This window comes from Stenotrophomonas maltophilia (assembly GCF_002799155.1).
Classification (GTDB): domain Bacteria; phylum Pseudomonadota; class Gammaproteobacteria; order Xanthomonadales; family Xanthomonadaceae; genus Stenotrophomonas; species Stenotrophomonas maltophilia_R.
Window position 1 is genome coordinate 56019 of the sequence record NZ_NERD01000001.1, and the last position, 53096, is coordinate 109114.

Annotated in this window: 54 protein-coding genes (1 of these 54 only partly in view); 28 read left to right on the plus strand and 26 right to left on the minus strand. The window is 66.1% G+C overall.

Annotated features, from left to right (window positions below; genetic code table 11):
- Positions 1-166, minus strand: the start of a protein-coding gene (locus B9Y82_RS00265; RefSeq protein WP_100471080.1) for an acetyl-CoA hydrolase/transferase family protein. Its footprint begins 1349 nt before the window's first position; 166 of the gene's 1515 nt are visible here — the first part of the coding sequence; it begins with the start codon at positions 164-166; the stop codon falls past the left edge of the window.
- A 374-nt stretch (positions 167-540) separates the two neighbouring features.
- On the opposite strand from B9Y82_RS00265, the gene glnE reads away from it, so the two are divergent.
- On the plus strand, positions 541-3336 hold the full coding sequence (gene glnE / locus B9Y82_RS00270; RefSeq protein WP_100471081.1) for a bifunctional [glutamate--ammonia ligase]-adenylyl-L-tyrosine phosphorylase/[glutamate--ammonia-ligase] adenylyltransferase: 2796 nt from the start codon (positions 541-543) through the stop codon (positions 3334-3336).
- Positions 3337-3798: 462 nt separating this feature from the next.
- On the opposite strand, the gene B9Y82_RS00275 is transcribed toward glnE, so the two are convergent.
- The 6 genes from B9Y82_RS00275 to B9Y82_RS00300 form a co-directional block, all read right to left on the minus strand.
- Complete coding sequence (locus tag B9Y82_RS00275; RefSeq protein WP_087921316.1) at positions 3799-4359, minus strand: queuosine precursor transporter; 561 nt, start codon at positions 4357-4359, stop codon at positions 3799-3801.
- A 75-nt stretch (positions 4360-4434) separates the two neighbouring features.
- Positions 4435-4950, minus strand: coding sequence for a hypothetical protein (locus B9Y82_RS00280; protein ID WP_100471082.1), 516 nt, complete (start codon positions 4948-4950; stop codon positions 4435-4437).
- Between the two features lie 32 nt (positions 4951-4982).
- Positions 4983-5486, minus strand: coding sequence for a hypothetical protein (locus B9Y82_RS00285; RefSeq protein WP_202908105.1), 504 nt, complete (start codon positions 5484-5486; stop codon positions 4983-4985).
- A gap of 19 nt (positions 5487-5505) precedes the next feature.
- Complete coding sequence (locus tag B9Y82_RS00290; RefSeq protein WP_100471084.1) at positions 5506-6357, minus strand: DUF2145 domain-containing protein; 852 nt, start codon at positions 6355-6357, stop codon at positions 5506-5508.
- 48 nt (positions 6358-6405) lie between these two features.
- Positions 6406-6636 carry a hypothetical protein gene (locus B9Y82_RS00295; RefSeq protein WP_046984459.1) on the minus strand — a complete coding sequence of 77 codons (231 nt, stop codon included), beginning with the start codon at positions 6634-6636 and terminating at the stop codon, positions 6406-6408.
- Between the two features lie 104 nt (positions 6637-6740).
- Positions 6741-7700 (minus strand): mitochondrial fission ELM1 family protein, encoded by a 960-nt coding sequence (locus B9Y82_RS00300; RefSeq protein ID WP_100471085.1) that lies wholly within the window; start codon positions 7698-7700, stop codon positions 6741-6743.
- Between the two features lie 125 nt (positions 7701-7825).
- On the opposite strand from B9Y82_RS00300, the gene B9Y82_RS00305 reads away from it, so the two are divergent.
- Positions 7826-8416 (plus strand): malonic semialdehyde reductase, encoded by a 591-nt coding sequence (locus B9Y82_RS00305; RefSeq protein WP_100471086.1) that lies wholly within the window; start codon positions 7826-7828, stop codon positions 8414-8416.
- A 75-nt stretch (positions 8417-8491) separates the two neighbouring features.
- Entirely contained in the window at positions 8492-9199 is a 708-nt protein-coding gene (locus B9Y82_RS00310) for a YceI family protein (RefSeq protein ID WP_100471087.1), read from the plus strand.
- Positions 9200-9337: 138 nt separating this feature from the next.
- On the opposite strand, the gene B9Y82_RS00315 is transcribed toward B9Y82_RS00310, so the two are convergent.
- The 3 genes from B9Y82_RS00315 to B9Y82_RS00325 all read right to left on the minus strand — a co-directional run bounded on the left by B9Y82_RS00315 (position 9338) and on the right by B9Y82_RS00325 (position 11397).
- Positions 9338-9739: a hypothetical protein gene (locus B9Y82_RS00315; RefSeq protein WP_100471088.1), complete on the minus strand. Its 402-nt coding sequence runs from the start codon at positions 9737-9739 to the stop codon at positions 9338-9340.
- A 239-nt stretch (positions 9740-9978) separates the two neighbouring features.
- Entirely contained in the window at positions 9979-10776 is a 798-nt protein-coding gene (locus tag B9Y82_RS00320) for a siderophore-interacting protein (protein ID WP_100471089.1), read from the minus strand.
- A gap of 60 nt (positions 10777-10836) precedes the next feature.
- The gene (locus B9Y82_RS00325) at positions 10837-11397 is read right to left on the minus strand and encodes a PadR family transcriptional regulator (RefSeq protein WP_014035775.1); all 561 of its coding nucleotides are present in this window, start codon (positions 11395-11397) and stop codon (positions 10837-10839) included.
- Between the two features lie 545 nt (positions 11398-11942).
- Between B9Y82_RS00325 and aceE the strand changes: the two genes are divergently transcribed.
- From aceE to B9Y82_RS00340, 3 genes are all read left to right on the plus strand, one after another.
- Complete coding sequence (gene aceE / locus B9Y82_RS00330) at positions 11943-14630, plus strand: pyruvate dehydrogenase (acetyl-transferring), homodimeric type (RefSeq protein ID WP_100471090.1); 2688 nt, start codon at positions 11943-11945, stop codon at positions 14628-14630.
- 102 nt (positions 14631-14732) lie between these two features.
- Positions 14733-16019, plus strand: a complete 1287-nt coding sequence (locus B9Y82_RS00335; RefSeq protein ID WP_100471091.1) for an AAA family ATPase — start codon at positions 14733-14735, stop codon at positions 16017-16019.
- Positions 16016-16591 carry a DUF4276 family protein gene (locus B9Y82_RS00340; protein ID WP_100471092.1) on the plus strand — a complete coding sequence of 192 codons (576 nt, stop codon included), beginning with the start codon at positions 16016-16018 and terminating at the stop codon, positions 16589-16591. Before B9Y82_RS00335 ends, B9Y82_RS00340 begins: the two co-directional genes overlap by 4 nt.
- Positions 16592-17181: 590 nt before the next feature.
- Here B9Y82_RS00340 and B9Y82_RS00345 read toward each other — a convergent pair.
- The 3 genes from B9Y82_RS00345 to B9Y82_RS00355 all read right to left on the minus strand — a co-directional run bounded on the left by B9Y82_RS00345 (position 17182) and on the right by B9Y82_RS00355 (position 19762).
- A complete protein-coding gene (locus B9Y82_RS00345; RefSeq protein ID WP_100471093.1) occupies positions 17182-18069 on the minus strand; it encodes an HNH endonuclease in 888 nt (295 codons plus the stop codon).
- A gap of 624 nt (positions 18070-18693) precedes the next feature.
- On the minus strand, positions 18694-19062 hold the full coding sequence (locus B9Y82_RS00350; RefSeq protein ID WP_100471094.1) for a hypothetical protein: 369 nt from the start codon (positions 19060-19062) through the stop codon (positions 18694-18696).
- Positions 19063-19546: 484 nt separating this feature from the next.
- Entirely contained in the window at positions 19547-19762 is a 216-nt protein-coding gene (locus B9Y82_RS00355; RefSeq protein WP_202908106.1) for a hypothetical protein, read from the minus strand.
- A gap of 264 nt (positions 19763-20026) precedes the next feature.
- Here B9Y82_RS00355 and B9Y82_RS00360 point away from each other — a divergent pair, with 264 nt between their 5' ends.
- The 9 genes from B9Y82_RS00360 (at position 20027) to B9Y82_RS00400 (ending at position 28124) form a co-directional block, all read left to right on the plus strand.
- Positions 20027-20575: a hypothetical protein gene (locus B9Y82_RS00360; protein ID WP_238381521.1), complete on the plus strand. Its 549-nt coding sequence runs from the start codon at positions 20027-20029 to the stop codon at positions 20573-20575.
- Between the two features lie 4 nt (positions 20576-20579).
- A complete protein-coding gene (locus tag B9Y82_RS00365) occupies positions 20580-21554 on the plus strand; it encodes a lytic enzyme (protein ID WP_238381522.1) in 975 nt (324 codons plus the stop codon).
- Positions 21555-21709: 155 nt separating this feature from the next.
- Complete coding sequence (locus B9Y82_RS00370) at positions 21710-22636, plus strand: XVIPCD domain-containing protein (protein WP_100471097.1); 927 nt, start codon at positions 21710-21712, stop codon at positions 22634-22636.
- Positions 22633-23268 carry a hypothetical protein gene (locus B9Y82_RS00375; protein WP_100471098.1) on the plus strand — a complete coding sequence of 212 codons (636 nt, stop codon included), beginning with the start codon at positions 22633-22635 and terminating at the stop codon, positions 23266-23268. Before B9Y82_RS00370 ends, B9Y82_RS00375 begins: the two co-directional genes overlap by 4 nt.
- Positions 23269-23270: 2 nt before the next feature.
- The gene (locus tag B9Y82_RS00380; protein ID WP_100471099.1) at positions 23271-24284 is read left to right on the plus strand and encodes an XVIPCD domain-containing protein; all 1014 of its coding nucleotides are present in this window, start codon (positions 23271-23273) and stop codon (positions 24282-24284) included.
- Between the two features lie 184 nt (positions 24285-24468).
- Positions 24469-25614, plus strand: a complete 1146-nt coding sequence (locus tag B9Y82_RS00385; protein ID WP_100471100.1) for a YncE family protein — start codon at positions 24469-24471, stop codon at positions 25612-25614.
- 143 nt (positions 25615-25757) lie between these two features.
- On the plus strand, positions 25758-26333 hold the full coding sequence (locus B9Y82_RS00390) for a hypothetical protein (protein WP_100471101.1): 576 nt from the start codon (positions 25758-25760) through the stop codon (positions 26331-26333).
- Positions 26334-26410: 77 nt separating this feature from the next.
- Entirely contained in the window at positions 26411-26986 is a 576-nt protein-coding gene (locus B9Y82_RS00395) for a hypothetical protein (protein ID WP_100471102.1), read from the plus strand.
- A gap of 40 nt (positions 26987-27026) precedes the next feature.
- Positions 27027-28124 carry a hypothetical protein gene (locus B9Y82_RS00400; protein ID WP_100471103.1) on the plus strand — a complete coding sequence of 366 codons (1098 nt, stop codon included), beginning with the start codon at positions 27027-27029 and terminating at the stop codon, positions 28122-28124.
- Between the two features lie 46 nt (positions 28125-28170).
- Here the strand turns inward: B9Y82_RS00400 and B9Y82_RS00405 are convergent, their stop codons facing one another.
- The gene (locus tag B9Y82_RS00405) at positions 28171-28587 is read right to left on the minus strand and encodes an XVIPCD domain-containing protein (protein WP_100471104.1); all 417 of its coding nucleotides are present in this window, start codon (positions 28585-28587) and stop codon (positions 28171-28173) included.
- Between the two features lie 75 nt (positions 28588-28662).
- Complete coding sequence (locus B9Y82_RS00410; RefSeq protein ID WP_100471105.1) at positions 28663-29142, minus strand: nuclear transport factor 2 family protein; 480 nt, start codon at positions 29140-29142, stop codon at positions 28663-28665.
- 221 nt (positions 29143-29363) lie between these two features.
- Between B9Y82_RS00410 and B9Y82_RS00415 the strand changes: the two genes are divergently transcribed.
- Entirely contained in the window at positions 29364-30176 is an 813-nt protein-coding gene (locus B9Y82_RS00415) for an alpha/beta fold hydrolase (RefSeq protein WP_100471106.1), read from the plus strand.
- A 9-nt stretch (positions 30177-30185) separates the two neighbouring features.
- A complete protein-coding gene (locus B9Y82_RS20735; protein ID WP_202908107.1) occupies positions 30186-30359 on the plus strand; it encodes a hypothetical protein in 174 nt (57 codons plus the stop codon).
- Positions 30360-30387: 28 nt separating this feature from the next.
- On the opposite strand, the gene B9Y82_RS00420 is transcribed toward B9Y82_RS20735, so the two are convergent.
- Complete coding sequence (locus B9Y82_RS00420; RefSeq protein ID WP_100471107.1) at positions 30388-31068, minus strand: hypothetical protein; 681 nt, start codon at positions 31066-31068, stop codon at positions 30388-30390.
- 122 nt (positions 31069-31190) lie between these two features.
- Between B9Y82_RS00420 and B9Y82_RS00425 the strand changes: the two genes are divergently transcribed.
- The 3 genes from B9Y82_RS00425 to B9Y82_RS00435 all read left to right on the plus strand — a co-directional run bounded on the left by B9Y82_RS00425 (position 31191) and on the right by B9Y82_RS00435 (position 33479).
- Positions 31191-31862 (plus strand): hypothetical protein, encoded by a 672-nt coding sequence (locus tag B9Y82_RS00425; RefSeq protein ID WP_428993166.1) that lies wholly within the window; start codon positions 31191-31193, stop codon positions 31860-31862.
- 36 nt (positions 31863-31898) lie between these two features.
- Entirely contained in the window at positions 31899-32444 is a 546-nt protein-coding gene (locus tag B9Y82_RS00430) for an RNA 2'-phosphotransferase (RefSeq protein ID WP_100471108.1), read from the plus strand.
- Between the two features lie 66 nt (positions 32445-32510).
- Positions 32511-33479, plus strand: a complete 969-nt coding sequence (locus B9Y82_RS00435; protein ID WP_100471109.1) for a polysaccharide deacetylase family protein — start codon at positions 32511-32513, stop codon at positions 33477-33479.
- A 3-nt stretch (positions 33480-33482) separates the two neighbouring features.
- Here B9Y82_RS00435 and B9Y82_RS00440 read toward each other — a convergent pair whose 3' ends face one another.
- The 3 genes from B9Y82_RS00440 to B9Y82_RS00450 all read right to left on the minus strand — a co-directional run bounded on the left by B9Y82_RS00440 (position 33483) and on the right by B9Y82_RS00450 (position 35259).
- Positions 33483-34409, minus strand: coding sequence for a class I SAM-dependent methyltransferase (locus B9Y82_RS00440; protein WP_428993167.1), 927 nt, complete (start codon positions 34407-34409; stop codon positions 33483-33485).
- The gene (locus B9Y82_RS00445; protein ID WP_100471111.1) at positions 34390-34770 is read right to left on the minus strand and encodes a hypothetical protein; all 381 of its coding nucleotides are present in this window, start codon (positions 34768-34770) and stop codon (positions 34390-34392) included. The genes B9Y82_RS00440 and B9Y82_RS00445 overlap by 20 nt, the downstream gene beginning before the upstream one ends.
- A 69-nt stretch (positions 34771-34839) precedes the next feature.
- Positions 34840-35259 (minus strand): hypothetical protein, encoded by a 420-nt coding sequence (locus B9Y82_RS00450; protein WP_100471112.1) that lies wholly within the window; start codon positions 35257-35259, stop codon positions 34840-34842.
- Positions 35260-35349: 90 nt separating this feature from the next.
- On the opposite strand from B9Y82_RS00450, the gene B9Y82_RS00455 reads away from it, so the two are divergent.
- Positions 35350-35634 carry a hypothetical protein gene (locus B9Y82_RS00455; RefSeq protein ID WP_005415073.1) on the plus strand — a complete coding sequence of 95 codons (285 nt, stop codon included), beginning with the start codon at positions 35350-35352 and terminating at the stop codon, positions 35632-35634.
- 88 nt (positions 35635-35722) lie between these two features.
- On the opposite strand, the gene dmeF is transcribed toward B9Y82_RS00455, so the two are convergent.
- Positions 35723-36715 (minus strand): CDF family Co(II)/Ni(II) efflux transporter DmeF, encoded by a 993-nt coding sequence (gene dmeF, locus B9Y82_RS00460; protein ID WP_100471113.1) that lies wholly within the window; start codon positions 36713-36715, stop codon positions 35723-35725.
- A 48-nt stretch (positions 36716-36763) separates the two neighbouring features.
- Between dmeF and B9Y82_RS00465 the strand changes: the two genes are divergently transcribed.
- Entirely contained in the window at positions 36764-37048 is a 285-nt protein-coding gene (locus tag B9Y82_RS00465) for a metal-sensing transcriptional repressor (RefSeq protein WP_014035800.1), read from the plus strand.
- Positions 37049-37060: 12 nt separating this feature from the next.
- On the opposite strand, the gene B9Y82_RS00470 is transcribed toward B9Y82_RS00465, so the two are convergent.
- The gene (locus B9Y82_RS00470) at positions 37061-37432 is read right to left on the minus strand and encodes a MerC family mercury resistance protein (protein WP_100471114.1); all 372 of its coding nucleotides are present in this window, start codon (positions 37430-37432) and stop codon (positions 37061-37063) included.
- Positions 37433-37501: 69 nt separating this feature from the next.
- Between B9Y82_RS00470 and B9Y82_RS00475 the strand changes: the two genes are divergently transcribed.
- Positions 37502-38827 carry a GTP-binding protein gene (locus B9Y82_RS00475; protein WP_100471115.1) on the plus strand — a complete coding sequence of 442 codons (1326 nt, stop codon included), beginning with the start codon at positions 37502-37504 and terminating at the stop codon, positions 38825-38827.
- A 78-nt stretch (positions 38828-38905) separates the two neighbouring features.
- Here the strand turns inward: B9Y82_RS00475 and B9Y82_RS00480 are convergent, their stop codons facing one another.
- Entirely contained in the window at positions 38906-40513 is a 1608-nt protein-coding gene (locus B9Y82_RS00480) for an ABC-F family ATP-binding cassette domain-containing protein (protein WP_100471116.1), read from the minus strand.
- A 222-nt stretch (positions 40514-40735) separates the two neighbouring features.
- Complete coding sequence (locus B9Y82_RS00485; protein WP_100471117.1) at positions 40736-41635, minus strand: LysR family transcriptional regulator; 900 nt, start codon at positions 41633-41635, stop codon at positions 40736-40738.
- 227 nt (positions 41636-41862) lie between these two features.
- Here B9Y82_RS00485 and B9Y82_RS00490 point away from each other — a divergent pair, with 227 nt between their 5' ends.
- On the plus strand, positions 41863-43041 hold the full coding sequence (locus B9Y82_RS00490; RefSeq protein ID WP_100471118.1) for a serine hydrolase domain-containing protein: 1179 nt from the start codon (positions 41863-41865) through the stop codon (positions 43039-43041).
- A complete protein-coding gene (locus B9Y82_RS00495) occupies positions 43038-44222 on the plus strand; it encodes an MFS transporter (RefSeq protein ID WP_100471119.1) in 1185 nt (394 codons plus the stop codon). Before B9Y82_RS00490 ends, B9Y82_RS00495 begins: the two co-directional genes overlap by 4 nt.
- Positions 44223-44326: 104 nt before the next feature.
- Here the strand turns inward: B9Y82_RS00495 and B9Y82_RS00500 are convergent, their stop codons facing one another.
- Positions 44327-45943, minus strand: a complete 1617-nt coding sequence (locus B9Y82_RS00500; RefSeq protein WP_100471120.1) for an EAL domain-containing protein — start codon at positions 45941-45943, stop codon at positions 44327-44329.
- Between the two features lie 230 nt (positions 45944-46173).
- Between B9Y82_RS00500 and cycA the strand changes: the two genes are divergently transcribed.
- A complete protein-coding gene (gene cycA, locus B9Y82_RS00505) occupies positions 46174-47547 on the plus strand; it encodes a D-serine/D-alanine/glycine transporter (RefSeq protein WP_100471121.1) in 1374 nt (457 codons plus the stop codon).
- Positions 47548-47945: 398 nt separating this feature from the next.
- A complete protein-coding gene (locus B9Y82_RS00510) occupies positions 47946-48722 on the plus strand; it encodes a lytic transglycosylase domain-containing protein (RefSeq protein WP_100471122.1) in 777 nt (258 codons plus the stop codon).
- Between the two features lie 7 nt (positions 48723-48729).
- On the opposite strand, the gene B9Y82_RS00515 is transcribed toward B9Y82_RS00510, so the two are convergent.
- Complete coding sequence (locus B9Y82_RS00515) at positions 48730-50250, minus strand: tetratricopeptide repeat protein (protein WP_100471123.1); 1521 nt, start codon at positions 50248-50250, stop codon at positions 48730-48732.
- Between the two features lie 160 nt (positions 50251-50410).
- Here B9Y82_RS00515 and B9Y82_RS00520 point away from each other — a divergent pair, with 160 nt between their 5' ends.
- Entirely contained in the window at positions 50411-52492 is a 2082-nt protein-coding gene (locus B9Y82_RS00520) for an NHL repeat-containing protein (protein WP_100471128.1), read from the plus strand.
- Here the strand turns inward: B9Y82_RS00520 and B9Y82_RS00525 are convergent.
- On the minus strand, positions 52470-52877 hold the full coding sequence (locus tag B9Y82_RS00525; RefSeq protein WP_053462045.1) for a YciI family protein: 408 nt from the start codon (positions 52875-52877) through the stop codon (positions 52470-52472). The genes B9Y82_RS00520 and B9Y82_RS00525 overlap by 23 nt on opposite strands.
- Positions 52878-53096 lie beyond the last annotated feature (219 nt).

Genomic DNA, 53096 nt, shown 5'->3' on the forward strand with positions numbered 1-53096 from the left:
CCGCTTCGATGCGGCGGGCCAGTTCCACGGGGACGGCCTTGGGATACCCGGAGCCGGTAAAGCCGCTCATGGCCACGGTTTCACCGGGCTGGATCAGCGCGGCTGCGGCCTCTGCGGAGACCACGCGGTCACGGAGACGCGCGTTGGCGATGCGATCAACAGACATGACGACAGTGTTTCTGGGGGGAAACCCGATTATCGGCCATCCTCCTCCGTACGGGGGGTTCTACCTTCGTGGAATGGCTTTTCCCCGCAGGGGTCACCCATACCCACCGGTTTTGTTTTGCAGTGCAGCGTGCAAAGTGCTTTCGCAGCCCGCACGATGGCCCTGCATCCCGACGTGGGGGAGGGAGCAGAGCCCGCTGGCAGTTCGCTGCAAGCGGGCTTTTTTATTGCCTTCCGCCCATTGTGAATACGCGCGACACACCGGGTCGGATCCTTTTGCCACGGGCAAAAGGCTCTGACCCGCGCAGTGCCAGCCATCTGGGGTCGGCGCCCTTCGCCGTTGGCAAAGGGATCCGACCCCGCGAGAATCGAGGCATGACCCTCGCTCCCGCTGAACTGCCCGCGTCCCTGCAGCCCCTTGTCGACCGCGCCCTGGCGCGCCTGGCCCAGGTCCTGCCCGAGCCCGTCCCGGCTGATCTGTTGCCGCTGCTGACCCGGCTGGCGGTGGCCAGCGACTTCGCGCTGGACACCCTGGTGCGGCAACCCGCGCTGCTGGCGCAGCTGGCCGCGCCCGGTTGCCCGGCGATTCCGGCGCCAGTGCTCGATCCGCTGCAGCCCAGCGACTGGCCGGCGCAGATCCGGCGCTGGCGCACCGCCATGTCGACGCGGCTGATCTGGCGCGACCTGACCGGCCTGGACGATGTGGCCCAGACCCTGGCCGGCGCCACCGCCCTGGCCGAGGAGTGCCTGCGGCTGGCGCTGGAGGCCCTGCAGCAGGAATTCGCACAGCGTCACGGCGTGGTCCGCGATGGCGAAGGCACGCCGCAGCAGCTGGTGGTGTTCGGCCTCGGCAAGCTCGGTGGTGGCGAGCTCAACTTCAGTTCCGATGTGGACCTGGTCTACGCCTACCCGCACGGCGGCGAATCCGACGGCCCGCGCGCGTTGGCTGCCGAGGAATATTTCGCGCGCCTCGGCCAGCGCCTGGCCAAGCTGCTGGATGAAACCACCGTCGATGGCTTCAGCCACCGCGTCGACCTGCGCCTGCGCCCGTTCGGCAGCGCCGGCCGCGTTGCGCTGTCGTTCGCGGCGATGGACCAGTACTTCCAGCGCGAAGGCCGCGACTGGGAACGCTATGCCTGGCTGAAGGCGCGCGCCGTGGCCGGCGACATCGAGGCCGGTGAAGCGTGGCTACAGACCCTGCGCCCGTTCGTGTACCGCCGCTACCTGGATTTCACCGCGCTCGATGGCCTGCGCGAGATGAAGGCGGCGATCACCGCCGAAGTCGCGCGCCGCGAACTGCATGAGGACATCAAGCGCGGCGCCGGCGGCATCCGCGAAATCGAGTTCCTGTGCCAAGCGCTGCAGCTGATCCGCGGTGGCCGTGAGCCCGCGCTGCGCGAGCGCCGCCTGCTGGTGGCGCTGGAGGCACTGGTGGCGGCCGGGCAGATCGCGCCGGAGGATGGCAGCGCACTGCGCGAGGCCTACCTGTTCCTGCGCCGGTTGGAAAACCGCCTGCAGATGCTGCGTGATGCGCAGACGCATGTGTTGCCAAGTGATGCGCTGGACCGCGAACGCATCGCCGTCGGCCTGGGCTATCCCGGCTGGGATGTGCTGCGCGCGGCGCTGGCCGTGCAGCAGCAGCGGGTCAGTACCGAATTCGCCGCGCTGCTGGCGCCGCGCAAGGGCCAGGCCGCGCCCGATGCACTGGCCAACTACTGGCGCAGCCTGCCGGAAGGCAGCAATGCGCCGCTGCTGGCCGAAGCTGGTTTCCTCGATGCCAATGGCGCCGACCAGTCGCTGCGCGATTTCGCGCAGGGCACCGGCGTGAAGTCATTGTCCGATGCCGCGCGTGCGCGGCTGGATCGCGTGCTGCCCGCGTTGCTGCATGCGGCAACGCGCTCGCCACAACCGGATGCCGCGCTCAAGCGCGTGCTTGGCCTGCTGCAGGCGGTGCTGCGCCGGACCAGCTATCTCGCGCTGCTGGACGAACAGCCCAGCGCACTAGCGCGGTTGGTGGACGTGCTGGCGCGCAGCGCACTGCTGGCCGAGCGCCTGGCTGCGTACCCGCTGCTGCTGGATGAGCTGCTGGACGTGCGCGTGTCCGGGCCGATGCCGGATGCCGCCGGCATGCTGGCCGAGTGCCAGCAGGTACTGGCGGTGGACGATCCCGAATCCGCGCTGCGTTGGCTCAACGAGACGCGGCTGGCGCTCAGCTTCCGCATGGCAATGGCCACGCTGGACGGCCGCCAGGGTGCAGTGGACAGCACGCGGCAACTGGCCGAGCTGGCGCAGGCGGTGGTGGTCACCGTGCTGGCGATGGCCGAGGCGGACATGCGCGCTGCGCACGGTGATATTCCCGGTGGACGTTTCGCGATCATCGGCTACGGCAGCCTCGGTGGGCTTGAACTGGGCTTCGGTTCCGACCTGGACCTGGTGTTCCTGCACGACAATCCGGCCGGCGTGGACGCCAGCGATGGTGCACGTCCGCTGGAGCCGGGGCGCTGGTATGCGCGCCTGGCGCAGAAGGTGATGGCGCTGCTCGGTGCAGTCACCGCTGCCGGGCGCCTGTACGACATCGACGTGCGCCTGCGCCCGGACGGTGGCAAGGGGTCGCTGGTGTCTTCGCTGGCCAGTTACACCGAATACCAGCGCGAACGTGCGTGGACCTGGGAACACCAGGCGCTGGTGCGCGCGCGTGGCGTGGCCGGTGATGCCGGCCTGCTGGCCGATTTCGAGCAGGTGCGTGCGCAGACGCTGGGCCGCGAACGCGATGCCGGTGTGCTGTATGCCGACGTGTTGAAGATGCGTGGGCGCATGCGCACCGAGCTGGACCGCAGCGATGCCGCGCGCCTGGACCTGAAGCAGGGCGCCGGTGGCGTGGTGGACCTGGAGTTCCTGTTGCAGACCGGTGTGCTGGCGCGCAGTGCACAGCACGCGGCGTTGCTGCAGCCACGCGATACGCCATCGTTGATCGATGCGTTGGCCGCTGTTGGTTTCCTGCCGGAAGGCACCGCGCAGGCGTTGCATGGAGCGCATGCCACGCTGCTGGAGGTGGGCCTGGCCTGCACCCTCGACCGGCGCCCGCGGCTGGCCCCGACCACGCCGGCGATTGAAGAGGCGTGTGCGGTGATCACGGCGGCGTGCATCGCCGCGGAGCTGCCGTTCGCCTGAGTGCCGGTAGCAGCTTTTGGGTAGGTGCCGACCGTTGGTCGGCACAATCTGTCAGCCGCAATGAACGCTTCAGGAGCGTGCCGACCAACGGTCGGCACCCACCAGATCATTGGCCCGGTGATGCCCCGCTGTTGGCAGCTACCGGATCAATGGCCCGGCGATGGTCTGCTATTGGTAGGTGCCGACCGTTGGTCGGCACAATCTTTCAGCGGCGATGAACTCTGATGGAGCGTGCCGACCAACGGTCGGCACCCACCAGATTATTGGCCCGGTGATGCCCCGCTGTTGGCAACTACCGGATCAATGGCCCGGCGATGGTCTGCTATTGGTAGGTGCCGACCGTTGGTCGGCACAATCTGTCAGCTGCAATGAACGCTTCAGGAGCGTGCCGACCAACGGTCGGCACCCACCGGGTTCAAGGTGTGTGCCAACCAAGGTCGGCACCTACCAGAGCGACAGCGGTCAGCTGGTGGCGCGCAGCGGCGCCATCTTCCACAGCAGCGCGCGGAACGGGGCCAGCAGGCACACGCCGATCGCCAGCTTCACCGCCAGGTCGCCGGCGGCCCAGCTCACCCACGGCAGGGTGGAACCGGCAAACGCAATCGACCAGAAAATGGTGGTATCCACCGTCGCACTGCAGGTGGTGGCCACCATCGGTGCGCGCCACCAGCTGCCACGGCGCAGGCGGTCGAACACGGTGATGTCCAGCAGCTGGGCCACGATGAACGCCGAGCACGAGGCAATGGCGATGCGCGGCGTCGCCACCCAGATCGACAGCAGCACCGCCACCGCGAAGCCGATCCACGCCACACGGCGCGCCGGGCCAGGGCCGAAGCGGCGGTTGATCAGGTTGCTGACCAGGAACGCGACCGGATAACTGAAGGCACCCCAGGTCAGCCAATCGTTGATCGGGTACTGCACCAGTACGTTGGACAGCAGCACCACCGCGCCCATGGCCAGCACCGCCAGCACCAGGGCGCGGGCGGTCAACGGGGCAAACACAGGGGCAGGACGCACGGACATGGCGAGCCAGGGGGACAAAGGGGATCGCCCATTATCCGCCCGGCCCGCAGCAAAGCCAAAACCGGTCGTTCAGCTTTACAGCGCTTCGCTCATCACGTCGCCAGCGGCATAGGCGGTCGGTACGTAGGCAAGGGCCTGGCCCTGTGCGCTCTTCACGGTCCAGCCGGCACCCGCGTCGGTCGGGTCGAAGCGCACCTGCTGGCCGACAACGAAACCGGCGATCGGGTCATCGCCTGCAACGGCTGGCCATTGCAGCGTTGCGGTCTGGTCGGCCTTGCCGGGCACCTGCAGCTGCACCTGGCGATCACCGGCTGGGGTGGTGGCGACCTGCTTCACCTCCATCGGCGGCAACGGTACCGCCGGTGTGCGTGCGGCGACCTTGCCGTTGCGCTCGCTGGCCTTGAACGGGGCCTTGGACAGCTCGGCAAGCCCCATCGACGTGGCCAACGGAATCGACAGCACGATCAGCGACGTGACCAGCACGCTGGTCTGGCCGCTGGTCAACTGCGGCGCGGCGCCGGCATGGACAGTGGGCACCAGCAGCGCGGAGAGCAGCAGGGCAGAAGCGGGAACGCGCAGGCAACGGAACATGCAGACCTCCTGGTCAGGGTGGGGACGGCGACTCAGCGCCGGGTATCGAAAATGTCGCGCGGGCCGGTGGCCTCGGGCAGGTATTCCAGTGGGCGGCCCTGGTTGTCCTTCAGCTGCCAGCCCTGGTCGGCGCCGGTCGGCTCGAAGTTCACGGTCTGGCCCACGGTGAACTGCACGGCGGGGTCGCCGATGCCGCGCGGGTACTGCATCGACGCGGTGTTCTGCGGGTCGTTGGCATCGCGCAGCAGCACTTCGCGGCGGCCGTCCACGGTGGTGGCGATTCCACTCACCTGCATCTGCGGCAGCTTGATCTGCTGCGGGCGGGCCAGCGGCTGGCCGGCGTCGGCCGCATCCTGGGCTTCCTTCGCCGCCGCCGCGCGGGCCGAGGCCACCATCTGCGTGGACATCTCCAGGCTCGGCCCCTGCGGGCCGGGATCATGGATGATCACGATGCGGCGCTCGGCGTGCGCGGCCGATGACCAGGCCAGCGCGCTGACGATCAGCATCGATACCAGGGGTTTGTGCAGCAGGCGCATGTCGTTCTCCTTGCGGGATTCAGGGCGAGGCTGCGGCGGCACCGGCCACCGGCACATGGGGGATCACCAGTTCCTGCTGCAGCTGGCTGCGCTGGTGCAGGAAGTCGAACACCGATTCCACCGTCACCACCGAATAGTTGCCGGAGATGCGCTCGCCGGCCGGATGGTCGGTGGTGGTGGCGTTGGCCACGAACAGGCGCGCACCCACGCGCTTGCCCAGGCCGATATGCAGCACGCTGGGCTGGTACTTCTGCTGGCGCAGCCACTGCTGCGCCTGTTCGCGCTTGACGATGGCCGGCGCGCCTTCGGCCTGCGCCATTGCTGCGGCCAGCACCTCCAGCACCCACTGGTTGGAGTTCTGGTAGTCGGTGGCAAACGGGTAGGCGACCACGTTGTACTTCGCTTCGTGCAGCGCCTTGGGCTGGATCGAGGGCGGCACCAGCATCGCGCGCAGCGCCGCACGCAACGGCGCCGACGGCACGCCGATGCGCAGGTCGGTATGGCCACCGCTCTCGCCGACGAAGTTGCCCAGGCCCTCGTGGTACAGCTGCGAGCTGTCGGTCTTGCAGCGGTTGAGCAGGTGCATCGCGCGCCAGCGGCCGTCGTCCTCGCGCAGCAGGAAGGCCAGGTGGCTGTGGCGCAGGCCGTAGCGGCTCAGGTCCTGGCCACCGCGCGCGGCCACCACCACGTCCACGTCGGGCAGCGCGTCCAGGCGTTCGGCGGTGGTCCAGGCCACGTCCAGCATCGCTGCCTGCGACGCCACGCTCGGGTAACGTTCGCGGCACGCGGTGCTGTTGGCCCATGCCGGTGCGGTCGCCAGCAGGCTGGCAATCAGCAGCGCGGCGCGGGGCAGGCGGGAAAAACGATCCATGTCGGTACCTTCAACGGCGGGCAGGCCCGCGCGCCGATCATACGCTGCTCAGCGCAGCGGGCGATCCACGCCCTTGCGCTTGAGTTCCCTGTCGCAGGCGTCGCTGATCGGGGCGATCGGCAGCGGCGGGCGCTCGCCCGTCTTCGGATCGCGCAGCGCCGGCTGTTCGCGGTATGCATCCAACTGCTGCTGGCATTGATACGAGATCGGATCCAGCTCGGTGGGCGTGGTGGAACAGGCAGCGAGCAGGGCCAGGGGCAGCAGGAGCAGGGTACGCATGAAGACGTTCAACGTGATGGAGGAAGCTGGACTCTAACCGCGCAGCTGGATCGAAATGTTCAGAAATCGCTGGATGATCGGGACCTGCCGGCCAGCGGCCGGCACTACCGCAATGCCAGCCGCGCTTTCACTTCCGCCGCGATCCGCGCGGTTTCGCGCAGTGGCTCGATGCGGTCGTACTGCCAGTCCAGCCAGTGCGCCTGCAATCGCCCGCGCTCGCGCAGCTGTTGCTGGAAGCGTGCCAGCCGCCCCTGCACGGTATCGGCCAGCGCCACCATCACCGGCATGCGCGTGGCGCAGGCCTCCGAGAGCAGGTTCACCGAATCGGGCGAGACCACCACGCGGTTGGCCCAGCCGAGCAGGCCGCCATAGGGATTGGTGCCGTCGCCGCCATCGCCCCAGATCACGTGTGGCAGGTCGGCGAATTTCGCGCGCAGTATCTCGGCCAAGGCCGGTGGCGTGCGCCGCGAGGTGGTCGCCAGCAGGCTGCCGCCTTCGCTGCGGATCTGGTCGGCCAGTGCCTGGAACACGCCGACCATCGCCGTCTCGTCCCACGGTGCCAGCGGTGTCGGGCCGCCCACCAGCAGTGCGGTGCGCGGGCCGGGCAGGGTGCTGAAGCCGGCGAACGCGGCGCGGCCCCAGGCCAGCCAGTCGTCGTCCACCGGGTTGAGGCTGCCGAGCAGGGTCAGCACGTTGTTGCCGCGCAGGGCATCGTGTTCGGGCACCACCACTACATCCCAGTGACGCGCGCCGATGCGCGGGTCGAGGATCTGCACCACCTGGCTGCCACGTGCGCGCAGCACGCGCAGGGCGCCAGCGGCCTGTCGGCCACAACCGATCGCCAGCGCCGGGGCGTCGGCAGCCAGCGTCGCGAAGGCCTCGCCGTAGCCGTTCACATCACCAGGCAGGCGTCGCGGCGACAGCCAGCGCCAGGGCGCGCGTGGCTGCAGCAGCAGCGGCCGATGGGTGCCCTGGCGCAGCGCCGTGGCCAGCGCGACCGCCTGGCGGACATTGCCCGCACGGCCGTCTGTGACCGTCCAGGGCGCGCTCGATCGTTTCACCATTGGCATTAATTCGTTTCAGCCCTGCTGGGTGTTGCAACAGTCGCGACACTCTACACTGCGGCTCGTCGTTTCGCCCCGCGCCGCCCGCGGGCACTGACTTCCCTTAGCCGCCCTGGAGTTCACCGATGTCCCACGCGCTCGACGCTGCTGCCCTCGATCAGCTGTTCCGCACCGCCCGTACACAGAACGCCTTCCTCGACACGCCGGTCCCGGCCAGCCTGCTGCAGGAACTGTACGACCTGGTGAAGTGGGGCCCGACCGCGGCCAACACCACGCCGGCCCGCTTCGTCTTCGTCACCTCGAAGGAAGCCAAGGACAAGCTGGCCCCGGCCCTGTCCGAAGGCAACCTGGCCAAGACCATGGCCGCCCCGGTTACCGCCATCATCGGTTTCGACCTGGACTTCCACGAGAAGCTGCCGTACCTGTTCCCGCATACCGATGCCAAGGCCTGGTTCGACGGCCCGCAGGAAGGCCGCCACGAAGCCGCCATCCGCAACGGCAGCCTGCAGGGTGCGTACCTGATCCTGGCCGCGCGCGCGCTGGGGCTGGATGCCGGCCCGATGTCCGGCTTCGATGCGGCCAAGGTGGATGAAGCCTTCTTCGCCGGCACCTCCATCAAGTCGAATTTCCTGGTCAACCTGGGTTACGGTGACCCGGCGGGCCTGTTCCCGCGTCTGCCGCGCCTGTCGTTCGACGAAGCGGCGCGCATCGCGTAAGTCGCTGTATCGATTCCGGGCCGCCCCCTTGGCGGTCCCTGCTGTACCCACCCTACGATCCGGAGAGTTCCTGAGATGAGCGCCACCCGTAAACTGCTGCTGCCGCTGGCCCTGACCCTGGCCATCGCCGCCTGCTCCAAGCCGGCCGACACCGCTGCCCCGGCTGCCGATGCTGCCGCCCCGGTCACCACCGAGCAGGCTGCCACCCCGGCCGCCGATGCCGCCGCCGCTGCGCCGGCCGCCGAAGCGATCAAGATCGCCTCGGGTACCTACAAGCTGGACCCGAGCCACACCGACGTGCTGGCGCAGTGGAGCCACTTCGGCTTCTCCAACCCCAGCGCGCACTTCGGCAACGTCGAAGGCACCCTGGTGTACAACGCCGAAGACGTGACCAAGTCCACCGTGGAAGTGAAGCTGCCGCTGAGCGGCCTGAACAGCTTCACCGCCAAGTTCGACGAGCACCTGAAGAGCGCCGACTTCTTCGACGCCGCCAAGTTCGCCGATGCCACCTTCAAGAGCACCAAGGTGGAAGCTGCAGGCACCAACAAGCTGACCGTCACCGGTGACCTGACCATCAAGGGCATCACCAAGCCGGTCACCCTGGACGTCACCGTCAATGGCGGCGGCGAGCACCCGATGGCCAAGGTTCCGGCCGCCGGCTTCGACGCCACCACCACGCTGAAGCGCAGCGATTTCGGCGTCGGCGCCTATGCCCCGAACGTCAGCGATGAAGTGAAGATCCGTATCACCACCGAAGCCACCGGCGAAAAGCCGGCCGCTTGATGCACTCAACTCACTCGTCGTGAGAAGGCAGAAGGCCCGCTGAAAAGCGGGCCTTCTTTTTGGGTGCCGGTAGCGCCGGCCGCTGGCCGGCTGCGGACCTGGATTCGGTGGGTGCGGACCGTTGGTCCGCACGATCCCTCAGCGCAACGTGCCCAACCACGCCGCACACGCGTCGCTCGGGCTCTGCTTGGCCTTCACCGCCAGCCCGCTTACGCGCACGAAGGTCTGCGCGGCCTGCGCCACCACCTGGCGTGCGATCAGCGCCGCCTGCTTGGTCGCGGCCTGCTGCTTGCGCAGCTGCACGATGTTGATCGAAGGCCGGCCAACCGGTGCGTACTTCTGGTCCCGGCGCAGCACGTCGGCCACCTGTGCCACTTCGAATTCGGCCTGCAGGTAGCGGTGCTGTGCCTCCACCAGCTCACGCAGCGGTACACGCAGGGCAGCGGCATCGGCGAAGGCGGCCAGCGCCGCATCGCAGGCAGCGTCATCGGCAAAGCGGGTACGCAGCGCGTCCACGCTGGCCAGGGTCAGTTTGGCCATGTGGGCCTCGTTGCTGCAGGAAAGGAGCGCGATTGTCGCATTGCTTGCCGGGTCGTGCCGGCCGCTGGCCGGCAACTGCATGGGAATGTGCGGACCAACGGTCCGCACCCACCAGTCGATGGCGGTCCGCACCCACCGAGGGCGGAGCAGCCGAGCATGGGCTCGGATCTACACAGTCGAGAGCGTGCGGACCAACGGTCCGCACCCACCAGGGAGGGTTCGCACCTACCGTCTTTTGCTCAATCGCCGTCGGTTTCGTCCGGGTGGGCCTTCCAGTAGCCGGTCGAGCGGATCCAGTCGCGCGGCACGCCCAGGTGGCCTTCGATGAACTTGCGCATCATCCGCGCGCGGCGCGATTCGGTGGCGATCCAGTAGAAGACATCGCCGTCCGGTGCTTCGAAGTCGGTCAGCATGTCTTCCAGCAGCGTGCTGGTGGCCGCCGGGAAGCCGTTGCGCTCCAGCCAGTGGATGCGCACGTTCTCGTACTGCGGTAGCTCCTGGCGCTCGGCTTCGTCGCTCACTTCGATGAAGGCCTGCACTTCGGCGCCGTCCGGAAGCACGTCCAGCCAGCGGGCGATGGCCGGCAGCGCGGTTTCATCGCCGATCAGCACGTAAGCGTCGTAACTGTCGGCCACCACGAACGAACCGCGCGGGCCGCCGATCACCAGCACGTCGCCGGCCTGCGCCTGCTCGGCCCACGGCCCGGCAATGCCCTGGTCGTGCAGCACGAAGTCGATGGCCAGCTCGCCGGTTTCGTGGTCCCACCAGCGCGGGGTGTAGTCGCGCGCTGGCGAGGGCTCCTTGCCGGCCGGGTAGCTGCGGCCTTCAGCGGTCAGCACCGGCAGCACCATCTCACCGCTGCTGTTGGGGAAGAACAGCTTGATGTGGTCGTCGGCGCCGGGCGAATCGAAGCCGGCCAGATCGTCGCCGCCCAGCACCACGCGGCGCATGTGCGGGGTGACTTCTTCGGTGCGCAGCACGGTCAGTTCACGGAAGCGCACATCCAGGCGCAGGCGCGTGTTGTTGTGTTCGGTCATGGGGATACCTGCAAAGGTGTCGCGCGGGGGCGCGCGGCATGGGGGAGGACCTGGCTGGATTCAGTCTGGCTGGGTCGTTGAAAGTGGTGATGCCTCGCTACCGGCGGTACCGTTCAGCAGGGCCGAGGCCCGCGTCAGCAGCGCCGCCACCTCGTCCGCCTCACCCTCGGCCCAGCGGCCGTGGTGGTGCACCAACGCCCGCTTGAACTCGCGCAGGGCCGTGGCCAGCGGCGGCGGCAGCGAGGCCTTGGTGATCTCGCGGGCACGGTCGAAGGCGCGTCGCTGCGCCAAGCGCACCTGGGTGCGCTGCACCTTCAGCTCGAACTCGCCGGCGGCGGTGATGCGGAAGATCCGCTTGCCGTCCACTTCCTCGGCCTCGATCCAGCCGGCCTGCTCGAAGCTGGCCAACAGCGGATACATGGTGCCGGCGCTGGGCGTATAGGCCTGCATGAACTGGTTGCTGATCAGCTGCATCAGTTCGTAGCCATGGCGCGGCTGCTCGCCGATCAGGGCCAGCACCAGCAGGCGCAGGTCGCCGCGGCTGAGCACGCGCGGCTGGCCATTGCGGCGCGGCACCGCCGGATCGGTGGAACGGGCTCTGGGAGAAGCGGTACGGCTCATTTCGATATATCGGTAAACGAGTGTGCAAACGATATATCGATATATCGAAGCCGGCAATCATCGATCCGGCCACAAGCAGGTCCGTTTTGGGCCACGGCCGGCCACGCGCACAGCAAAAGGGGCGCCCCTTGCAGGGCGCCCCGGCGATGCTGTGGAAGGGAGCAGGGCCGCCAGGCCCATCACTCGCGGCCCACGCTGGACCGAAGGTGGGCACCGATCCAGAGGCAGGTGCGACATGTTGTCGCCGGTTCAGTACCGTTGCCCGAACCGCCCCTACGGCGGTGCCGGAGTTGCCCTACAACCGTCATCGGCAGCAGTAACACTGCGTCCTGCACATGGGCGCAGCGGCCCGCAAGCGACAGCCCGCGCAGCCGCCAAGGCCCGCCGCAGGGCCTTCAGCGGGCCCGGCAAGCCCCTTGCGGACACTGGCCGCTTGCATCCATACGCCTGCGTAGCCAAGTGACGAAAGCCCTTGGTGCGCTACACTTTGCGGTCTAGAAATCTATACAACAGTCGCGCGCGTGCGTGCGGTTATGGGAGCGCTAATGAACTGGTTGAACGAGGTGCTGAACAACGACCCGAATCCTGTGGAAACCCAGGAGTGGATCGAGTCGTTGAAGGCCGTTATTGATGTCGAGGGCTCCGAGCGCGCGCATCAGTTGCTGGAAGGCATGGTGGAACTGACCCGTCGTTCGGGCGCCTACCTGCCGTTCTCTCCCACCACCGAGTACGTCAACACCATTGAGCCGCAGCTCGAGGCCAAGAGCCCGGGCAATGCCGAGCTGGAATGGCGCATCCGTTCGATCATCCGCTGGAACGCGATGGCCACCGTCGTGCGCGCCAACCGCAAGCCGGGTGACCTGGGCGGCCACATCGCCTCGTTCGCCTCCGGCGCCACCCTGTACGACGTGGGCTTCAACCACTTCTGGCGCGCCCCGAGCGAAAACCACCCGGGCGACCTGCTGTTCATCCAGGGCCACAGCGCCCCGGGCATCTACGCGCGTTCCTTCCTGGAAGGCCGCATCAGCGAAGAGCAGCTGGACAAGTTCCGCATGGAAGTGGACGGCGGCGGCCTGTCCTCGTACCCGCACCCGTGGCTGATGCCGGAATACTGGCAGACCCCAACCGTGTCGATGGGCCTGGGCCCGCTGGCCGCCATCTACCAGGCGCAGTTCATGCGCTACCTGGAAAACCGTGGCCTGATCGAGAAGTCTGACCGCAAGGTGTGGTGCTTCATCGGCGACGGCGAGAGCGACGAGCCGGAAACCCTGGGTGCCATCGCCCTGGCCGGCCGTGAAGGCCTGGACAACCTGATCTTCGTGGTGAACTGCAACCTGCAGCGCCTGGACGGCCCGGTGCGCGGCAACGGCAAGATCATCCAGGAACTGGAAGGCGTGTTCCGTGGCGGCGGCTGGAACGTGATCAAGCTGCTGTGGGGCGGTTACTGGGATGCCCTGCTGGCCAAGGACAGCGACGGCGTCCTGAAGAAGCTGATGATGGAAACCGTCGACGGTGAATACCAGAACTGCAAGGCCTTCGGCGGCGCGTACACCCGCGAGCATTTCTTCGGCAAGTACCCGGAAACCGCTGCGATGGTGGCCGGCCTGAGCGACGACGACATCTGGCGCCTGAACCGTGGCGGCCACGACCCGCACAAGGTGTACGCCGCCTACCACCAGGCCGTGAACACCAAGGGCATGCCGACCGTCATCCTGGCCAAGACCGTGAAGGGTTACGGCATGGGCAGCGCCGGTGAAGCGCTGAACCCGACCCACCAGACCAAGAAGCTGGACGACGAAGCGGTGCGCCACTTCCGCGACCGCTTCAACATTCCGGTGACCGACGCGCAGCTGGCCGACGGCCAGGTGCCGTTCTACCACCCGGGCCCGGATTCGCCGGAAGTGCAGTACCTGCAGGAACGCCGTGCCGCACTGGGTGGTTACCTGCCGCAGCGCCGCCGCAAGGCCGACAAGACCTTCGTGGCACCGAAGCTGGAAGCCTACGAGCGCCTGCTGAAGAGCAGCGGCGAGCGCAGCTACTCCACCACCATGGCCTTCGTGCAGAGCCTGAACATCACCCTGCGTGACAAGGAACTGGGCCCGCACATCGTGCCGATCGTGGCCGACGAAGCCCGTACCTTCGGTATGGAAGGCCTGTTCCGCCAGATCGGCATCTACGCGCCGTTCGGCCAGAAGTACAAGCCGGTCGATGCCGACCAGCTGATGTTCTACCGCGAAGACCAGAGCGGCCAGGTGCTGCAGCAGGGCATCAGCGAGCCGGGCGCCATCGCCTCGTGGATGGCCGCCGGTACCAGCTACTCGGTCAGCAACGTGCCGATGCTGCCGTTCTACATCTACTACTCGATGTTCGGCTTCCAGCGCGTGGGCGACCTGGCCTGGCAGGCAGCGGACATGCGTACCCGCGGCTTCCTGCTGGGTGGCACCGCCGGCCGCACCACGCTGAACGGTGAAGGCCTGCAGCACGAAGATGGCTTCAGCCATCTGGTGGCCGGTGGTATCCCGAACGTGCGCAGCTACGACCCGACCTTCGGCTTCGAAGTGACCGTGGTGCTGCAGCACGGTACCAAGCGCATGATGGAAGACCAGGTGGACGAGTATTACTACGTCACCCTGATGAACGAGAACTACACCCACCCGGAAATGCCGGAAGGCGCCGCCGAGGGCATCATCAAGGGCATGTACCTGCTGACCGACGCCGGCAAGCCGAAGAAGGGCGAGCTGCGCGTGCAGCTGCTGGGCTCCGGCACCATCCTGCGCGAAGCCATTGCCGCGGCCGAGCTGCTGGACAAGGACTTCGGCGTGACCGCCGACATCTGGAGCTGCCCGAGCTTCAACGAACTGCGTCGCGATGGTTTCGACGTGGAACGTGCCAACCGCCTGCATCCGGAAGGTGAGCAGCGCAAGGCCTACGTGACCGAACTGCTGGAAGGCCGCCAGGGCCCGGCGATTGCCGCCACCGACTACGTGCGTGCGTATGCGGACCAGATCCGCGCGTTCGTGCCGATGTCGTACACCGTGCTGGGTACCGATGGTTTCGGCCGTTCGGATACGCGTGCGAACCTGCGCCGGTTCTTTGAGGTGGATCGCTACTACATCGCGCATGCCGCGATTGCGGCGCTGGCGAAGGAAGGGAAGATGACCGCGAAGGATGTGGCCCGGGCGATCAAGCAGTACAAGATTGATCCGGAGAAGGCTAATCCTGTTGGGGTTTGATTCCGTCAATTAATTGGCGTGAGAAGGGGCGGCCATTGGTCGCCCTTTTTTCTTTCATTTTTCGGCTTCATCTGTGATGATTATGAGACAAAGGAGGAGGGTATGCAGTTAGTAAATATAGCAATTCAAAATTACAAATCGCTGCGCCAAGTGAATTTTGCGCCGGGCGATTTCTCTGTGCTTATCGGGAGAAATAGTTCAGGGAAGTCAAATTTCGCAGATGCCTTTGAATTTCTTTCGCTGGCATATGCCGATGGCTTAGAGCATGCAGTTGCGAGAAAAGGGGGCTACGAAAACATAGCTCATAGAAAGGAAAGGCGGTCCCGATCGGCGATATCCTTTAGTATAGAGTTGGCTGACGAATTCAAGCTGGCACAGTATTCAAGTCAATTTGGAATCTCACCTGGCGACAGGGATATGTCATGGGTGTTTCGGCATAGCTTTGAATTTAGGGCGACGGGAGAGGGTATACGCAGTGACTTTCGAATAATATCTGAGCATCTTGAGGTCATAGGGTCTGGTGAGTTTCAGGATGGCAGTAGATACCAATGGGTTAGAATTGAGCGAAATGAAAGCGGTAAGATAGCCGTCAAGGGTGACCTCGATTCTGCGGTTGCTCAGGCTATGCTGATTGATTCAAAATTCTGGTCATCGGATCTTGGTGGGGAATTTAATATTCCGCCTTCTGAGCTTCTATTTGTAATGCCGTTCTTTAGGTCGCGGGTAATAGGGCGATTTACATCCTGGATGCGAAATATTGGCATATTCCAGATATCCCCCGAAATTTCTAGGCATTCCGGTGTGCCTACCCCAAATCCGCATTTGTCCGCGAGGGGGGAGAATCTCCCGGCCGTTGTCGATTGGCTTCAGAGAAAGAAGCCTAGGGAATGGAAGTTGGTAATGCAGGCGATGAGGAACATCGTTCCAGAGATATCGGAAATTAGCGTTAGCTATCTCCATACTAGAACTCTGGGGCTCTTCTTCTCCGAAAAAGGAATCGGTCGGGCCTGGACCGCCGAGGAAGTTTCAGACGGAACCATACGGGCGCTTTCTATGCTTGTAGCTTGCTTTGATCCGCGAAATACAGCAATTGTTGTGGAAGAGCCGGAAAATTCCCTCCATCCATGGATCATTAAAGAAATTATTGACCACTTGAAAGCCCTGTCTCGCGACAAGCTTGTGATGGTGACGTCGCACTCCCCGACTGTCCTTAATATGATTTCCCCCGGGGACGTCTGGGTGATATTTAAGTATGCGGGAGAGACTAATATACGGCCACTTGTTGAATTTGATGAGGCTCTCATGGATGACTGGAGTGAGGGAAAATACCGACTTTTCGACTATCTAGAGTCCGGGTATGTTTCAGAAGCGGTGCCATCGCCTCTATGAAGACTGGAATAATTTCTGATGGTAGCGCCGAGGCCGTCGCTCTTGAGCACCTCCTTGCGAAAATGAAGGGAAATACATTTGTACCATTGAAGCCGGTTTACGCCGACATGCAGCCGTATGCGCCTCTGTCTCAAATTGTGAAGGCCGCTGAGTCAAGGATAACGATCCTCAATAGTCGAGGCGCAGAAAGAACCATAGTCATTCTTGATCGGGAGGAGAATCGAGAGTGTCCGGGCGAATTCTCTGCGAAACTGTCCTTGGAGTTTCAGAAAAAGGGGTACCCTAACGTTAAGGTGGTTCTCAAAGATCGGGCATTTGAGAACTGGCTGGTCGCAGATCTTGAAGCGGTTGCTAAGGCGTACGGAAGAAAAGGAAATTTCGGGCGCATGATCGATCGGGTAAAGGCGTCCGGCGCGGACCGGCTAAATGCAATTGCGATCCTTAGGAATGGAATGGAGAATGGGTACGACAAGCGGGCGGATGCAATCGCTATATGCAAGGCGGTTTCGCCAGAAGTGGTTGCTAGATACTCAAGGTCATTCCGAAAGTTCATGAAGGAGTGTGGGGTTTGATGTTTGTTTTAGTTTAGATGTATCTATGTTCGTCTTCTTTGTAAATTGCTATTAATTTTATAGTCACTCCGGCGGTTTTGCGTCGGATATTGATGCGATTATTGTTTTTGAATTAATGATGGACGCGGAATATAATGTTATATATGGAGATGCAGAATGATGCGTCCGGTTAATTTTATTGTGTGGAATTTATCGCCGTCCCGCGGCAAAGACGTTCACCGTGGCCAATGCCATGGGAATCAGGGTTGCTCCATCAGTAGTTTCTGGTCTGCGAACATGCGGGCGTAGGCGCCCCGCACGTCTAGCCAAATCAGAACTCACCAATAGTTTGTGCAGGCGGATCCCGGTGTCGGCGCAGTCGGCCAAAGTTGGCTCTACCACGCCGTGATCCCTTTGAAGTCTTGGAGAAGTACGATATCGGGAGCCAAGGGCGGGAACGGTGCGTGCACCGGGTAGGGCCTCCCCAGTTTAGCTAATAGTTAAATGCGGGTTCCTGCAATGCCTGCACTGCGATCATGCGGTCCGCCAACTGACGAAGCGGCGATATACACTGTCCTTGATTAACAACTCGACTCAGTGCCGTTGAGATCTCAGTAACGCGCCAGCTTGCTAAAGACGATGTCTCGATGGAACTCCAGAAAATCGAGCTGCTTCTCGGAGAAGGCGCCACATTCTACACCTGGACTCAAATTCAGACCGAGGAGAGCCCGAACATCAGCAGGCAGGTAGTTTGAAACGAGTAGGCCGCCGCTCGACGAAAAGCTAATCCAGCCGCGATCAAACAGAAGGTCCGCATGCGGAGCCAGTAGTAGGCCATTCTCACCATCGACGCGCTCGCCATCAGTACTATTTGCCCACGGCTTGATATGGCTCGCGCGAAGGAATCTCAGGTCCTCAATGCCGGTCAGTCGACAGCCCTTCTCAATGCCGATCAGGCGCTCACGGAATAGGCGTTGCTTCGTCCGCACTTCGGTTTCGCGTCTTGCGCTGGTCGCGCCGGCATCATCGATAGCATCTATCTCAGCTTGGTCGGTCTCACTTGCCGCGAGGCCCAGTGAGGTTTCCAATGATCTCAAGCGGAACACGATCGCAGACCTTGGCTGCCCCTCTCGATCTGGCATGCCAGGTTGAACGTAGGAGGACTGGCACATGAACTTACCAAGGTACCGGTAGGGCCGCCCTTTGCCCATCATCTGAAACACTACGAGCGTCTTGCCATCTTTGACGTGCTCGCCGATCGCTCGGTTGCCCGCCACGTACTTCATGTCTCCGACTTGACCCTCGCCGAAGTAATGAAAGACTTCGTCGTCGTCCCAAAAGTCATGGTAGCCGTGAGACACGCCGGCCTCGCCAGTGAACGCGATGACTAGCGGATGCTCTTTGGGTGTCGAAATGCCGCCTTGCTGTTGCCCGCCAAATACGCCATGGATCTGCTTTTGACGGTTGTAGAGCGCGCCCACCTCGAATGGGAGTTCCATCCTAGATCCCTGTCCCAGAAGCTAAGTGCCCAGGATTCTAGCCAGAACCAGGTTCCTTGTGTCATCGATTGACGCGTTTGGCTGCTAGGGCAGGGTGCAGATGGGGGCTAATGGGAGGCAGGCCTAGGGCAGCTGTTCTCAGGCGCGCTCAAGTTCCTCCTGCGTCTCTCTGGTGAGCCCCATCCATCTTTCCAGCGCTGTAGCCCTATTGCATCGCCTGCGACCGTAGACATGGTGGCTATCAGAAGACTTGGCCCAGAGTTGTCCACGAACAAAATAGCATCGCCACGTACGCTCATATCAAAGAAGCGTCTACTGGAATCATGCTCTCCGATGGTGACGCCTTGGCAAGACAACGCTTCGGCAAAGCTCTCGGCGTCGGCCCGAAACAGGGCAAACTCCGACTCGGTGAGTCTTGGGTAGTTCTCAAGACTCATTGTGGTGGCTGGCGCGTACGCCCCGCCAATGATCAATCCCAGTAGTGCTGCCGCCGTCAGGGCAAGCAAAGTCCGGCTCGGCATAGTGAGGCCAGTGTTGGAGGCTAGAGGGCTCAGACAGCGGCGAATGCTTCGGACCGTGCATACGATCCGCACATTGCATTCGATGTGCGTAGCGAAGTGCGCGCTACTCCCGCACCTGCAGCCGCTCAATAGCCTGCGCAGTCAACGCCACGCACGCCATCTTCAGCCCTTCCATCATCCGATCCCCTAGATACTCCTCAGGCGCACCATTCTGCCTAGTCCGCTCCGCAGCCAGCATCAGCTCCGCCACCACACGCAGCCCGGCCAGCGCGCAATCCGCATCCGCCAACTGAAGGCAGCGCCCAGGCAGTTGATGCCGCTCCGGCCAAGGCTGGCCGTCCGCAGCTGCACCGGTTCCAATGCGCCGCAGCGTGGCGACGAAGGCGTTGGGATCGACGGAAGGTTCGCGCTCGGGTTCGGCGTTGTCCGGATCGTACTGCGCGTGCAGTGAACGGAAGTCCGATGTGTTCATGGCAATGCTCCGTACAGGACAGATAGCAGCGCCACCGATAAAGGTGGCGGACGGTGCGGGCTCGAAAACCGGTATGTACCAGACCGGCGGATCCGAAGATCCCCACGCACCGCCCGCCATGGAACGCGAACGGATTGCCAGCCGGCGCCACACAAAAGGTGACGCCGGCCGGCAAGCGCATACATCTGGTACAGAGACGGGTTTTCGAGTCCCGCGCCACCCTTTTCCGGTGGCACGCCAAGGTGTACTCGCATGGTTGCGAGATGCCAAGAAAACGCAGGCCGCAGAGGCCGCAAATGCTGACGCTTACGGCATTGTTGCATGGCTCACGCGTGGCAGAACCCTTGCGGTGCAGTGGTTTCGGCCGGTGTTAAGTTACCGCTCGAATGCGCATTGAAAAGCACGGTTTGCAGAGGGTCAGGGTCTCAAAAGCGACAGTCCGCCGGCAGGTCTGAGATCCGAAGCGTGCTGATTGCGACGCAACTTAACTTTGCAGCGCCATGCCGGGCCGTGGCCACAGCGCATCGTCGCGCTCCAGGTCGTAGTCACTGCCGAAGGCGAGCGCCGCCTCGCGCGGCGTGAGGTCTGCGTAGCAGCCCAGCAGGTACTCATCCATGCCGGCGTCGCCATGGTCGATGGCGAACATGTGGAGGAGCTCCTTGTCGAAGGCTTCCAGCCATGCGGTGTCTATCGTGGTCATGGTCATCCTCCTGACTGCAGGAATAGTGCCTGCACCATCGCGTGCCTGCTAACACCAGAACTGGCCCGCGCAATGTTCATCGGCAGGAATCCCCATTCCGCCATGGGGCAATGTGAAGCCAGTTCAGGTCCTGCCGGCCGGTGCGGTGTATAAACTGCCGACACGAGAGTGCCAGAATGTGAGGAACGGATGCGACAGCTACTGAGGCCATGGATGGTACTGCTGCCCCTGCTTATGGGGGGCTGTAGCACCCAGGCACCCCAGATGTATGGCGATGGTTTCCCCGTTGCCAAGCCGATGGACCTGGCCCATGCAGGTGCGACGGTAGAGGCGCGTTTTGAACTGCCGCCGCCTTGGGAGAGGGATCCCAAACCTCGCACATTCCTGATTGGATTCCGTACCGGCGGGCCTGCCAAGCGCCCGGACATGAAGCCGGGAGATGTCGCCTTCCTTGAGGACGCCCGGATTCCCCTGAAGGTGCAGCTGTGGAAGCTGGAGGGCGAAACCGAAACGCCCATCGCACTACAGGTATTGAATCGCGATCTGCCTCCTGTCTGGCAGGGTAGCCGATATCAACCGGCCAAGGGCGATGTGTACGAATACAGGAGCGCCATCGGCGCGGATTCGAACAGTCTGGTCAACGCAGGAAAGTACGACATGTCCCTGGCCTACAGGGAATACGAGGTGGCCCGTGCTGATTCGGGGGATCTGACGGCCGGGAAGTACCGGCTGAAGGTGACCAACCTTCAGGGCAACCCAGAAGTTGCACATCTCAACATCGAGCTTCTCGTCGCCAACTACAACGTGAAATAGGACTATGGACAGTCAATCGAATAGTGCAGCCGCACCTCAGGAAAGCAAGAAGGGGCCCTACACCGTCACGGTCTACCTCGCTGCTCCGGGGACACCTGTTGCAGGCAAGGATGGCACGACCCACTCATCTTCGGCGGGCCATGCCTACTTCATGGTTGCCGATGGTGACAAGAAAGACGGATATGGGTTTTCGCCGATAAAAACGGGGATCACCGGGCCTGGGCACGTGGTGAAGGGGGAATTCGAGACCTATCAGAACCCTCGGTTCTCCTACACGCTCGAGATCACCAAGGATCAGTACGACAAACTGAAGGCGTATGGCGAGGCGAGCGTCAATCGCGATCAGGACCGTTTCAATCTCTATTACAACGGCTTGTCGAACAGCTGCGTCGATTACGTGTGGACAGGCCTTGGTCAGGCCGGTCTGCGGCCCAAGCTCGAGAAGCCCGATCCCAGCTTCGAGGGGACGATGAAGGTGCTTCCGAACATCGATGCGTTGAAGAGCATTCCCAAGCCGTTCCCCGATAGCAAGCTCAATTCGACGCACGAGAACCCCCTTCCCAAGAAGCAAACCACGTTGCAGAAGCTGTTGACCGAGGTGGAGGGCGAACGGTCGCCGCACGAGCGGGTAGCTGCACTATCGCCGGAATCGCAGCAGCTGTTTGACCGCATGCGATCAGACTTACCTGAGAAGGTGAGCGATGCGCAGGTGATGTCAGCGATGGTTGCTGCGCGGGAGAACGGCATTCACCAGCCGCAACAGCTGCGCGATGTGGTGCTGCAGGAAGAGAAGATCTTCGTGATGGGCACGACGCCTGGCTTCAGGGCCATGGTGGATCTGAACCAGCCTCAGCAAAGCCTTGAGGAGGGGCTGGCCCGCAGTCAGCAGATCGACACGCGAGTGACTGAGCAGACCCGTCAGGAAACGCAGCAGCGCGAGGCGGCGGCCCAGACGTCCGGCGGCATGCAAATGGGCTAGTGCCGCCGCCCGCGAGCTTTCTGGGCACTGGTACTGCATGCTGGCTCACAAATTCAGCAAGTCGCGATCGGCGCCCTCTCTTCCTCCACCTGCCGCCCATCCCACCTATGCCATCATCCAGCCAGGACCGCAGCACCCATCAAGGCTGAACAGGCATGGAGCAGGCAACACGCTACACGGCAACGCTTTATCTGGCCGCCCCCGGCACCCCGCTGAAAAGTGGAGGCATCTCGCCGCGCGGCCACATGTACCTGCAGGTGGCCGCGGGCGACGAGGCCCACAGCTACGGCTTCGCACCGCCGCGCCAGGCGCCGGGAGAAACCCGGTCCGGCGTGCAGTACGCGCAGGTGCGCCACGACGATGCCGACGAGCATCTGGACCCGTATTACAGCCGCACCCTGGAAATCACCGAGGAGCACTACGGCTGCCTGCGTGATTTCGCCGAGGAACCGGCCGAGTTCGAATTCGATGTGGATCGCCCGGCCACCATCAACCGTTGCAGCGACTTCGTCTGGGCGGCGCTGCACTACGCCGGCCTGCATCCGCTGCCGGCGCCGCTGGACGGCGGCAGCAACCTGGGCGAGTTCGCGGTGCTGTTCAACCTGCCGGAAATCCAGTGCATTGCCGCGCCGTTCCCGGGCAGCGACCTGAATGCCGAAACCCATCACGCGATGCCCGAGCGCGAGGCCGAACACCATCGCCAGGGCGACCGTGCCAGCGATGAGCCGCCGCCGACGCCGATTGAAGTGGCCGGCACGCTGCTGGACCCTTCGCATCCCGACCATCGCCTGTTCTCGCAGCTGATCCAGAAAGTGGCCGAGCTGGATGCAGCGCATGGCCGCCCGTTCGATGCGGCCAGCCAGCGCATCAGTGCCAGCCTGCTGGTGCTGGCCAAGCAGAACAATCTCTCGCGCGTGGACCACGTGCTGCTCAGCCAGCCCACCAGGAACAGCCATGCCGCCGAGAGCATCTTCATCGTGCAGGGTGACCGCAACGATCCGGGGCACCGCCGCGCCAGCATCGCCACCGAGGTGGCGGCCAAGACCGATGTGGCCGATTCGCTGCGGCTGAAGGAACAATGACGCGGTCACTGCGGCGGGGGCTGGTGGTACTGGCGGTGCTGGGTGCGCTGGCGGCATGCCGTGCGTCACCAGCGCCTGAGGTTGCGCCGCCCCTGCTGACGCGCGCACAGGCCGAGGCGCGCACGGTTGTGCCGTTCACGCGGGCCGTGCAGTTGCAGAAGGCCGGGCGGATTGCCGAGGTCACGTTTGATTTGCCGGCACCTCAGAAGCCGGCCATTCCGATTCTGAACATCGGGTTGCGGCTGCAGGATACCGACGCGCGACGGCTGCTGGATGCTTCGGAGAAGATCACTCTCGGGCGTTTGCCAGCGCGGCTGCGCCTGGAGCGTATTGATGGCGGTGCATCTGGTCCTGTGCAGCTCTGGCAGCGTACTCGCGATGGACGCGACTCGCAGAAGATCGCGGATGATGGCGTGGTCACAGACCTGACGACGGGGAGTGTGGACATCAACAGCTTGGCCGAGGCCGGGTTGTACTCCGAAGACGTGCTCTATCGCACGTTGCAGTTGGCGCAGGTCGGAGGCATTACACCCGGGCGCTATCTTCTGCTGGTGGAACTTGTGGAGGATCGGCCCCAGCTGGAAGGCATGAAAGCAGAACTGATCGTTGGTTATCAATCACTAGGAAAGTAGACATGCACAAGGACGATGCCGAGCGCTACAGCGTAACCATCCATCTGGCGGCCCCCGGTACGCCGCGCTACGGCCGTGATGCTGAGGGAAACAGGTTTCTGCTGGAGCCTTCGTTCGCGGGGCACATGTTCCTGTCGCTGCGCCGTTCGGGTGAACCCTTGCCGGAGAGCATCGGTTTCACCCACGCAGGCACCAAGGACGATCCGAACAGGGGCAAAGTCGATGACATGGACGTGTCGGTCTACGACAAGCCCCGCTTCGAGCGCACGATCGAGATCGGCAAGGAGCAGTACGACCGCATCCTGGAATTCTCGGCGGACCCGAAGAAGCACGGTTTCGACATGAACTACGACTTCTTCTCCAACGCCTGCACCGATTTCGCATGGGGTGCCCTGAACCACGCAGGCCTGCGCCCGGTCGGGCTGGCCGGGGAGATCAGCAACTACGAGGGCGCTACCAGGGTCCTGGACAACATCCGCGCGGTCAGCGCCATTCCGCAGCAGGTGAAGGGCAGCGAACTGGACAAGGTGCAGTGGAACCCGATGCCGAAGCAGACCTTCCGCGAGTGGATGTTCACCGAGAACGGCGAGCAGTGGCGCGGCAACAGCACCCTCGCGGCAAGCGGCACGCCCGCAGACCCGGCGCACGACGATCATGCCCGCCTCAACCAGATCCACCAGCAGGTGGCCGACCTCGGCGCCTTTGGTGCACGCAACGGCAATGTCAGTGCCAGCCTGCTTGCGCTGTCGAAGGAGCAGCAGTTCTCGCGCGTGGACGAAGTGGTACTGGGTGAGCAGCGTGGCGATACTGCGCCGAAGCTGTTCATCGTGCAGGGTGACCGCAGTGACCCGGCACACCAGCGCGCCAGCATGCCGGCGGAGCTTGCGGCGCAGGCCCCGGTGGAGGCCTCGTTCGAGCGGGTCGCGCAGTTGCAGCAGGACCCGTCGCAGCGCGATATGCAGCACCTGCAGGAGGAGCAGCAGCTTCAGCAGAGCTACGGCCCACGGATGACATAGCCGGCGGGCAGCACCAAGGTCGCGCGTCTGCCATACGCGGGCAGACGCACGCCACGCCCCCCACCTGCTACCATTCCCCCGCAACCCCAGCCAGCCCACCCCGCGCAGACAGATGCGGGGCGGGCCGTCGCAGTACGGCCCAGCGAGCCAGGACACCTTCCCGTGCCCATTCAAGGACGCTCGCATGTTCCGTAATCCTCTCTTCCGCTCGGCCGCCCTGGCCGTTGCCGTTTCGCTCAGCCTCGGCGCGCCCTCCGCATTCGCCGACAACGCACCTGCTGCCAGCGCCACCACCGCGGTGCAGCGCCAGGCGGTGGCCAAGGGCCTGTACGAGCTGGCCTACAGCCCGAAGCAGAACGCCGTGTTCGTGGCCTCCTCCGGCGGCTTCGGCGATGACGCCGGCCCGGCCCAGGTGCTGCGCCTGAACCCGGCCACGCTGGCCGTGGAAACCCGCATTCCGCTGGAGCGCAAAGCCTTCGGCGTGGTGCTGGATGACGCCCACAACCGCCTGTACGTGGGCAACACCGTGGACCTGTCGGTGACCGTGGTCGACACCGCGCAGAACAAGGCCGTCGGCACCATCCAGCTGATGGAGAAGAAGACCGGCAAGGACGGCAAGGCCGCCTACACCCACGACCTGCGCGAGCTGGTGGTCGACAGCGCGGCCAACCGCCTGTACGTGACCGGCCACAGCAGCCAGCCGGACGTGAGCAGCGTGCTGTTCGTGATCGATACCACCACGCTGAAGGTGATCAACACCATCGACGGCCTGGGCAATGCCAAGGCACCGGGCCTGGCGCTGGATGCGGCCAACAAGCGCGTCTACACCAGCAACCTGCTGGCGGACCTGGTGGTGGTGGGCACCGATTCAAACAAGGTGGTGGCGCAGCACAAGATCGCCGCCGAGCAGCCGATGAACATCGCGCTGGATCCGGCCGGCAAGCGCCTGTTCGTGACCGATCAGGGCTCGGAATTCCTGCGTGGCTACCAGGCCAAGAGCAGCGGCCTGGTCAGCAAGCACCCGGGCCAGCGCGTGCTGGTGCTCGACCGCAGCACTGGCAAGGAACTGGCCAGCATCCCGACCGATGCCGGCCCGCTGGGCATCCTGCTGGATGCACCGCGCAAGCGCCTGTACGTGACCAACCGCGAGGCCGGTACGGTGACGGCCTACAACAGTGACAGCTACCAGAAGGTGGCGACCTACAGGGTGCCGACCCACCCGAACAGCCTGGCGCTGGATGCGAAGAACAACGTGCTGTTCGTGAGCATCAAGAACGGCGAGAAGGATGACAAGGGCGCCGACGAGAGCGTGGCGCGCATCCAGCTGTAAGGCGCTGACGCCGGGCCCCGCCCGCCGACGTGCCGCGTGAAGAAGGCAGGGTGCAGACCCTGCCTTTTTCCTTGCCCGGTTGCAGTGCCGGAGGCTGCTCGCTAGGGTTGAAGCCGATGGCAGGGAGCCAAAGGGTCTGAATCATGCTGGGTATCCACCGCTGGCTGCGCGCCGGCCTGATCTTCACGCTGGCGGGCGCACTCGGCGCCTGCAACAGCCGCATACCGGATGCGCCGGAGCCGCTGGATCTGGTCAAGCCGATCGATGTGGCCGAACCCGGCCAGGTGGTGCGGTTCGAGTTCGAGATGAATGCCCGCAACTTCCAGCCGGGTCGCACGTATGCGCTGGAGCTGGAGTTGCAGCGCCAAGCGACGCCAAGGCCGGACGAGCCTGACGTGGGCACGATGAGGGTCCCGTTCGATGTGACCCTGCAGCAATGGGGCGCTGATGCCTGGAAGGATGTGCCCACCTACGACAGCTATCAAGCCGGGGTGCTCAATGCAGGTGAGCAGCTTCCGGAATGGCATGCCTCCAGCGAATGGCGGTATACGTCGCCGCACATGGGCAGTGACGGCCAGTACACGCTGAGCCTGGTTGCTCTGCCACTGGAAATTAACTCCCGCTACCGCGTGGACGTGCGTACGGTGCAAAGGACCGAGGCACTGCAGGATTACTCGGCCCATTTGCGGATCCATGTCGCCCGTCCCGCCGGAAAGTAATCAATCGCTTGGTTGCGGCATCCTTGATCGCTCGCTAGGGTAGAAACTTCATGGCAGGGAGCCAAAGGGTCTGAATCATGCTGGGTATCCATCGCTGGCTGCGTGCCGGCCTGTTCTTCACGCTGGCGAGCGCACTCGGCGCCTGCAGCAGTCGCGTACCGGACGCGCCGGAGCCGCTGGATCTGGTCAAGCCGATCGACGTGGCCGAACCCGGCCAGGCGGTGCGGTTCGAGTTCGAGACGAATGCCCGCAACTTCTATCCGGGTCGACCCTATGTGCTGGATCTTGAAGTGCAGCGACATGGACCCGGGCCCGGCAGTGAGCCAGACATGGACAGTGTTCATGTTCCCTTCCAGCTGTCCCTGCAGCGCTGGGTAGCAGGTGCCTGGCAGGACGTTGCAACCTCTGATGTCCATCAGGCAAGGGCGCGCAATCTGGGTGAGCCGCTCCCCGAATGGCATGCATCGGCAGACTGGCGCTACGCGCAGCAGGTATCAATGGACGCCAACCGATACAGGTTGAGCATCGTCACGCTGCCGCTGGAAACGGGTGCCCGCTACCGCCTGGATGTGCGCACGGTGCAGCCCACCGCCGCGCTCCAGCATTACCCGGCACAGCTGCGGGTTCATGCCGACCCACTCTCTGGAAAATAGTCGCCATCCCACCGCTTGAAGGAACTGAAGGATTCTTCTTATGGACAAGCCGCGCTACACCGTAGAAATCGTCATTGCCGCACCTGGTACGCCGTTGGTGGACGAGAGAGGTGTACAGAAAGTTGTGGACGGGGTTCCGCAGACATCCGGGCCCGGGCACATGTTCTACGTGCTGCGTGGGCCGGATAAGACCACGCGGAGTTTCGGCTTCGCGCCTTCCGAGCATGGAAGCATGAACGGGCCGGGCGAGGTCATGAAGACCGATGCGGCCGAGTACAGGAACCCCCATTACAGCCGCACGCTCGAGATCAGCGAGCAACAGTACAAAAAGCTTGAGGCGTTCGGCGCGCACCCGGACAAGTACGGCTTCGATCTGCAATACAAGGACGTGCGCCACAACTGCGTGGACTTCACCTGGGAAGCACTGAACCACGCCGGCATCGAGCGGAAAAGAAGTATCGACGTGAACGGGCTGGTCGGTCCTGCCGCGCAGCTTCTTCCGGATGTGCGCATTCCCCTGGGCATGAAGGGCGAAGGCAAAGACGCTTATCGTCCGCTGCGCAACATCCACGGCGTCGACAGCATCGATCCACCGTTCCCCGACAGCGAGCTCAACCGTACGAAAACCAACCCGATGCCCGATCGCACGTGGAAGCAGCACCTGCTGAGCGAGACCGACGACATGGGTGAGCGCAGCGGTGAGCGGTTGGCCAACGACGCACGTGTGCCGGGTGACGCGTTGCATCCGCTGGACCAGCGCGTGCGTGCGGCGCTGGGTGAGGCCGCCGATCGGCAGGGGCTGCCGCCGGGACAGCAGCCCGAACTGCTGGCGGGCCACCTGACGCGCTTGGCGGTGCAGGGTGGCTACACCGAACGGGATGCCTTGCAGGTGGCCTTCAGCAGTGGCGGTGCGGCGGATTCGCCGGGCTATGTCTTTCTGCAGCGCACGGGCGAGACTGCATCACCGGATCCGGCGGCGAACCGCCAGCGCCTTTCGCTGGCCGATACCCAGCAGGGCACGGTTGAAGAGGTGTACCAGCTCGCCAGCGTGCAGCATCAGGGCCGCGAGGCCAGCCGCGTTGCGCAGGACGATCAGCTGCAGCAGCAGACGCAGCACGCCCAGCCGCGAATGGGCTGATACAGGGTTTTCCACAGGCGTCGCTGGCATCGACGCCTGGTGGCATTCACCCCAGGCGATGCACGGGATTCTGCTGCTGGTCCTGCGCCTGTGCATCCAGCGTCTGCTGCTCGGCCTGCGCCGGCGGCTGTACACCCAGCCCCAGCTTCTGCAGCGACTGCTCCACCGGCGTCTGTACCGCCAGAGCCGTCGGCATCATCGCGCGCAGGTGCGCCGGATTGGCCGGGTCGCCCTGCACCACGAAGACGTTGTGCCCGGCCGGGTGCTGAGCCGTCGCATTGCTGACCAGCACATGGTCGACCTGCTGCAGGCCCTGCTCGCGGGCGAGCACGGTCAGGCTGGCGGTCAGGCGCTCGCTGGTCTGGTCGAACGGACGGCCATGCTGGGCGTCCAGGGCGGCCACGCCCTGGCGGATCTGCTGGTTGAGGCCGTACTCGGAATGGTTGGGGGTGATCTCTGCCATGGCGATCGGACGGTTGCGGTGGGTCGTGGTGGACCCCGCCAGTATAGATCCGGCCCGTGAAGCACGCCCGATGGGTCAGTCCGCTGCGTGGTGGTCGTAGCTGATCACCCGCTCGGCCAGCCAGTGCCCGTCCACGCGGCGCCAGATTTGGATGAAGCGGGCCTGGCCGACCCAGCGCTCCAGGCCGTCCTTGCCGCGTTCGTGGAAGCGGTGGTTGCCGATTTCCAGCGCCCGCTCGTCGTGCAGCGGGAACACCTGCAGCGAAGATTCCACGAGCTCGCGGCGCAGGTGCCAGCCGCCCTTGCGCGCGTTGTCGCACATGCTGGCCACGCTGCGGCGGAAGTCCTCGCGGTTGCTGGCCGACTTGCCGTCCTTGTCATGGAAGAACTCCATGTCTTCGGTGGTCATCGCGGCGGCCTTCTCGGCGTCGCAGGCCTCGAAGGCCACAGCAAAGAGCTGTGTATCAGCCTGGCGGATCTGTTCGCGCAGGTCATCGGCGGGCGACGGTGCGGCAGCAAGGCCGGCGGCCAGCAGGGGCAGGGTGAGCAGCAACATGGCGAAACTCCCGGGAGTGATGTGCGCAGGCTGGCATGCCGGTGACCACGGCGGTACGGCGCTGCGACGAAACCGGGAAGGCGCGGTGCGAAGGCCGGGAATGCCGGTGCGGCGCTGTACGGACGCGTGTGCAGGCGATGTCACGGGCGGGCGCGATTCCCTCACGGCTGCCATAGGCCGTGGCCGCTAGCCTGCAATCCTCCCCTTCCACAGGAGCTCCCATGCCTGCTTTCCGCATCCGCCTGCATGTTGAAGACAGTGGTGGCGACGGCCGCCCGGTGATCCTGATCCACGGTTGGCCGTTGTCCGCCGATGCCTGGAAACCGCAGGTGTCGATCCTGCGCGATGCCCAGCACCGGGTGATCAGTTACGACCGGCGCGGCTTTGGTCGCTCTGACAAGCCGGCCGAAGGCTATGACTACGACACGCTGGCGGCGGACCTGGCGGGGTTGATCGAGGAACGTGACCTGCGCGACGTCACCCTGGTCGGTTTCTCGATGGGCGGCGGCGAGGTGGCGCACTACGTGGCCAACCACGGCCAGGAGCGCCTGCACAGTGTGGTGTTCGCCGCGGCGGTGCCGCCCTACCTGCTGCGCAGCGCCGACAACCCGGACGGCCCGCTGACGCAGGAGAAGGCCGATGAAATGCGCAGTGGGCTGGAGAAGGACCGCGAGGCGTTCTTCGATGGGTTCACCCATGACTTCTTCAGCGCCAACGGGCAGCTGATGGTGACCGAAGAGACGCGTCAGGCAGCGATCGCGTTGTGTCATCAATCCGACCAGGCGGCGGCGCTGGGCTGCATGAAGGCGTTTGCCACCACCGATTTCCGCGATGACCTGAAGAAGATCACGGTGCCGACCTTGATCCTGCACGGTGACAGCGATGCCATCGTGCCGTTCGAGGGCTCCGGCCAGCGTACCCATGAGGCGATTCCGGGCAGCGAGGTGGTGATCCTGGAAGGCGCGCCGCATGGCTGCAACACCAGTCACGCGGATCACTTCAATCTTGCGCTGCTGAACTTCCTGAAGCGATAAGCTGCGGCGATGCGCGAGCCGAAGACACCAACGTGGAAGAAGCCCAAGCCGAAGGGGCAGGTGTCGCAGCCGTTGTCGGATGCACAGAAGGCAGCCGCGCGGCAGCGTGCGGAGGAGAACGGGCGGCGCTATCCGAACCTGGTGGACAACATGTGGGCGGCGAAGCTGCCGCGCGGGGCGTGATTCTCATTGTGTCGAGCATGGCTCGACGCTACAGACCGGGCAGTGGCTGCCAGCCGGACTCCCGCCATGGCGCTACGTCGCGCTGCTGCACGTTGATCGCCTCGACCGGCATTCCTGCAAGCCGTGCCAGCTCCGCGCGCAGCATTTCGCTGTCTACCGGCAGTGCGATGGCCACCTGCATGCGATCACCCTGCTGCCGCACCTGTACGGGCACGACCGCATGGGCTTCATGCTCGCCGCCGGTGCGACCGATCGGGTAGCGCATCGCCGTGGGCCGCCCCAGCTGCGCGAGTGCGGGTTGCCATGCCTGCAGCACGACGGGCTGTGCGGCCACGGGAACCCGCACTTCGATGAGCGCACCGGGGTAGCCGACGAGGTTGCCCACCATCACTTGGAAGCGTGCGCCATCGGGGAGGGCCAGCACGGTGGCGATCAGCACCATCAGCGAGAAGACAGCTGCTGCGATGTGCCAGCCGCGGGGCGCGGTGGCGGCGCGGGTGGCCGTGCGCAGGCTTGGCTTGCGGCGCAGCTTGCGTGCGTAGATGCGGCGATCCTTCCTGCGGGGGCTGCTGCTGTGCTCCGGCAGGTTCAACGGGACGCGTGGCAGCCGGGCGACGCGCGCATTGATCAGGCGCGAGAGCAACCACCACGCGAGCACGAACGCCAGCAGTGGCAGCAACGTTCGCACGGCCAGATACAGCATCACCATCGGGAATACCAGGGAAATTTCGGATTCAAGCAACCGCGCCATCGTAACGGTGCTGGGTGGTGCGTGTCGCATCCGCCAGCCGACACGCACGGAGCGCTTGGTTAGGATGGCTCTTTGCTGTCATGGATGAACCGATGAGCCCTGCCACGTCCCGAATTCGTCGTATCTGTGGGCAGGGGCCGATATTGTTGATGCTTCAGTGGGTCGCGCTGCTGTCGGTGGTGCTGGCCGCCGGCTTCTTCCATTACCGTGTGGAGCTGTTGCTGGAGCCGGTGACGGTGGCCTGTGGGGGCCCGGACGCCCAGGCGCGATTGCAGGTTGCCGAGCAGGTGATGGCGCGCGCGGGCGCGTTGGATGACTGGCAACCGCTGAGCTGGATTCCATGGGTGGGCGTGGTGCTGGCGCTGGTGGGGGCCATGGCGGTATGTGCAAGCCGAGCGCTATGGCTGCGCGATCGGCTGCGCACGGCGAACGTGGCGCTTATGCTGCTGCACGGCGGCGCACTGGGCCTGGCCGGATGGGTGCTGCATCTGTACGAGAATGCGTGGAGCAGCGTGGCGCGGCTGTCACCCACGGCGTGCCTGGTGGAGCTGGCTTCGGAGGGCGATGTACCGCTGGAGCAGGCGCAGCGCGTGGTATTCCACATCCTGACGCGCGAGAACGCGCCGTTGCTGCGCAATCCGGATGATCTGGCGCTGGTGCTGACGGTGCTGCTGTTGGCCGCGATGGCCGGCGGGGTTGCCCTTTGGCGTGCGATCGCGCGGGCCCGGGCGGCACGATCGGCAGGGGCGTAACTGGCATCCGGCGGTGATCTGCGGCAGCCTATGCCGATGAGTACGGATACTTCACACAAGCACGCCAGCAAGTTCATGAGCCTGGTGTTGCGCCACGAACCGGAGAAGATCGGCCTGCAGCTGGATGCGCAGGGCTGGGCCGATGTCGATGATCTGCTGCAGCGGATGGCCGACCATGGCGTGGCGCTGGACCGGCACACCCTGCAGGCGGTGGTTGAGACCAATGACAAGCAGCGCTTCGCGCTGAGCGACGACGGTCTGCGCATCCGCGCCAGTCAGGGGCATTCGATCCAGGTGGATCTGGGGCTGGAGGCGCTGCAGCCGCCGGCATGGCTGTACCACGGCACGGTGGCTCGCTTCGTCGGTGCCATCCGTGAGCAGGGCCTGCGGCCTGGCGAGCGCCAGCACGTGCACCTGTCGCTGGACCGCCAGACCGCGCAGCAGGTGGGCGCACGCCGCGGTGCGCCGGTCATCCTCAGCGTGAATGCCGGGCGCATGCATGCCGATGGCCATGTGTTCCACCGTTCGGCCAATGGCGTGTGGCTGACCACGCACGTGCCGCCGCAGTACATCGCGGGCTGAGCACACGCTCGGCGGCGCCCGGCAATCGCGCTACAGTCGACGCCTCGCCACTCCAGGGAAGACCCGATGCGCTCGTTGCTGCGTGCGTTGCCGCTGTTGCTGTGTTCGCTGGCGGTGCATGCCGCCGAGGTGGACCGCCGTATTGCGGTGACCATCGATGACCTGCCATGGGCACGGCTGGACCAGATCACACCGCCGGACCTGCAGGCGCGGCATGCGGCGTTGATGGCCCAGCTGCAGCAGGCGGGCGTGCCGGTGGTCGGCTTCGTCAACGAGAACAAGCTTGAAGTGGACGGCCAGGTGCAGCCGGCGCGGGTGCAGATGCTGCGCGACTGGCGGGATGCAGGCTATGGGCTGGGCAACCACACGTACTCGCATATGGATCTGAATGCCAAGGGCGTGCCGGCGTTCCAGCAGGATTTCCTGCGCGGCGAGACGGTGCTGCGGCCGCTGCTGGCCGAGAAGGGGCAGGCGCCGCAGTGGATGCGCCATCCCTACCTGCGCGCCGGGCGCACACCGGAAGAGCGTGCGCAGATGGATGCGTTCTTCAAGCAGCATGGCTACCGCGTGGCGCCGGTGACGGTGGACAACGGCGAGTGGGTGTGGGCGTTCGCCTATGCCAACGTGATGAACGAGCAGGCGGACTCGCCTGCGCGCGAAGCGACGCTGGCGCAGCTGCGCAAAGGCTACGTGCCGTACATGCTGAACAAGCTGGATTACTACGAGAAGCAGTCGCAGGCGCTGTTGGGGTACGCGCTGCCGCAGGTGTGGCTGATGCATGCCAATGAGCTCAACGCGGCCACGTTCGCCGAACTGGTGGCGGCTACCAAGCGCCGCGGCTATCGCTTCATTTCACTGGACGAGGCGATGCGTGACCCGGCCTACGCACGCGGTGCCGAAGGCTACAACGGCCGCTACGGCCCGAGCTGGCTGCACCGTTGGGCGATGGCGGAGAAAAAGCCGAAGGACTTCTACGCCGGCGAACCCGAGGTGCCGGCGTGGGTGATGAAACTGGCCAAGGTCGATTCGGAGTGAAGCTCAGCGCTTGACGGCCAGCACGCCGTCCAGTGCCAGTTCGGCCCTGAAGCCGGCCTTCTCCAGCCGCTTGGCCACTTCACGCGGGACGTCGCGGCCGCTGGTCAGCTTGTTCGGCGCACCGGTGTAATGGAACAGCCGACCGCCCTTGCGGATCACGCGGGCGAGGTGGTCGTAGAACACCTGTGAGTACAGCTCGCCGGCGATGCCGAAGCGCGGCGGGTCGTGCAGGATCGCATCGACGCTGTTGCTGGCAACCTGTTCGATCTGCTGCGAGACGTCGCCGTGGCTCAACTGCAGGCGGCCACCGGCGGCAGCCGAGTCTGGATCCGGCGACCACGGGTTGAGCGTGCGCAGCCACATCACATCGGCGTTCTTCTCGAACGAGCGGATCTGGCCGACACCGGCCTCCAGCGCGCAGGCGGCGAAGTAGCCCAGGCCGCCGCAGGTATCGAGAATGACCTTGCCGGCGGGAGCGACCAGCTCGACCTTGCGTCGCGCATCCTCGAACGGCGACAGCTTCGAGGTCGGCAGCATCTTGATGCCGTCGATCTCGAAGGTGGGGGCGCCCCACTCGGTCGGTACCAGCTTGATCAGCGAGCCGCTGTAGCGCGAGATCGGCTCGAACGCCTCGCCATCCCAGTAGTACAGCGTGCGGTCCTTCAGCTTGCCCGGCCACGGATAGTGCTGGCCGCGGAAGGTGAAACCCTCGGCATCCAGCTGTACCGCCTCTTCGCTGCGGCCGAGGTCGAGCGAGCCCTGCCATTCGGCGGCGCCCTTGTCATGGGCACGGCGCAGGGTGTCGGCGCTGTCGCGGGTCAGCAGGGGGCCGGTGTAATGGGGCACGGCGGGTACCGGGGCGGTTCGGGGGAGGGCATGGTACCGCAGCTGTTGTAGCGCCAAGCCGATGTCACAGTAGATCCACGCCATGCGTGGATGCGGGCAGGGCGGAGTCGAGCGTGGGCCCGACGCTGCCGCTGGTACAGCTGTAGCCGTGCATGGTGCCTTCTCCTGAAATCATGTTGACGCCACGCGACGGCCGCATGCCCTGCAGCGCGCACGACCGACGGTGGACCTCCTGGGTTTCCGGTGGCTGCCGAGCGAAGTCGTAGCGCATGCTGCCGTCCTCCTGCAGCAGCCAGTGCACGGTGACGCGTTCCTTCGTGCCTTCGCCGAGGTCCCAGTCCAGGGTGCGCATTATCAGGATCTGGCCATCGGGCAGTTCCCGGACTTCGTCATAGGCGCCCTGGGTCTTCGGGGCGCTCACCGCAAGCAGCAGGAACAACAGCATCCGCGTCCATCCTCAAAGAAGACAGGATCTGCCGACGCCGGTCCATGCAGCCATCAGAATCGTTGCGGATTACGGGCACTTCACCGCATACACCGGCCCGGCCCCGATCAGCATCAGCGCCATGTAGTCGCTGTCGGTGGCCTTGCCCTTCAACTTGGCGCCCTTGTTGAAGTGGAAGATGCCGAAGCCGCCAGCCATGCGGATCAACGCGCTGTCGATCTGGTCGGCATCATCACGGAAGTAGCGGCTGATCTCGCTGCGGTTGGCCTTGTGCAGGGCATTGGGCTCGCGCTGCCATTGCTCGCCACGGCTGAAGGAGACGAAGTACTGGCCACCTTCCTTGTCGATGCGGAAGTCGGCGGGTTTGCGCGCGCTGGTGGCGAAGCAGCCCTGCAGCGGGTCGACGGAGAAGGGAAGCCCGGCGTCACCGCTGCAGGCGGCGGTCAGCAGCAGGAGGGCACCGGGCAGCAGCAGGCGAAGCGTGCGCATGGGATGTCCCTACAGGGCAGGTGCGGCTAGTGTAGGCAGCACGCGGGCGTGGCCCGTACAGAAATTCGGCAAGAGCACAGGGGTTTTCGGATGGCGCAGGGCAAGGCACCGTGGTGCGGCGTGGCCAGTTGGCTGGGGATTGCAGTGGGGTGGGGCGCGGGCACCGTGGCGGCGCAGGCGGCCGTCGCTGCGGGTGGCAATGGCATGGCCGCAGGGCTGGGCGTGGGCGTGCTGGGTGCGGCGCTGGTGGGCGGCGGCTTGGCAGTGGCCTCGCGCGTGCGCGGTGAGCGCTGGCCGTGGATCGGCATTGGCGGTGCAGTGCTGAGCGCGCTGCCGCTGCTGATGTATCTGCTGCGGATGATGTTGAAGCTGTAGCGGTAGTGCCGGCCGCTGGCCGGCACCTGCAGGTTGCGTGCGGCGCTCATGGGGTTGCCGGCCAGCGGCCGGCACTACCCGGCGCGGGTCATGCGCTGCGATGGATCTCCACCGTCACGTGCACCAGCTCTTCGTGGATGGCCAGCGCGTTGCGCACGGTATCGGCATCGAGGCTGGCGTCGCTGGTGACCACGCTGGCGCTGACCGCGTACTTGCCGCGGCCGACCTGCCAGACGTGCAGGTCGGCCAGGCGTGCCGGCCACGGGCCCTGCTCGATCACTTCGCGCACTTCGGCCACCACCGGTGCGTCCATCTGCGCGTCGAGCAGGATGCGGCCGCTGTCGCGCAGCAGGCCGATCGCCCAGACCGTCACCAGCACGGCGCCGACCAGGCCCATCACCGGGTCCAGCCAGGTCAGGCCCAGCAGCTTGCCGCCGAGCAGGGCGACGATGGCCAGCACCGAGGTGGCAGCGTCGGCCAGCACGTGCACATACGCCGAGCGCAGGTTGAGGTCGTGGCCGTGTGCGTGACTCTGATCGTGGTGATCGTGGTGATCGTGGTGATCGTGGTCATGCCCATGGTGATGGCCATGCTCATGCCTGTGGTGGTGATGCGCGTGGCCCGGGCTGTCGTGCAGCCACCAGGCACACAGCAGGTTCACGCCCAGCCCGACCGCAGCGATGGCGATGGCTTCGTTGTAGTGGATCGGTGCCGGTGCCCACAGCCGCTCCAGTGATTGCACGGCCATCAGCGCGGCGACGCCGAGCAGGGCGATGGCGCTGGTATAGCCGGCCAGGATCTCGATCTTCCAGGTGCCGAAGGCGAAGCGCGGGTCGTGCGCGTAGTGGCGCGCGCAGCGATAGGCGAACACCGAAAGGCCCAGCGCCAGCGCATGCGAGCTCATGTGCCAGCCGTCGGCGAGCACGGCCATGGAGTTGAACCACCATCCGCCGACGATCTCCACCAGCATCATGCAGACGGTGAGCCACAGGGCGCGGCGGGTGTTGCGTTCGGCCAGCGGGTTGCCGTCGTCGAAACGGTGTTCGTGGCGACGGGCGGCGGCGAGGGCGTCCAGATGCATGGGGTCAGAGGGTGGAGTGGATACCCCCATAGGGTATATGATCCCGCCATGGCTCATGTACACAAGCATCGAAAGCAGCTGCTGACCCGGGTGCGCCGCATCGGCGGCCAGGTGGCGGCGTTGGAGCAGGCGCTGGACAGGCCGGAGGGTGAGGCCGGCGACTGTGCGAACGTGCTGGTGCAGGTTGCCGCCGTGCGCGGTGCCGCCCACAGCCTGCTGATGGAGCTGCTGCACGAGCACCTGCAGGAACACGTGGTGGGCGCCGAAGACCCGCAGCAGCGGGCGGACGAGGCCGCGGTGCTGGTGGAGCTGCTGCGCCGCTACGGCAAATAGCAGCGGCCGGCACTACCCGTGCCGGTGCCGCGCGTTCCAGATGTGCGTGGCGGTCAGCAGCAGGCTGCCGGTGACGGTCATCGGTGTTTCCCAATCGTGCGAGGGCAGCGCCAGCGCACCGGCCAGCAGCAGGCCGAGCCCGGCGCCGGCGGTGGCCCAGGCCAGCACGGGCAATGGGTGACGGCGCTCGGCCCGCCACAGCGCGTAGCCGGTCAGCGGCAGGGCGATGGCCACGAACAGCAGGTGCACCCATTCCGCTTCGGCCCAGGTGCCAAACAGTGGCAGCGCGGCGGCAAGCAGGGGCAGTGCCAGGCAGTGCAGCAGGCACAGGCTGGACAGGGCGACCGCGCCGGCATCGAGCAGGGCGGCAGACGGCGACTTCATCGGGGGAGGTTCCTTGCGCAACAATTGTTATACAGTAACATTTCCGTTCCGCAGCCAACCCGCTCCGACATGAACACTGTTTCCCGCGCCGACCGTCGCCTTCCGGTCACCGTGCTGTCCGGCTTCCTCGGGGCCGGCAAGACCACCCTGCTCAACCAGATCCTGCGCAACCGCGAGGGCCTGCGCGTGGCGGTCATCGTCAACGACATGAGCGAGGTCAACATCGATGCACAGCTGGTGCGCGAGGGCGGCGCCGAACTGCGCCGCACCGAAGAGACGCTGGTGGAGTTCAGCAACGGCTGCATCTGCTGCACGCTGCGCGACGACCTGCTGCAGGAAGTGCGGCGGCTGGCCGATGCCGGTCGCTACGACTACCTGCTGATCGAGTCGACCGGAATCGGTGAGCCGATGCCGGTGGCGGCCACCTTCGCGGTACGCGACGAGCAGGGCTTCAGCCTGAGTGACATCGCGCGCCTGGACACGATGGTGACGGTGGTGGATGGCAGTGCGTTCCTGGCCGACTTCGGTTCGACGCTGCGCCTGGCCGAGCGCGGGCAGCAGGCCGGGCCGGACGACGATCGCGGCGTGGTCGACCTGCTGTGCGAGCAGGTGGAGTTCGCCGATGTGATCGTGGTCAGCAAGATCGACCAGGTGGATGACGAAGTGCTGCAGGACACACTGGCCGTGCTGCGTGGCCTGAACCGCGAAGCGAAACTGCTGCTGTCCAGCTTCGGTGACGTGCCGCTGGCCGAGCTGGTGGACACCGGCCGCTTCGATTACGAGCGTGCGCAACGTGCGCCGGGTTGGGTGAAGGAACTGCGTGGCGAGCACGCGCCGGAAACCGAGGAATACGGCATCGCCAGTTTCGTCTACCGCTCGCGGCGACCCTTCCATCCTGCGCGCTTCGCGCGCGCGCTGCAGTCGGGGATGCCCGGTGTGATCCGCAGCAAGGGCTGGTTCTGGCTGGCCAACCGCATGGACTGGGTGGGCGAGCTGAACACCGTGGGCGCCGCGACGCGGACGCAGGCGGCGGGGTTCTGGTACGCCGCGCGCGATCGCGTGCGCGCCGGGCTGGAAGACACCGCGCCGTTGTTGCCACCGACGCCGCTGCCTTACAGCGACCTGGGCTGGGCACGGCAGCAGGCCGACTGCTGGAGCGCGCCGTTGCCGGGGCTGGAAGAATTCCCGGATGCGGCCGCACATTCGGCGATGCAGCGGCTGTGGCACCCGCTGTGGGGCGACCGCCGCCAGGAGCTGGTGGTGATCGGCGTGCACATGGATGAGCGTGCGGTGCGCGCGGAGCTGGATGCCTGCCTGCTCAACGAGCAGGAACTGCGCGCGGGCCCGCTGCTGTGGCAGCAGCTGCCGCAGGCGTTCCCGGTGTGGAAGCGTTGAGCGGGCGTTGAGCGCTGGCGGTGTGCCGGCCAGCGGCCGGCACTACCCGCCATGCATCCATCCATGCATGGCGGGGATCTACAAGGCGTCACGCCACTGCCAACCCTCGGTGCTTACCTGCAGCACGTGGGTCGGCCGCAGCGCCTGCAGCAGGTGCCGGTCGTGGCTGACCATCACCAGGGCACCCGGCCATGCCGCCAGCAGTTCTTCCAGTGCCTGCAGCGCGCTCAGGTCCAGTGCGTTGCCGGGCTCGTCCAGCAGCAACAGCTGCGGTGCGGGGTCGGCATACAGCACGCTGGCCAGGGCGCCTTTCACCCGTTCGCCATCGCTGAGGCTATGGGCTGGACGCTGGATGCGCTGCGCGTCCAGCCCGAGCAGGGCCAGCCGGGTGCGCAGTTCACCGGTATCAGCTGCCGGGTTGGCGGCCTGCACGGTGTCGAGAATGCTGCGCTCGCCGGACAACCCCAGCAGCTGCTGGTCGAGCAGCGCCAGTGGCGCATGGCGTTGCACGGTGCCACTGCGTGCAGGCAGCTGGCCGGCCAGCACGCGCAGCAGCGTGGACTTGCCACTGCCGTTGTCACCGACCACGGCGATGCGCTGCCCTCGACGGATCTCCAGCTGCAACGGCGCACTGCAGCCATGCGGCAGCACCAGCGAGTCCACCTGCAGCAGGCGCGCGCTGCCACGTTCGCCGTCGCCTGCAAACAGCGCCAGTTCCGGCGCGGTGTGAACCGCCGAGGCCGCAGCGCGCAGCTGATCGACGCTGGCCTGCAGGCGCTCGGCCTGTACCTGCTGCGCGCGGCCGTGGCTGGCCTCGGCACGCTGCTTCTGCCGGCCGAGCAGGATCGGCGCCTGGTTGGCCTGCTTCGCATCGCGATTGCCGCGTGCCTGGCGTTGCTGCTGGCGCTCGTGCTGCTCGCGTGCGCTGCGTTGTTGCTGCCGGTGCTGGGCGCGTGCATGGTCGAGCTGTGCAGCAGCGGCTTCGCGTTCGGCGGAACGCGTGTCCGCGTAGTGCTGCCACGGCCCGCCATAGCGATGCAGCCCGCGCGCGTCGAGTTCGACGATCTGCTGCATGTGCGCCAACAGCTCGCGATCGTGGCTGATTACCAGCAGGCCACCACGCCAGTGCTGCAGTTGTTCGTACAACTGTTGGCGATGGCGGGCATCGAGGTGGTTGCTGGGTTCGTCCAGGATCAGCCAATCGGCGCCGCTGGCCCACGCGCCGGACAGCGCCACCTGCATGGCCTGGCCGCCACTGAGGCGCGCGGCGGGCTGGGCAGGATCGAGATCCTCGGGCAGCCGTAGCGCCTGCCATTGCTGCTGCAGGCGCTCGCGCAGGTCCCAACGCTCGCCGACACAGGCGAAGTCGGTCTCGTCCACGCTGCCGGCTTCGATGCGTTGCAGTGCGGCCAGTTCCGCGCCGACGCCGGCCAGTTCACCGACCGTGCCGGTGGGGGGATAGCCGGGCGTCGGCAACAGGAACACGCGGCCGCCGCTGCGTATCTGCCCGCTGTCGGGCAACAGCCGGCCGGTCAGCAGGCGTGCAAGCACGCTCTTGCCGGTGCCATTGGCACCGACCAGGCCGGTGGCTACCGGTTCGAAGGAAAACGACAGGTCGGAAAACAGCGCGCGGCCGTCGGCCAGCCGATACGACACGCGATCGAGCGTGAGGGAATGTGTGGTCATGCGACCTCCATGGATGCCGGGTTCTCCCCTGCGCGCAGGGGCGGGAAGAGTCAGGCCGTCTGCTGGGAAGACGGCGGCATCAATGGCGCATTGGTCGCGAGCCTCTGGGAGGAATGAGGGGGAAGTATAGCGGGGCTGGCTGAATGGTTTGATGGCTCGACGCTACAAAGGCATCCACGCATGGCGTGGATCTACTATGGGCCGGGCATGGGGGGATCGCGCCTAGGGCACGTTTTCCAGGCGGGCGCTGACGAAATCGATGAACACCCGCAGCTTCGGTAGTACGTGGCGGCCCGAAGGCCACAGCAGGTGGAAGATGCCGCAGGAATGCACGTGTTCGTCCAGCACGCTGACCAGGCGACCGTCTGCCAGCGCATCGCGCACCGAGTGCACGGGTACGAAGGCCAGGCCGACGTGGCGCAGCGCCAGCGCCACCCGCGCCTCGATGGTGTTGGCCACCATGTGCACCGGCAGCTCCTGCGGTGTTTCATGGTCGGGCCAATGGATCGGCCACAGCTCCAGCTTGCCGGTGCTGGGGAAGCGGTAGTGCAGCAGCGTGTGCTGCAGCAGTTCGGCGGGCGTGCGTGGCGTACCGCGGCGCTGCAGGTAGGCCGGCGAGCCGACGATGCGGCGTGGAAACTCCCCCAGGCGACGTGCGTTCATGCGCGAATCGCTGGGTTCGCCGACACGCAGCACGGCGTCGAAACCTTCCTCGATGACGTCGACCAGCCGGTCGCTGAAATCAAGGTCGAGGCGGATGTCCGGATACGCAGCCATGAACTCGGCCATCAACGGCAGGGTGAGGTCGCCGACCAGTGGCAGGCCGATGCGCAGCGTACCGCTGGGGGTGGCGTGCGGTTGCGCAAGCTCGGTGCGCGCGGCATCGCGTTCGTCGAGGATGCGCCGGCAGCGTGCCAGGAACAGCTGGCCCTCGGCGGTCAGGGTGATGCTGCGCGTGCTGCGGTGGAACAGGCGCACGCCCAGCGCGTGCTCCAGCCGCGCAACGCATTTGCCGGCGGCCGAGGCGGAGATGCCCTGCAGGCGCCCGGTCTCGACGAAGCTGCGGGTGTCGGCGGCGTGCACGAAGGTCTGCAGGTTGGCGAGGTTGTCCAGGACTGACATGGGCGTGCGGGCGATGAAAGCAGCAGGGTAGGGAGGGCGATGGCGCTGGTCGGCACTGCCGCCGCAACACTGTGGTGCGGGCCGGAATGGCAGCCGTTGCGGCCTTGCAGTTCCGGCCATGATGCCGATTACGGACTGCACGGTCCATGATGACCGGAGCGGCAACCGGCTTTTTGCGCCGTGCCGTGCTGCCTAACGTGGCGGGCCTCTCCCCACGGATCACTGCGATGAATGCCGCTCTTTCCCTTGAACCCGCGCCGACGCTGCCTTCGGTGCAGCGGCTGTTGCAGCAGGTGCACCCGCAGCGCCTGGTGGGCGCGGTGGTGCTGGTGCGCGAGCACGGTGTGCTGCGCCATGCCAGCGCGACCGGGCTGGCCGATCGCGAGTCGGCCACGCTGATGCAGCGCGACCAGCTGTTCCGGCTGGCATCGGTCAGCAAGCCGCTGTTGACCACGGTGATCCTGCGCCTGGTGGCCGAGGGCGTGCTCGACCTCGATGCGCCGGTGCAGCGTTGGCTGCCGGACTTCCGCCCGGCGCTGGCCGATGGCCGCATGCCGCCGATCAGCCTGCGCCAGCTGCTCAGCCACAGCAGCGGGCTGGGCTACCGCTTCCTGGAAGCCGATGCGGAGGGCCCCTATGCGCACGCTGGGGTCAGCGATGGCCTGGATGCAAACCCGCTTTCCCTGGCCGAGAACGTACGCCGCATCGCGCAGGCACCGCTGCTGTTCGAGCCGGGCAGCCAATGGCTGTATTCGTTGGGCGTGGACGTGGCGGGGGCGGTGGCCGAAGCCGCGACCGGTGAAACGCTGCAGGTGCTGTTCGAGCGTTTGCTTGCCGCGCCTTTGGGCCTGCGTGACACCGCGTTTGCCACGCGCGAGGGTGCGCGGCTGGCCACGCCTTATGTGAGCGATACGCCGCAGCCGCATCGCCTGCGCGAAGGCGAAGTGGTCGCGCCGTTCGAAGGTACGGTCGGCATCGAGTACAGCCTTGCGCGTGCCCTCGATGCCAGTCGTTTCGCTTCCGCCGGCGCCGGCCTGGTGGGTACTGCCGATGAAGTGATGTCGGTGCTGGAGGCGCTGCGTGATGTGCAGCGCTCCGGCCTGCTGCCGCCCGCGCTGGCGGCAGAGATGGCCAGCCCGCAGGTGGGCGAGCAGGGACCGCCGGAACCGGCCGGCTGGGGCTTCGGGCTGGGCTTTGCGGTGCTGCGCGATGCCACCGCCAGTGGCACGCCGCAGCGCGAAGGCAGCTGGCGCTGGGGCGGCGCCTATGGGCACAGCTGGTTCGTCGACCCGTCGCGTGGGCTGAGCGTGGTGGCACTGACCAACACGCTGTACGAGGGCATGGATGGTGCCTTCGTCGATGAACTGCGTGATGCGGTCTATGCTGATCTGGAGGCGGCGCGATGAGCGGCCACGCCCTTGATGCTGCCAGCCCGGCCGGTGAGGCCACGCGCCTGCCCTGGGCGGGCCTGCTGGCCTTGGCCGGTGGTGGCTTCATCACCCTGCTGACCGAAACCCTGCCGGCCGGTGTACTGCGTCCGATGGGCGAAAGCCTGGGCGTGAGTGATGCGGCGGTCGGTCAACTGGTGAGCGTGTATGCGCTGGGCTCGGTGATGGCCGCACTGCCGATGACCGCGCTGACCCAGCGCCTGCCGCGGCGCCCGTTGCTGCTGGCCGCCATTGCCGGTTTCGTGGTGGTCAACACGCTGACCGCGCTGAGCAGCAGTTATGCGCTGATCCTCGTTGCGCGCTTCCTGGCCGGTGTGAGCGGTGGCCTCTTGTGGTCGCTGGTGGCCGGTTATGCCGCGCGCATGGTGGTGCCGTCGTTGCAGGGGCGTGCCATTGCGGTGGCGATGGTGGGTTCGCCCTTGGCGCTGTCGCTGGGGGTGCCGGCCGGCACGCTGCTTGGCCAGCAGGTTGGCTGGCGCTGGGCGTTCGCGTTGATGAGCGTGCTGGGCGTGGGCCTGCTGGCGTACGCGCGCTGGACACTGCCGGCGCTGCCAGCGGCTGGTGCCGGCCAGCGCACGTCGCTGGGTACGGTCTGGCGGATGCCCGGCGTGCGCAGCACGCTGCTGGTGATGGTGCTGTACGTGCTGGCGCACAACGTGCTGTACACGTACATCGAGCCGCTGGCAGTCGATGCGGGTGCCGGCGCGTGGCTGGACCGGCTGCTGCTGGCGTTCGGCATGGCGGCGATTGCCGGCATCGGGATGGCGGGCTGGGGCGTGGATCGCCACCTGCGTGTGCTGGTGTGGGCGGCGGTGATCGGCTTCATCGTGCCGGTGCTGATGTTGCTGGTATGGCCTGGCGCGGCGAGCGCGCTGCTGTTGGCAACGATCCTGTGGGGCGTTGCGTTCGGCGCGGTGCCGACGCTGTTCCAGACCGCACTGGCACGCCGTGCGGGTGCCGCCGCGGACCTGGCACAGTCGATGCTGGTGACCGGCTGGAACCTGGCCATTGCTGCCGGTGGCGTGGCGGGCGGCGTGCTGCTGCAGGCCAGCGGCCCACGCCAGCTGGGTTGGCTGCCGTTGCTGTTGCTGGCGGTGACGGTGGCGTGGCTGCTGGCACGGCCGAAGGCGTGGGCGTAGGGGCCGACAATGACGACGCGGTGCCGGCCAGCGGCCGGCACTACCGGGGGCCGCGCCATCCACGCATGGCGCGGACCTGCTGGATCGGGCGCCCTGCTTTTGCTCTACTCCAGCGGCACCCGCTCGATCGGCACGCTGCGCGGGTTCTGCATGTGTTCGCGTGCCGCGCCGTACTGCTGCTGCCGCTTGTGGTGGAAGGCCACGAACTCGTCGCGGGGCAGTGGTCGCGAGAACAGCCAGCCCTGGCCGAATTCCACATGCCGGCTGTGCAGATAGGCCAGCTGCGCTTCGGTTTCCACGCCCTCGGCCACAACCCACAGGCCCAGCTCCTTGGCCATGTCGATGATGTGCGGCGTGACCGGGCTGGTCGCGCTTTCGGTGCCGATCGCATCGATGAACGACTTGTCGATCTTCAGCGCGTCCAGCGGCAGCTGCTCCAGGTACTGCAGGCTGGAAAAGCCGACGCCGAAATCGTCGATGGCCACGCTGTGGCCGGCACGGCGTGCCTGCGCCAGCATCGTGCGCGCTCGGTCCAGGTCGAGGAAGCCGCGTTCGGTGGCCTCCATCCAGATCTGCTGCGGCAGGATGCCGCTGCCGGCCATGTGCCTGGAAATCATCTTCAGGGCGCGGCCGCTGCTGATGTCTTCGGCGGCGAGGTTGATCGCGATGTGCGCGCTGCGGTCGGCCACCAGCAGCTCGCGCATGTCGCGCACCACGTTCTCGATCACCAGGTCGGTGACGTCGGCGATCATGCCGGCCTCTTCGGCCAGCGGAATGAACAGGTCGGGCCGTACCTGGGTGCCATCCGGGCGTTGCCAGCGCACCAGCGCTTCGGCACCGACGCAGATGCCGGTGTCCAGTTCGATGATGGGCTGGTAATGCAGGTACAGCTCGCGGCGGCGGATGGCGGTGGCCAGTTCACCGCGCAGCGACAGGCGGCGCCGCGACAGCCAGATCACCAGGCCGGCCCCGGCAGCGGCCAGCAGCAGGCCGACCGGCACGTACAGCCACGCCTGCTGGCGGAACGCCGCAGCCAGCGCGGTGCGCGGCGTGGTAGCGATGGCCAGCCATTCCTCGTTGCGCGCGGTGGCGAACAGCGTGGAGTGGTCCAGGCCTTCGCCGGGGTCGCGCAGCAGCGCCTGCAGCAGGTCCGGATCCAGGCCCGGCTGCTTGGCCAGCAGGCGCCCATCGGGGCTGGCCAGTGCCAGCCGCACGTTCGGATCGGCAATGACATCGACGAAGCGCCGCGGGTCCACCAGTACGTCGTAGGACCCGTACAGGATTGCCAGCACCTGGCGGCGCCCGCTGACTTCCGGGCGCACGTCCACCGCGATGCCAGCGCCATCGCTGGTGACGTGGTCCGGCGTGGGTTGATCCACATCGGCCAGGAACGGTCCCCAGGAGGTGCAGCGTAGTTTGCCGCCTTCGAAGTAGCCCATCTGGTCGATCGATGGGGTGGTCATCACCAGCGTCTGCATGCGCCGGACGTGCTCGGGACTGCAGGACACATAGGCGCCGGCTTCGGCCGATTTCAGCGCCGCCAGTGCTTCCTGGTAGGACAGGTCGGAGCGGCGCAGGCTGCGGTCGGCGATGTCGCGCAGGCGCTGTTGTTCAACGCTGACCGCGCGGTCCCAGGTGGCATAGGCCATGACTGCGATCGGCACCGCAGCGGCCAGCAGCGCCAGCGCGGTGCCGCCGATGATGACGCGCAGCCGGCTCATGGCCGGGGCTCCAGCAGGGCGGGCGGGGCAGGGCGCATGGTCGGGCCGGTCCTTGGGCAGATGCGGCTATCTGAGCATGGCGCGGGGCCGGGCGGAATGGGATCAATACGGTATTCGGTCACATTGTGGTGAAAGCGGCCAGATTTGACGGAATAGGTCCGTCAACGCTGGCGCTCGGCGCCGTGGGGGACTACCGTCGAACGCTTCGCCCGTCCCTTTTGCCCGCGCCCATGACCGAGCCCGCAACGCCCCCCGAGCACCTGCGCCGCAGCCTGTCCAACCGCCACCTGCAACTGATCGCCATCGGCGGAGCCATTGGCACCGGCCTGTTCATGGGGTCGGGCAAGACCATCAGCCTGGCAGGCCCGTCCATCGTCTTCGTCTACCTGATCATCGGCGCGATGCTGTTCTTCGTGATGCGCGCGATGGGTGAGCTGCTGCTCTCCAACCTGCAGTACAAGTCCTTCATCGATTTTTCCACCGACCTGCTCGGGCCCTGGGCGGGCTTCTTCTGTGGGTGGACCTACTGGTTCTGCTGGATTGTGACTGCCATCGCCGATGTGATCGCCATCGCCGCCTACGCGCAGTTCTGGTTCCCCGGGCTGGATGCGTGGATACCGGCGCTGGCCTGCGTGCTGCTGTTGCTGGCACTGAACCTGGTGACGGTGAAGCTGTTCGGCGAAATGGAGTTCTGGTTCGCGCTGATCAAGATCGTGGCGATCTGCGCACTGATCATCACCGGCGCTGGGCTGGTGGCGTGGGGCTTCACCTCGCCCAGCGGCCACACCGCCTCGCTGTCGAACCTGTGGAATGACGGCGGCATGTTCCCGATGGGGCTGGTCGGCTTCTTCGCCGGTTTCCAGATTGCGGTATTCGCCTTCGTCGGCATCGAGCTGGTCGGCACCACCGCCGCCGAAACCGCCGACCCCGAGCGCAACCTGCCCAAGGCGATCAACTCGATCCCGGTGCGCATCATCATCTTCTACGTGCTGGCGCTGATCGCGATCATGGCCGTCACCCCGTGGCGCCAGGTGGTGCCGGACAAGAGCCCGTTCGTGCAGCTGTTCGTGCTGGCCGGCATTCCCGCCGCCGCCAGCCTGATCAACTTCGTGGTGCTGACCTCGGCCACGTCCTCGGCCAACAGCGGCATCTTCTCCACCAGCCGCATGCTGTATGGCCTGGCCGAAGAGGGCCACGCCCCGCGCGGGCTGTCGAAGCTGTCGCGCGCCGCGGTGCCGGCCCGCGGCCTGCTGTTCTCGTGCCTGTGCCTGCTGGGCGGCACGCTGCTGATCTACCTGATTCCCAACCTGGTGACCGCCTTCACCTTGGTGACGACGCTGGCGACGGTGCTGTTCATCTTCGTCTGGTCGCTGATCCTGGTGGCCTACATGGCCTACCGCCGCCGCTACCCGGAGCGCCACGCCGCCTCGATCTTCAAGATGCCCGGCGGCGTGGCCATGTGCTGGGCCTGCCTGGTGTTCTTCGCCGGCGTGCTGGTGCTGCTGAGCCTGCAGGGCGACACCCGCCAGGCGCTGATCGCCAGCCCGGCGTGGTTCGTGCTGCTGGGCGTGGGGTATTGGGTGCGGCGGAGGACTGCGAAGTAACCCAACGTCTTCGTTCCATCGATTGATCCATCGTCTCCGGACGTTTCATCCACGCATGGCGTGGATCTGCTGCCCGCTGCAGGAAACTGTCCAGGGCGGGTGGGTGTGGCCCGGCAGGACCGTTGGCGCCATGGATGGCACCATCGAGCCCCCATGGGTGAGGGCGCGTTGCCTGCGAAGCACTGCTTCGCAAGCGCCCGAACGCACAGCCGCCAGCGGCTGGGCCGGACCGCGGAGCGGGGTTTACGGCGTGTCCTGCCGGGCCACACCCACCCGACCAGCCCTCAACTGCCCAGCGCTGCTCAGGGTGTTGACGTTGCCTCTGCAGGTGCAGGGCGCAGCCCTGCCGACCCCCATTCACCCAACATTCGCGGGCGCGGCCGGATCATCCGGCCGCCATGTCCCGTCGCCCCCTCCTGCTCGCGCTGTTGCTGCTGCCCAGCCTGTGGCCCGGGCTGGCTGCCGCGCGCACCGTCTATCGCTGCGTGCAGGGCAACACCGTCAGCCTGGCTACCGCCCCGGAACCCGGCTCGCGCTGTACCGCCAGGGAGATCGACGACAACGCCATCCAGACCCCCAACCTGTGGGGCAACATGGGCGTGTTCAGCGGCGTGCTGTACGAGCGCGAACAGGACGGGGCACTGGTCTACTCCACGCGCAACCTGCCCGGCTCGCGGGTGTTCCTGAAGTTCACCGTGGCCACGCCACCGGGCGAGCCAGCGCATGAAGGGCTGGGCAAGGTCGGCAAGCCGCAGCTGGCACAGCACGCCAGGCAGTTCAAGGCCGCGGCCAAGGCCACCGGCGTCGATGATGCGTGGTTGCGTGCGATCGCCCACGCCGAAAGCAATTTCGACGCGCTGGCGGTATCCAGCAAGGGCGCGCAGGGAGTGATGCAGCTGATGCCCGATACCGCGCAGGAATACGGGGTGCGCGATCCGTTCTCGCCGCAGCAGTCGATCGAGGGTGGCGCGCGCTACATGCGCGCGCTGCTGCGCCGCTACAACGGCGACCGCCCGCTGGCGGCGGCCGCCTACAACGCAGGCATCGGGGCGGTCACCCGCTACAAGGGCGTGCCGCCCTACGCCGAAACCCTGGCCTACGTGGACAAGGTGATGGCGCTGTACGCGCGCTATCGTGAAGCGATGGGCATCCGCACGGAGGTGCCGGCGCGCTAGCCGGCACTCAACGCGAGGTGGAGGTACTGACCAGCCCGTAGCGCTCGATGCGGCCGACGCGTGCCACCTCGGCCTGTACGTCGGCACGCTGCTTGAGTGCGCGCCAGACGGCATCGATGCGCACATCGCCCGGCAATGACGGATAGGTCCGCATGTCCTGCAGGGCAGCCAGGGTTTCACCGCGTTCAACCGGCGAGCGCAGCTGTTCGATCAGCACGGCGGCTGCACCGTCCAGGTTGCCTTCCTCCAGCAGCATTTCGCGATGGAACAGGCGCGCGTCATCGCGCTGGGCCAGGATCACCGCGCGTGCCGCATCGCGCGCCTTGGCATCGCCGCGCTCGCGGGCGGCGGCGAACTGCAGCAGCGCCTGCGCGGCCTTGCCGTAGCCGGCGAGGCCCGGCATGTCATTCACTGCCAGCGCAGCGTCCTGCATGCGCCCCAGCGAACTGAACACGAAACCGACATTCATCTGGTGCTCGGCACCATCCGGGCCGAGCGCGCCGATGCGTGCGGCCAGCTTCGCGGTGGCCAGTGCCTCATCGGTGCGGCCCAGCCGGCGCAGTGCAGTGAGCCGGCTGTTGAGGAGCCAGGCCACCCATTCCGCTTCCGCGGCGGCAGGCGATTCGCCGTTGCTCGCCGCGCCGGCCATGCCGTCGGTCAACGACAGCACTTCCTCGTTGCGGTCCAGCATCAGCAGGGTAGTGCTGAACTCGGCCATGCGCGCGTCCAGTGCGCGGTCGAGCAGGCCGGAGACGCGCAGTTGATCGAGGTGGCGCTGCGCCGCCTGCACCGGATCGAAGCGCGCATCGCCGCGATCGACATAACGGTCGAAGCGTTTGTCGCTGCGCAGGCGGATGATCTCGGCCGGGCTGTCGATGCGCGCCAGCGTGGCTGGGATGTCGTCGCCACGCCCGTTGTCGGCCTGCAGCGTGGCCAGCGCCAGCCACAGCCCGGTGGGTTCCAGGCCGCCACTCTTCCAGCCGTTGTCGAACAGCGCCTGCAGCAGGTCCATGCGCTTCAGCGGCTGGTCACGCAGGCGGTACTGCAGGTAATTGATGGCGTGGTGATCGATCGGCAGCGGTGCGTCGGCATGCTTCAGTGCCTTGACCAGGAACGACGTGGCTGCGGCCGGCTGGTTGTCCGACAGTTCCACGGACACCTGGGTGAGCAGGACCTGGGCATCCTCCGGCAGGGCCTCCTGCGCCCGTTGCAGGTAGCGGCGGGCCTGGTCCGGCTTCTTCTGCATCAGCGCGGTCCAGCCGGCCACCTGCGCGGCGCGGCCACGATGCTCGGCATCGAAGTCGTCCAGCAGGGGATCCTCCATCAGCCGCTCCATGCTGATCAGTGCGCCCAGCGTATTGCCGCTGCGTGCCTGCTGGATCGCTTCGTCCCAGCGTGTGGCGTACGCCGCATGCACCGCATCGGCGGTGGCAGAGGGCATCTGCGGCACCACCGTGATCGAGGCGGTGGCCGGTGTGCTGGCCAGTGCCGCCAGCAGCAGGGCGGCGAGGGGGATGATGCGGGGCATGGAGGCTCTCCATCCGTGGGAACCGCATTGAACCCGCTGCAGGCAGCGAGGACAAGCGCGGCGCATGGAACTCTGGTATCCGGCAGTACGATTGGCCGTGGCGGATCGCAGCTTCACCGTCTATTGTCGGTGCCTCTTCAGGCAGGAGCAGCGCAGCACGATGGCACGGTGGCAATGGATGGCGGCAGGAGTGGCGTTGGCAACGGCGGTGGCATTGGCTGCAACCTGGTGGGAGACGCCGCTGCACACGCTGGCCGAACCTGCGGGCCCGGCGCCTACGCCACTGGCCTGGACCGCACAGATCGAGCCGTTGGCCGGCGATGGCCATCCCGGTGACCGCGACGGTGGATCCGCGCAGGCGCGTTTCGCCGACCCCTACGCGTTGCTGCGTGGCGCCGATGGCAGCATCTACTTCACCGATGCCGGCGATAACAACCGCATCCGCCGCCGCCTTCCCGATGGCCGCGTCGAAACCGTGGCCGGGCAGGGCGAGGGGCGCGTCGATGGCCCTGCGCTGCAGGCCAGTTTCAATACCCCCTCCGGCATTGCCGCTGATGCGCAGGGCAACCTGTACGTGGCCGACACTGGCAACCACGCGATCCGCCGCATCGGTACCGATGGCCAGGTGACCACGCTGGCCGGTGGCGAACAGGGCCATGCCGATGGCCCCGCCGCGCAGGCGCGTTTCGATGCGCCGATGGGCATTGCGGTGGACGCGCAGGGCCAGGTCTACGTGGCCGATACGTTCAACGATCGCATCCGGGTGATCGGTACCGATGGCAACGTGCGCACCCTGGCCGGTGGTGATCGGCCGGGTCTGGCCGATGGCACGGGCGTCGCTGCGCGCTTCGACACGCCGGTGGCGCTGGCCTTCGATGCACACGGTGCCCTGCTGGTGGCCGACCTGTTCAACAACGCGGTTCGCCGTGTTGGCGCCGATGGCACGGTCAGCACCGTGGTCGCCGCCGGTGGCGTGATCAATGGTCCGCTGTCACTGGCCACCACGCACGACGGCGTGCTGTACGTGGGCGATCTCGATGGCCGCATCGTGCAGGTGACGCCGCAGGGCCACCAGATTGCACTGGTTGGCAACGGGCGCCTGCCACGCCTGGCCCGCCCCAGCGGCCTGGCGATGGATGCCGATGGCAGCGTGCTGGTCGCCGACGCCGCCAGCTACCGCCTGCACCGCCTGCGCCCGCTGCCGGTGGGTGACCTGCCGGCGCCGGCGCTGGTTGGCCCGGCCGCCGATGCCGCGTTGCCGAAGACCGGGGGCCGTTGGCCGCTGGCGCCGCAGGAGGGCTGGCATGAAGTGGTCGGTACGCTGGGCGAAGTGCGTGGCAACTTCAAGGGTGAGAGTCGCCACCACCTTCACGGCGGCTTCGACGTGCGCGGTGACGTGGGCCAGACCGTGCTGGCGATCGCCGACGGCAAGATCAGCAGCCCGGTGGCGGCCTGGAGCCTGGGCGAGCAGGCCGAAGGGCTGTCGGTGGATCGCCTCAAGTACATCCACATGCGGGTCGGCCGCACTCCGCGCGACCAGCCGTTTGATGCGCGCTGGCAGGCGCTGTATGACGAGCAGGGCAAGCTGGAGCGGATGCGCGTGCGCCGCGGCATGCGCATCCACGCCGGCGACCGCCTGGGCAGCATCAACAACCAGGCGCACGTGCATCTGGCGGTGGGCACGGGTGGTTTCGAGACCAATGCGGTGGCGCTGGGCTTCCACAACTACGCCGACCACTTCGCGCCGCGCATCACCGATGTGGCCCTGCTGGACGACAACTACCAGCCGATGGCGGCGGGCAGCGACGGCGTAGCGGTGGTGGCGCGCCAGGGCCGCGGCGTGCAGATCGTGATCGAGGCCTGGGACCAGGTCGACAACAACCTGCCGCGCCGTCGCCTGGGCATGTACCAGGTGGGCTACCAGATCCTCGATGCCGCTGGGCAGCCGCTGCAGGGTTACGAGCAGCCGCGCTGGAACATCGTGTTCAACCGCATGCCGCCGCAGAAGGAAGCGGTGCGCGTGGCCTACGCACCGGACAGCGGCATCACCGTGCATGGCAGCGCGGTGACCCGTTTCCGTTACCTGGCCACCAACACCGTGCGTGATGGCCTGATGGAAACCGGGCGCTGGCAGCCGGCGGCGTTGCCGCCGGGCGAGTACATCGTGCGTGCCAGCGTGCGCGACTACAGCGGCAATGAAGGCGTCGGCCCGCGCGAGATCAGGGTACGGCTGCTGCCATAGCGGCAGCCGGGGCGCCGCAGCGTTCGCGCTCGGCGTCCATGTCTTCCAGCGGCCGCACCTCGATGCTGCCGAAGCGCGCCCAGGGGAAGTCGCGGGCGATGCGCATGGCTTCGTCACGGTCGCGGGCGACGATCAGGTTGAAGCCGGCCAGCAGTTCGCGGGTTTCGGCGAACGGCCCATCGAGCACGCGGCTGTGTCCATCGCGCACGCGCAGGGTCTGTGCGGTATCGACCGGCTGCAGCTTCTGGGCGGCCAGCAGCGTGCCTTCGGCCTGCAGCTGGTCGGCGTGCGCCAGGCAGTCGCGCATCAGCGCGTTGAATTCTTCGGTGGGCAGGGCCTGCAGCAGGGCAGGCTCGATATAGATCAGAAGCAGGTACTGCTGCATGTCACGGTCCAGGCGGGGACGGGGTGCCCATGATGGCGCAGGATGGCGCGTGGGCATGTTGCAGCGCGGGAGGCGCGCCTTCGGCGGAGATCGGATGCCCATCTGCTGGCCCAGGTGATTCCGCACCTGCGTTGAGGCCTGGCCGCTGTTACATCGGCCGCAACCAGCGCTCGATCATTGCCACGCCACCTGCCACCCCGTCCTCATCGCCCATCGCTA

Coding starts and splice junctions, on each gene's coding strand:
- B9Y82_RS00430 (WP_100471108.1), top strand. CDS start 31,899: ATGAGTACGGATACTTCACACAAGCACGCCAGCAAGTTCATGAGCCTG.
- B9Y82_RS00315 (WP_100471088.1), bottom strand. CDS start 9,739: ATGGCCAAACTGACCCTGGCCAGCGTGGACGCGCTGCGTACCCGCTTT.
- B9Y82_RS00465 (WP_014035800.1), top strand. CDS start 36,764: ATGGCTCATGTACACAAGCATCGAAAGCAGCTGCTGACCCGGGTGCGC.
- B9Y82_RS00310 (WP_100471087.1), top strand. CDS start 8,492: ATGAGCGCCACCCGTAAACTGCTGCTGCCGCTGGCCCTGACCCTGGCC.
- B9Y82_RS00345 (WP_100471093.1), bottom strand. CDS start 18,069: ATGGAACTCCCATTCGAGGTGGGCGCGCTCTACAACCGTCAAAAGCAG.
- B9Y82_RS00295 (WP_046984459.1), bottom strand. CDS start 6,636: ATGCGTACCCTGCTCCTGCTGCCCCTGGCCCTGCTCGCTGCCTGTTCC.
- B9Y82_RS00425 (WP_428993166.1), top strand. CDS start 31,191: ATGGATGAACCGATGAGCCCTGCCACGTCCCGAATTCGTCGTATCTGT.
- B9Y82_RS00375 (WP_100471098.1), top strand. CDS start 22,633: ATGACGCGGTCACTGCGGCGGGGGCTGGTGGTACTGGCGGTGCTGGGT.
- B9Y82_RS00340 (WP_100471092.1), top strand. CDS start 16,016: ATGAAGACTGGAATAATTTCTGATGGTAGCGCCGAGGCCGTCGCTCTT.
- B9Y82_RS00335 (WP_100471091.1), top strand. CDS start 14,733: ATGCAGTTAGTAAATATAGCAATTCAAAATTACAAATCGCTGCGCCAA.
- B9Y82_RS00415 (WP_100471106.1), top strand. CDS start 29,364: ATGCCTGCTTTCCGCATCCGCCTGCATGTTGAAGACAGTGGTGGCGAC.
- B9Y82_RS00395 (WP_100471102.1), top strand. CDS start 26,411: ATGCTGGGTATCCATCGCTGGCTGCGTGCCGGCCTGTTCTTCACGCTG.
- B9Y82_RS00440 (WP_428993167.1), bottom strand. CDS start 34,409: ATGGCGTGGATCTACTGTGACATCGGCTTGGCGCTACAACAGCTGCGG.
- B9Y82_RS00325 (WP_014035775.1), bottom strand. CDS start 11,397: ATGAGCCGTACCGCTTCTCCCAGAGCCCGTTCCACCGATCCGGCGGTG.
- B9Y82_RS00280 (WP_100471082.1), bottom strand. CDS start 4,950: ATGTTCCGTTGCCTGCGCGTTCCCGCTTCTGCCCTGCTGCTCTCCGCG.
- B9Y82_RS00445 (WP_100471111.1), bottom strand. CDS start 34,770: ATGCTGTTGTTCCTGCTGCTTGCGGTGAGCGCCCCGAAGACCCAGGGC.
- B9Y82_RS00485 (WP_100471117.1), bottom strand. CDS start 41,635: ATGTCAGTCCTGGACAACCTCGCCAACCTGCAGACCTTCGTGCACGCC.
- B9Y82_RS00300 (WP_100471085.1), bottom strand. CDS start 7,700: ATGGTGAAACGATCGAGCGCGCCCTGGACGGTCACAGACGGCCGTGCG.
- B9Y82_RS00405 (WP_100471104.1), bottom strand. CDS start 28,587: ATGGCAGAGATCACCCCCAACCATTCCGAGTACGGCCTCAACCAGCAG.
- B9Y82_RS00510 (WP_100471122.1), top strand. CDS start 47,946: ATGTCCCGTCGCCCCCTCCTGCTCGCGCTGTTGCTGCTGCCCAGCCTG.
- B9Y82_RS00355 (WP_202908106.1), bottom strand. CDS start 19,762: ATGACCACGATAGACACCGCATGGCTGGAAGCCTTCGACAAGGAGCTC.
- cycA (WP_100471121.1), top strand. CDS start 46,174: ATGACCGAGCCCGCAACGCCCCCCGAGCACCTGCGCCGCAGCCTGTCC.
- B9Y82_RS00290 (WP_100471084.1), bottom strand. CDS start 6,357: ATGGATCGTTTTTCCCGCCTGCCCCGCGCCGCGCTGCTGATTGCCAGC.
- B9Y82_RS00455 (WP_005415073.1), top strand. CDS start 35,350: ATGGCGCAGGGCAAGGCACCGTGGTGCGGCGTGGCCAGTTGGCTGGGG.
- B9Y82_RS00360 (WP_238381521.1), top strand. CDS start 20,027: ATGTATGGCGATGGTTTCCCCGTTGCCAAGCCGATGGACCTGGCCCAT.
- B9Y82_RS00390 (WP_100471101.1), top strand. CDS start 25,758: ATGCTGGGTATCCACCGCTGGCTGCGCGCCGGCCTGATCTTCACGCTG.
- B9Y82_RS00380 (WP_100471099.1), top strand. CDS start 23,271: ATGCACAAGGACGATGCCGAGCGCTACAGCGTAACCATCCATCTGGCG.
- B9Y82_RS00520 (WP_100471128.1), top strand. CDS start 50,411: ATGGCACGGTGGCAATGGATGGCGGCAGGAGTGGCGTTGGCAACGGCG.
- B9Y82_RS00370 (WP_100471097.1), top strand. CDS start 21,710: ATGGAGCAGGCAACACGCTACACGGCAACGCTTTATCTGGCCGCCCCC.
- B9Y82_RS00495 (WP_100471119.1), top strand. CDS start 43,038: ATGAGCGGCCACGCCCTTGATGCTGCCAGCCCGGCCGGTGAGGCCACG.
- B9Y82_RS00350 (WP_100471094.1), bottom strand. CDS start 19,062: ATGAACACATCGGACTTCCGTTCACTGCACGCGCAGTACGATCCGGAC.
- aceE (WP_100471090.1), top strand. CDS start 11,943: ATGAACTGGTTGAACGAGGTGCTGAACAACGACCCGAATCCTGTGGAA.
- dmeF (WP_100471113.1), bottom strand. CDS start 36,715: ATGCATCTGGACGCCCTCGCCGCCGCCCGTCGCCACGAACACCGTTTC.
- B9Y82_RS00525 (WP_053462045.1), bottom strand. CDS start 52,877: ATGCAGCAGTACCTGCTTCTGATCTATATCGAGCCTGCCCTGCTGCAG.
- B9Y82_RS00320 (WP_100471089.1), bottom strand. CDS start 10,776: ATGACCGAACACAACAACACGCGCCTGCGCCTGGATGTGCGCTTCCGT.
- B9Y82_RS00475 (WP_100471115.1), top strand. CDS start 37,502: ATGAACACTGTTTCCCGCGCCGACCGTCGCCTTCCGGTCACCGTGCTG.
- B9Y82_RS00480 (WP_100471116.1), bottom strand. CDS start 40,513: ATGACCACACATTCCCTCACGCTCGATCGCGTGTCGTATCGGCTGGCC.
- glnE (WP_100471081.1), top strand. CDS start 541: ATGACCCTCGCTCCCGCTGAACTGCCCGCGTCCCTGCAGCCCCTTGTC.
- B9Y82_RS00365 (WP_238381522.1), top strand. CDS start 20,580: ATGGACAGTCAATCGAATAGTGCAGCCGCACCTCAGGAAAGCAAGAAG.
- B9Y82_RS00490 (WP_100471118.1), top strand. CDS start 41,863: ATGAATGCCGCTCTTTCCCTTGAACCCGCGCCGACGCTGCCTTCGGTG.
- B9Y82_RS00285 (WP_202908105.1), bottom strand. CDS start 5,486: ATGCGCCTGCTGCACAAACCCCTGGTATCGATGCTGATCGTCAGCGCG.
- B9Y82_RS00275 (WP_087921316.1), bottom strand. CDS start 4,359: ATGTCCGTGCGTCCTGCCCCTGTGTTTGCCCCGTTGACCGCCCGCGCC.
- B9Y82_RS00435 (WP_100471109.1), top strand. CDS start 32,511: ATGCGCTCGTTGCTGCGTGCGTTGCCGCTGTTGCTGTGTTCGCTGGCG.
- B9Y82_RS00305 (WP_100471086.1), top strand. CDS start 7,826: ATGTCCCACGCGCTCGACGCTGCTGCCCTCGATCAGCTGTTCCGCACC.
- B9Y82_RS00515 (WP_100471123.1), bottom strand. CDS start 50,250: ATGCCCCGCATCATCCCCCTCGCCGCCCTGCTGCTGGCGGCACTGGCC.
- B9Y82_RS00410 (WP_100471105.1), bottom strand. CDS start 29,142: ATGTTGCTGCTCACCCTGCCCCTGCTGGCCGCCGGCCTTGCTGCCGCA.
- B9Y82_RS00500 (WP_100471120.1), bottom strand. CDS start 45,943: ATGAGCCGGCTGCGCGTCATCATCGGCGGCACCGCGCTGGCGCTGCTG.
- B9Y82_RS00400 (WP_100471103.1), top strand. CDS start 27,027: ATGGACAAGCCGCGCTACACCGTAGAAATCGTCATTGCCGCACCTGGT.
- B9Y82_RS00450 (WP_100471112.1), bottom strand. CDS start 35,259: ATGCGCACGCTTCGCCTGCTGCTGCCCGGTGCCCTCCTGCTGCTGACC.
- B9Y82_RS20735 (WP_202908107.1), top strand. CDS start 30,186: ATGCGCGAGCCGAAGACACCAACGTGGAAGAAGCCCAAGCCGAAGGGG.
- B9Y82_RS00470 (WP_100471114.1), bottom strand. CDS start 37,432: ATGAAGTCGCCGTCTGCCGCCCTGCTCGATGCCGGCGCGGTCGCCCTG.
- B9Y82_RS00420 (WP_100471107.1), bottom strand. CDS start 31,068: ATGGTGATGCTGTATCTGGCCGTGCGAACGTTGCTGCCACTGCTGGCG.
- B9Y82_RS00385 (WP_100471100.1), top strand. CDS start 24,469: ATGTTCCGTAATCCTCTCTTCCGCTCGGCCGCCCTGGCCGTTGCCGTT.